The sequence below is a fragment of the Balneolaceae bacterium genome (assembly GCA_034521445.1).
Lineage (GTDB): Bacteria > Bacteroidota > Rhodothermia > Balneolales > Balneolaceae > JAXHMM01.
In genome coordinates, this window is sequence record JAXHMM010000005.1 from 511,808 (window position 1) to 569,478 (window position 57,671).

45 protein-coding genes, 1 tRNA gene, 1 pseudogene and 1 riboswitch (2 of these 48 running past the window's edge) are annotated in these 57,671 nt (G+C 62.5%); of the genes and pseudogenes, 28 read left to right on the forward strand and 19 right to left on the reverse strand.

What is annotated here, in order from left to right; genetic code table 11:
- The 8 genes from folB to U5K31_06345 all read left to right on the forward strand — a co-directional run.
- A protein-coding gene (gene folB / locus U5K31_06310; GenBank protein MDZ7772335.1) for a dihydroneopterin aldolase crosses the window boundary here: on the forward strand, positions 1 to 285 show its 3' portion. It extends 75 nt beyond the left edge of the window; 285 of the gene's 360 nt are visible here — the last part of the coding sequence; the start codon falls outside the window, past its left edge; it ends in the stop codon at positions 283 to 285.
- Complete coding sequence (gene folK / locus U5K31_06315; protein ID MDZ7772336.1) at positions 273 to 761, forward strand: 2-amino-4-hydroxy-6-hydroxymethyldihydropteridine diphosphokinase; 489 nt, start codon at positions 273 to 275, stop codon at positions 759 to 761. The genes folB and folK overlap by 13 nt, the downstream gene beginning before the upstream one ends.
- Position 762: 1 nt before the next feature.
- Positions 763 to 1,407 (forward strand): deoxynucleoside kinase, encoded by a 645-nt coding sequence (locus tag U5K31_06320; GenBank protein MDZ7772337.1) that lies wholly within the window; start codon positions 763 to 765, stop codon positions 1,405 to 1,407.
- A 1-nt stretch (position 1,408) separates the two neighbouring features.
- On the forward strand, positions 1,409 to 1,669 hold the full coding sequence (locus tag U5K31_06325; GenBank protein ID MDZ7772338.1) for a hypothetical protein: 261 nt from the start codon (positions 1,409 to 1,411) through the stop codon (positions 1,667 to 1,669).
- Positions 1,670 to 1,810: 141 nt separating this feature from the next.
- Positions 1,811 to 2,362, forward strand: a complete 552-nt coding sequence (locus U5K31_06330; GenBank protein ID MDZ7772339.1) for a hypothetical protein — start codon at positions 1,811 to 1,813, stop codon at positions 2,360 to 2,362.
- 151 nt (positions 2,363 to 2,513) lie between these two features.
- A tRNA-Leu gene (locus U5K31_06335) sits at positions 2,514 to 2,602 on the forward strand.
- A 68-nt stretch (positions 2,603 to 2,670) separates the two neighbouring features.
- On the forward strand, positions 2,671 to 4,536 hold the full coding sequence (locus U5K31_06340; protein ID MDZ7772340.1) for a hypothetical protein: 1,866 nt from the start codon (positions 2,671 to 2,673) through the stop codon (positions 4,534 to 4,536).
- 54 nt (positions 4,537 to 4,590) lie between these two features.
- Positions 4,591 to 4,746 carry a zinc ribbon domain-containing protein gene (locus U5K31_06345; protein ID MDZ7772341.1) on the forward strand — a complete coding sequence of 52 codons (156 nt, stop codon included), beginning with the start codon at positions 4,591 to 4,593 and terminating at the stop codon, positions 4,744 to 4,746.
- Positions 4,747 to 4,811: 65 nt separating this feature from the next.
- On the opposite strand, the gene U5K31_06350 is transcribed toward U5K31_06345, so the two are convergent.
- Complete coding sequence (locus tag U5K31_06350; GenBank protein MDZ7772342.1) at positions 4,812 to 5,930, reverse strand: hypothetical protein; 1,119 nt, start codon at positions 5,928 to 5,930, stop codon at positions 4,812 to 4,814.
- A 166-nt stretch (positions 5,931 to 6,096) separates the two neighbouring features.
- On the opposite strand from U5K31_06350, the gene U5K31_06355 reads away from it, so the two are divergent.
- On the forward strand, positions 6,097 to 7,044 hold the full coding sequence (locus tag U5K31_06355) for a sodium:calcium antiporter (GenBank protein MDZ7772343.1): 948 nt from the start codon (positions 6,097 to 6,099) through the stop codon (positions 7,042 to 7,044).
- A gap of 28 nt (positions 7,045 to 7,072) precedes the next feature.
- Here the strand turns inward: U5K31_06355 and U5K31_06360 are convergent, their stop codons facing one another.
- A complete protein-coding gene (locus tag U5K31_06360) occupies positions 7,073 to 9,268 on the reverse strand; it encodes a PAS domain S-box protein (protein ID MDZ7772344.1) in 2,196 nt (731 codons plus the stop codon).
- Positions 9,269 to 9,491: 223 nt separating this feature from the next.
- Here U5K31_06360 and U5K31_06365 point away from each other — a divergent pair, with 223 nt between their 5' ends.
- Both U5K31_06365 and U5K31_06370 read left to right on the forward strand, forming a co-directional pair.
- On the forward strand, positions 9,492 to 9,836 hold the full coding sequence (locus U5K31_06365) for a hypothetical protein (GenBank protein MDZ7772345.1): 345 nt from the start codon (positions 9,492 to 9,494) through the stop codon (positions 9,834 to 9,836).
- Positions 9,736 to 12,774, forward strand: a complete 3,039-nt coding sequence (locus U5K31_06370; protein MDZ7772346.1) for a PDZ domain-containing protein — start codon at positions 9,736 to 9,738, stop codon at positions 12,772 to 12,774. Before U5K31_06365 ends, U5K31_06370 begins: the two co-directional genes overlap by 101 nt.
- Positions 12,775 to 12,826: 52 nt before the next feature.
- Here U5K31_06370 and U5K31_06375 read toward each other — a convergent pair whose 3' ends face one another.
- The gene (locus tag U5K31_06375; GenBank protein MDZ7772347.1) at positions 12,827 to 13,453 is read right to left on the reverse strand and encodes a hypothetical protein; all 627 of its coding nucleotides are present in this window, start codon (positions 13,451 to 13,453) and stop codon (positions 12,827 to 12,829) included.
- 265 nt (positions 13,454 to 13,718) lie between these two features.
- Here U5K31_06375 and msrA point away from each other — a divergent pair, with 265 nt between their 5' ends.
- The 4 genes from msrA (at position 13,719) to U5K31_06395 (ending at position 17,255) form a co-directional block, all read left to right on the forward strand.
- A complete protein-coding gene (gene msrA / locus U5K31_06380) occupies positions 13,719 to 14,369 on the forward strand; it encodes a peptide-methionine (S)-S-oxide reductase MsrA (GenBank protein MDZ7772348.1) in 651 nt (216 codons plus the stop codon).
- A 104-nt stretch (positions 14,370 to 14,473) separates the two neighbouring features.
- Entirely contained in the window at positions 14,474 to 15,586 is a 1,113-nt protein-coding gene (locus tag U5K31_06385; GenBank protein MDZ7772349.1) for an amidohydrolase family protein, read from the forward strand.
- Between the two features lie 94 nt (positions 15,587 to 15,680).
- On the forward strand, positions 15,681 to 16,220 hold the full coding sequence (locus U5K31_06390; protein ID MDZ7772350.1) for a DUF2911 domain-containing protein: 540 nt from the start codon (positions 15,681 to 15,683) through the stop codon (positions 16,218 to 16,220).
- A gap of 66 nt (positions 16,221 to 16,286) precedes the next feature.
- Positions 16,287 to 17,255 (forward strand): DMT family transporter, encoded by a 969-nt coding sequence (locus U5K31_06395; GenBank protein ID MDZ7772351.1) that lies wholly within the window; start codon positions 16,287 to 16,289, stop codon positions 17,253 to 17,255.
- Between the two features lie 4 nt (positions 17,256 to 17,259).
- Here the strand turns inward: U5K31_06395 and U5K31_06400 are convergent, their stop codons facing one another.
- Positions 17,260 to 19,719 (reverse strand): TonB-dependent receptor, encoded by a 2,460-nt coding sequence (locus tag U5K31_06400; GenBank protein ID MDZ7772352.1) that lies wholly within the window; start codon positions 19,717 to 19,719, stop codon positions 17,260 to 17,262.
- 60 nt (positions 19,720 to 19,779) lie between these two features.
- Positions 19,780 to 19,875, reverse strand: a riboswitch (TPP riboswitch).
- A 156-nt stretch (positions 19,876 to 20,031) separates the two neighbouring features.
- On the opposite strand from U5K31_06400, the gene U5K31_06405 reads away from it, so the two are divergent.
- Positions 20,032 to 21,339: a M28 family peptidase gene (locus U5K31_06405; protein MDZ7772353.1), complete on the forward strand. Its 1,308-nt coding sequence runs from the start codon at positions 20,032 to 20,034 to the stop codon at positions 21,337 to 21,339.
- 18 nt (positions 21,340 to 21,357) lie between these two features.
- Here the strand turns inward: U5K31_06405 and U5K31_06410 are convergent, their stop codons facing one another.
- Positions 21,358 to 23,931: a M14 family metallopeptidase gene (locus U5K31_06410; GenBank protein ID MDZ7772354.1), complete on the reverse strand. Its 2,574-nt coding sequence runs from the start codon at positions 23,929 to 23,931 to the stop codon at positions 21,358 to 21,360.
- 236 nt (positions 23,932 to 24,167) lie between these two features.
- Here U5K31_06410 and polX point away from each other — a divergent pair, with 236 nt between their 5' ends.
- Positions 24,168 to 25,946, forward strand: a complete 1,779-nt coding sequence (polX, locus tag U5K31_06415) for a DNA polymerase/3'-5' exonuclease PolX (GenBank protein ID MDZ7772355.1) — start codon at positions 24,168 to 24,170, stop codon at positions 25,944 to 25,946.
- A 12-nt stretch (positions 25,947 to 25,958) separates the two neighbouring features.
- Here the strand turns inward: polX and U5K31_06420 are convergent, their stop codons facing one another.
- Positions 25,959 to 28,133, reverse strand: a complete 2,175-nt coding sequence (locus tag U5K31_06420; protein ID MDZ7772356.1) for a tetratricopeptide repeat-containing sensor histidine kinase — start codon at positions 28,131 to 28,133, stop codon at positions 25,959 to 25,961.
- A 6-nt stretch (positions 28,134 to 28,139) separates the two neighbouring features.
- Positions 28,140 to 29,108 (reverse strand): methylenetetrahydrofolate reductase, encoded by a 969-nt coding sequence (locus U5K31_06425; protein ID MDZ7772357.1) that lies wholly within the window; start codon positions 29,106 to 29,108, stop codon positions 28,140 to 28,142.
- Positions 29,109 to 29,283: 175 nt separating this feature from the next.
- Here U5K31_06425 and U5K31_06430 point away from each other — a divergent pair.
- Together U5K31_06430 and U5K31_06435 are read left to right on the forward strand one after the other, a co-directional pair.
- Positions 29,284 to 30,822 (forward strand): annotated as a pseudogene (locus tag U5K31_06430) (homocysteine S-methyltransferase family protein).
- Positions 30,823 to 30,925: 103 nt separating this feature from the next.
- A complete protein-coding gene (locus tag U5K31_06435; protein ID MDZ7772358.1) occupies positions 30,926 to 32,947 on the forward strand; it encodes a vitamin B12 dependent-methionine synthase activation domain-containing protein in 2,022 nt (673 codons plus the stop codon).
- 33 nt (positions 32,948 to 32,980) lie between these two features.
- On the opposite strand, the gene U5K31_06440 is transcribed toward U5K31_06435, so the two are convergent.
- Positions 32,981 to 33,967, reverse strand: a complete 987-nt coding sequence (locus U5K31_06440) for a hypothetical protein (GenBank protein MDZ7772359.1) — start codon at positions 33,965 to 33,967, stop codon at positions 32,981 to 32,983.
- Between the two features lie 371 nt (positions 33,968 to 34,338).
- Here U5K31_06440 and U5K31_06445 point away from each other — a divergent pair, with 371 nt between their 5' ends.
- Entirely contained in the window at positions 34,339 to 36,522 is a 2,184-nt protein-coding gene (locus tag U5K31_06445) for a S9 family peptidase (GenBank protein ID MDZ7772360.1), read from the forward strand.
- On the opposite strand, the gene U5K31_06450 is transcribed toward U5K31_06445, so the two are convergent.
- Together U5K31_06450 and U5K31_06455 are read right to left on the reverse strand one after the other, a co-directional pair.
- Positions 36,519 to 37,688: an ATP-binding protein gene (locus tag U5K31_06450; protein MDZ7772361.1), complete on the reverse strand. Its 1,170-nt coding sequence runs from the start codon at positions 37,686 to 37,688 to the stop codon at positions 36,519 to 36,521. The genes U5K31_06445 and U5K31_06450 overlap by 4 nt on opposite strands.
- A gap of 150 nt (positions 37,689 to 37,838) precedes the next feature.
- Entirely contained in the window at positions 37,839 to 40,022 is a 2,184-nt protein-coding gene (locus U5K31_06455) for a glycoside hydrolase family 3 N-terminal domain-containing protein (GenBank protein MDZ7772362.1), read from the reverse strand.
- 354 nt (positions 40,023 to 40,376) lie between these two features.
- On the opposite strand from U5K31_06455, the gene U5K31_06460 reads away from it, so the two are divergent.
- Positions 40,377 to 40,853, forward strand: a complete 477-nt coding sequence (locus tag U5K31_06460) for a CHRD domain-containing protein (GenBank protein MDZ7772363.1) — start codon at positions 40,377 to 40,379, stop codon at positions 40,851 to 40,853.
- Between the two features lie 110 nt (positions 40,854 to 40,963).
- The gene (locus tag U5K31_06465; protein ID MDZ7772364.1) at positions 40,964 to 42,181 is read left to right on the forward strand and encodes a hypothetical protein; all 1,218 of its coding nucleotides are present in this window, start codon (positions 40,964 to 40,966) and stop codon (positions 42,179 to 42,181) included.
- Positions 42,182 to 42,433: 252 nt separating this feature from the next.
- On the opposite strand, the gene U5K31_06470 is transcribed toward U5K31_06465, so the two are convergent.
- Entirely contained in the window at positions 42,434 to 43,426 is a 993-nt protein-coding gene (locus tag U5K31_06470; protein ID MDZ7772365.1) for a zinc-dependent alcohol dehydrogenase family protein, read from the reverse strand.
- Between the two features lie 303 nt (positions 43,427 to 43,729).
- On the opposite strand from U5K31_06470, the gene U5K31_06475 reads away from it, so the two are divergent.
- The 3 genes from U5K31_06475 to U5K31_06485 are packed head-to-tail and all read left to right on the forward strand — an operon-like array spanning position 43,730 to position 45,220.
- Complete coding sequence (locus tag U5K31_06475) at positions 43,730 to 43,960, forward strand: type II toxin-antitoxin system Y4mF family antitoxin (protein ID MDZ7772366.1); 231 nt, start codon at positions 43,730 to 43,732, stop codon at positions 43,958 to 43,960.
- Entirely contained in the window at positions 43,953 to 44,291 is a 339-nt protein-coding gene (locus U5K31_06480; GenBank protein ID MDZ7772367.1) for a HipA N-terminal domain-containing protein, read from the forward strand. Before U5K31_06475 ends, U5K31_06480 begins: the two co-directional genes overlap by 8 nt.
- The gene (locus tag U5K31_06485) at positions 44,288 to 45,220 is read left to right on the forward strand and encodes a HipA domain-containing protein (GenBank protein ID MDZ7772368.1); all 933 of its coding nucleotides are present in this window, start codon (positions 44,288 to 44,290) and stop codon (positions 45,218 to 45,220) included. The genes U5K31_06480 and U5K31_06485 overlap by 4 nt, the downstream gene beginning before the upstream one ends.
- A 27-nt stretch (positions 45,221 to 45,247) precedes the next feature.
- On the opposite strand, the gene U5K31_06490 is transcribed toward U5K31_06485, so the two are convergent.
- Genes U5K31_06490 through U5K31_06500 form a run of 3 tightly spaced genes read right to left on the reverse strand, consistent with a single transcriptional unit; the run spans position 45,248 to position 48,326 of the window.
- Positions 45,248 to 46,795 (reverse strand): sodium:solute symporter, encoded by a 1,548-nt coding sequence (locus tag U5K31_06490; GenBank protein ID MDZ7772369.1) that lies wholly within the window; start codon positions 46,793 to 46,795, stop codon positions 45,248 to 45,250.
- A 5-nt stretch (positions 46,796 to 46,800) separates the two neighbouring features.
- Entirely contained in the window at positions 46,801 to 47,394 is a 594-nt protein-coding gene (rdgB, locus tag U5K31_06495) for an RdgB/HAM1 family non-canonical purine NTP pyrophosphatase (protein MDZ7772370.1), read from the reverse strand.
- Between the two features lie 5 nt (positions 47,395 to 47,399).
- Entirely contained in the window at positions 47,400 to 48,326 is a 927-nt protein-coding gene (locus tag U5K31_06500) for a PfkB family carbohydrate kinase (protein ID MDZ7772371.1), read from the reverse strand.
- A 133-nt stretch (positions 48,327 to 48,459) separates the two neighbouring features.
- On the opposite strand from U5K31_06500, the gene U5K31_06505 reads away from it, so the two are divergent.
- Positions 48,460 to 49,095 carry a CoA pyrophosphatase gene (locus U5K31_06505; GenBank protein ID MDZ7772372.1) on the forward strand — a complete coding sequence of 212 codons (636 nt, stop codon included), beginning with the start codon at positions 48,460 to 48,462 and terminating at the stop codon, positions 49,093 to 49,095.
- A 24-nt stretch (positions 49,096 to 49,119) separates the two neighbouring features.
- Here the strand turns inward: U5K31_06505 and U5K31_06510 are convergent, their stop codons facing one another.
- Together U5K31_06510 and U5K31_06515 are read right to left on the reverse strand one after the other, a co-directional pair.
- Complete coding sequence (locus U5K31_06510) at positions 49,120 to 50,205, reverse strand: FAD-dependent oxidoreductase (GenBank protein ID MDZ7772373.1); 1,086 nt, start codon at positions 50,203 to 50,205, stop codon at positions 49,120 to 49,122.
- A 96-nt stretch (positions 50,206 to 50,301) separates the two neighbouring features.
- Positions 50,302 to 51,501: an amidohydrolase gene (locus U5K31_06515; GenBank protein ID MDZ7772374.1), complete on the reverse strand. Its 1,200-nt coding sequence runs from the start codon at positions 51,499 to 51,501 to the stop codon at positions 50,302 to 50,304.
- 148 nt (positions 51,502 to 51,649) lie between these two features.
- Between U5K31_06515 and U5K31_06520 the strand changes: the two genes are divergently transcribed.
- Both U5K31_06520 and U5K31_06525 read left to right on the forward strand, forming a co-directional pair.
- Positions 51,650 to 52,942 carry a DUF4097 family beta strand repeat-containing protein gene (locus tag U5K31_06520; GenBank protein ID MDZ7772375.1) on the forward strand — a complete coding sequence of 431 codons (1,293 nt, stop codon included), beginning with the start codon at positions 51,650 to 51,652 and terminating at the stop codon, positions 52,940 to 52,942.
- Between the two features lie 467 nt (positions 52,943 to 53,409).
- A complete protein-coding gene (locus U5K31_06525; protein ID MDZ7772376.1) occupies positions 53,410 to 53,727 on the forward strand; it encodes an MnmC family methyltransferase in 318 nt (105 codons plus the stop codon).
- A 12-nt stretch (positions 53,728 to 53,739) separates the two neighbouring features.
- Here U5K31_06525 and U5K31_06530 read toward each other — a convergent pair whose 3' ends face one another.
- The 3 genes from U5K31_06530 to U5K31_06540 all read right to left on the reverse strand — a co-directional run.
- Complete coding sequence (locus U5K31_06530; GenBank protein MDZ7772377.1) at positions 53,740 to 54,876, reverse strand: serine hydrolase domain-containing protein; 1,137 nt, start codon at positions 54,874 to 54,876, stop codon at positions 53,740 to 53,742.
- Entirely contained in the window at positions 54,873 to 56,846 is a 1,974-nt protein-coding gene (locus U5K31_06535; GenBank protein MDZ7772378.1) for an AAA domain-containing protein, read from the reverse strand. The genes U5K31_06530 and U5K31_06535 overlap by 4 nt, the downstream gene beginning before the upstream one ends.
- A gap of 84 nt (positions 56,847 to 56,930) precedes the next feature.
- Positions 56,931 to 57,671, reverse strand: the 3' portion of a protein-coding gene (locus U5K31_06540; protein MDZ7772379.1) for a GntR family transcriptional regulator. Its footprint extends 153 nt past the window's final position; 741 of the gene's 894 nt are visible here — the last part of the coding sequence; its start codon lies beyond the right edge, outside the window; its stop codon occupies positions 56,931 to 56,933.

Genomic DNA, 57,671 nt, shown 5'->3' on the forward strand with positions numbered 1-57,671 from the left:
AACACCTTCGAGGTCGACCTTCGGTTCGAGGGTGATTTCCGCCAGGCGGGCCGCAGCGACGAGCTGGAGCACGCGCTGGACTACCAGCAGGCCGAGACGGCCGTGCGATCCGTCATGGAAGGCCCTTCCGTAAAACTGCTGGAAACCCTGGCGCTGCGCATCGGTGAGCGTCTCCTCGCGCAGCACCCGCAGGCCCGTCGCATCGAGGTTGCCGTACGCAAGATGGACCCTCCGCTTCCCTCGCCCGCTTCCCACTCCGAAATACGCATGTCATGGACCCGGTGATCGTCGCCCTCGGTTCGAACGTGGGGGACCGACGCCGCTACATGAGCGACGCCCGGGGCTTTCTGGAAGAGATCTCCGAGAAGGGGCTGCGCGCCTCCTCCCTCTGGATGACCGAGCCGGTGGGACCCTCCACACGGTATTTTCTCAATGCGGCGGTGGAAATCCACAGTTCTGCGGAGCCCGAAACGCTGGTCCGCCGCTTCAAGCGTTTTGAGAAGGCGCACGGGCGCTCGGCCGGGGCACCCCGCTGGAGCGCGCGCACCATCGATCTGGATATAATCTCCTGGGGGAACTTGGTGATTCAGCACGATACCCTTATTATTCCGCATGCCGAATACCGGAACCGCCTGTTTGTTCTGGAACCCCTGCGCGAGCTGCGGCCGGAGTGGAAGGATCCGGAGACCCGCACCCCCGTTGACGAGCTCATCGCCCGCGCCCCGGACCTTTCGGTCAGAAAACTGAATGCCACCTGGTAGGATGCAGAACCAATTCGATTTTATTGCCATTGAAGGTGTTATTGGGGTCGGCAAAACTTCCCTCGCCAAACTGCTCTCCGAACGGCACGGCGCGCGCCTGGTGCTGGAGCAGTTCGAGGAGAATCCCTTCCTCCCCAAATTCTACCAGGACCGCGAGCGCTACGCCTTTCCCACCCAGATGGCCTTCCTGGCCAGCCGCTTCAAGCAGCAGCAGGAGATGCTCGACCAGGACCTTTTCCACCAGACCACCGTCGCCGACTATATTTTCGAAAAGGACCGCATCTTCGCGCGGCTCAACCTGGAGGACGACGAGCTGGCGCTTTACGACTCTATTTTCAACATTATGGCGGGAATCTCGGCGCGCCCCGATCTGGTCATCTACCTGCAGTCGTCGGTGGACCGGCTCATGAAAAATATCCGCGACCGGGACCGTGACTACGAGCGTCACATCTCCCGCAGCTACCTTGCGGAACTCACCGAGGCCTACAACCATTTCTTTTACCACTACAGCAAAGCCCCGCTCATCATCATCAATGCCACCGAAATCGATTTTGTGAGCGAGGAGAAGCACCTGGATTATATTGAGGAACAGATTTTCAACGAACCCATCCGGGGCAACACGCACATTTCCATCAACCCGGGCTGACATGCTGCTGAAAACCATAGCGGTCATGGTACTGATCTACCTTCTGGTGAAGGTGATCGCACGGGTATTTCTGCCCGCCTCCGCCCGCCGTAACGCGCACATCATCTTCCGCACCTTCCGCAACCTCAACCGACAGATGAACGAGCAGAAACAGCGCCAGAAAGGCTCCGCGAGCAAGGGACCGGACGGGCGGGGCGACCGCTTCGACGAAATCGAGGAAGCCGAGTACGAGGAGATTCAAGATGAAGACTCTAAGTCTTAAAAGTCATAAAGTCGGAAAGTCTAAAAGTCGGGAAGTCGGGAAGTCCGAAGTCGGAGGTCGGAATGGATGCACCGCGGGACCTGTTGTTCTCTTATCCTGAAGACGAATTCCAACACACTCCACCAAATCAAGCACAACGCAATGTCCATAAGTTTTGAAGAGCAACTGGAAGAAGGGCTGGCCCTGCTCAAAGAGGGAGATTACGACATGGCCCTCGACGTCTCCCGGCAGCTGCAGCGCATGGAATCCGATTCGGCCGACGGCTACCACCTGGAGGCCATGGTCATGCAGAAGCTGAACCAGTGGGAGAAAAGCGTGGAGGCACTGGACGACGCCATCCGGTACGATCCCGAAAAGAGCGGGCTCTACAACCTGCGGGGCTTTGCGCGCCTGCAGATGGAAGAGCTGGACGAGGCCAAAGAGGACTTTGACCGCGCCATCGACCTGGACGACTCCCCGGCCGCCCACCGCAACCGGGTGCTCCACATGATCATGAGTGATCAGGGCAACGAGGCCGTCTCCTACCTGCTCGACCGCATCCGCAACAACCCCAAGGATGTGGAGAACTGGATCCTTATGGGAGACCTGATGCAGCGCGCCGGCCAGGACGCCAAGGCCCGCACCTACTACGAGCAGGCCAACAAGATGGACCCGGAGAACGACTACGTGAAGAAGCAGCTGGAAGAAGACTGAAACCGCAATTCCGTTCCGGCCTCTCCAACGCATCGGACCGCCTGCATCCGTCCGGCAGCCATTCGTCACCAAAGGTTATTTGGGACGTCATTCCATTTTATGATTATCCCCTAAAACCGCTATATTTGATGCCTGATTCACGTACCCCCCTGCCCTGGTGGCGGAATTGGTAGACGCGCTGTCTTGAGGGGGCAGTTCCCCTTTGTGGGAGTGCTGGTTCGACTCCAGTCCAGGGCACCATACCCATTTGCAGCCCGCTTTCATCATAAGCGGGCCTTTGTCTTAGTTGTTCACTTATCATCCAGACCATGCGTACCCCCTTCCGCAATGCCACCGAATCGGCCATGGGCCTTCTGCGGCCCTCCGCCATCCTTCTCATTCTTGTAGCCGGACTGATGATACAGTCGTGCGACATTTTCAGCGGTTCCGGCTCGGTCAACTACGACGTGTCGGTAACCGTGGATCCCACAGGGGCCGGCTCCATCACCCCCACAGCTGACAGCACCTACGCGCGTGGCGACTCCCTCACGCTGACAGCCGTACCCGCCGAGGGCTACGCCTTTTCCAAGTGGACCAGCGACCTGAACACGGCGGACAATCCGCTGAAACTCGAAGTGACAGAAGATCTCGCGCTTACCGCCCTTTTTGTCAAGAAGAACTACGAACTGATCGTCAACACCGAGGGAGGCGGACAGGTGATGCAGCAGGTTATGGACGCCGACACCTCCAGCTACGACCACGGCACCATCGTCCATCTCACCGCCGCGGCCGATTTCGACTACAATTTCGACTCCTGGGAGGGCGACGTCGACTCGACCGACGGTAACAAGGCCTGGGTGACCGTCCAAAGCCCCAAGGAGGTGACGGCGGTCTTCGTCAAACGAACCTTCTCCCTGACCGTGAACACCCAGGGGCAGGGCTCGGTGACAGCCGATCCCGACGAGAGTGAATACGTGGCCGGTACGGAGGTCGATCTGACCGCCGAAGCCGACCAGAACTGGAGTTTTGAGCGCTGGACAGGCGACGTCGACGAGACCGACAATCCCCTCACGGTTACCGTGGACAGCAACATGACCGTGGAGGCCGTCTTTGCCAACGACGACTTCGAGGGGGGTAACGGCACGGAGGATAATCCCTTCCAGGTTTCCACCCTCGATCAGCTGCAGCTGATCAATTCCTACACGGACAGCCACTTTGAACTTATCAATGACATCGACGCCACCCCCACCTCTGCCTGGAACGCCGGCAGCGGTTTCCGTCCGCTGGGCGACGACGTGGTGCAGTTTACCGGCTCCTTCAACGGTCAGGGATACACCATCTCCAATCTCTTCATCGACCGGGGCGGGCAGACCGACGTGGGACTCTTCGGCTACGTCTCGGGCGGCGCCATCCGCAACCTGGTCATCGAGACCGCCGACGTGACGGGAGGCTCTCACACGGGCGTACTTGCGGGCTACCTGGACGGTACCGCCGTCGACAGCGTAACCGCATCCGGCACCGTGGTGGGCGCCGACTATACCGGTGGACTTATCGGACGCATACTCGAGGAGGAGGGCGAGGCGCAGGTCACCGACGCCGGCGCCGGCGTGACGGTTACAGGCGCAAGCTACACCGGGGGACTCATCGGCGAAAACGCCGCCGCTGTCCTTCGCTCCTACGCTACCAGCAACGTGACCGGAACCGGCACCGACACCGGGGGTCTGCTGGGTACCCACAACGGTACCCTCGACGAGTCCTACGCCTCGGGCAACGTGACCGGCGACGAGAAGGTGGGGGGACTGGCAGGCGTGGCTGCCCCGCAGTCGGAAATTGTCAACTCCTACGCCCTCGGCGCCGTCAGCGGCAACGATACGGTAGGCGGTCTGGCCGGCGCGGTCAACAGCGACAGTCGGATTTCCCTCTCCTTTGCCGCTGGAACGGTGACGGGCAACTTTGACGTGGGCGGCTTCGCGGGCGCCAACGCCGGCACGGTCGAGAATGGCTACTGGGACGAGGAGAACTCGGGACAGTCTTCCGGTGTGGGCATCGGCAGCGACAGCGGCACCACCGGTCTGACCACCGACGCCATGCAGGGCCCCTCGGCCGAGGATGAGATGGACGCCCTCGACTTCGCCGACATCTGGGTGACCGTCACCAACGACTATCCCATGCTGCACTGGCAGCAGGGTCCCTAACCGGGGCACGAGGGCTACCTGCGCTTTACCCTTTAATCGTTTATCCTTTCCCGTATGGAGAAGCGAGAATGCCCCGGCTGCGCCATGGAGGTGGACGCCTCCGCCGAGGCCTGTCCCATCTGCGGCTACGAATTCCCGCGTATGCGCACCTCCGTACAGATCGCGGCCTGGATCATGATTGCCCTGATGCTGGCGTGGTTTCTTCTCTAGTGTGCCCCACCTCCCTCTTCAGCGCACGCGCAGCTACGCCTCACTGTCCGCGGCCATGAAACGGCTCAGGGACTTTCAAAGGAAGAAGTACCCTCGAACAGTGCCAGTGTCACAGGGTCAAGCCTGACGGCCAGATTCCGCGGGGAGACATGCAGCAGCAGCGAACCCTTGGGCAGGTGCACCACGTACCTGGGTTCACCTTCATCGCCGAGCACCAGCCAACGGTCAGATTCGCCCCGGTAGTTCAGTTCCAGCCAGACATCCCCGCCGGTCCCCACAACCAGACTGTCCACCGGCGCTTTGATATCGGGCAGATCCTCTTGCAGCGTCTCCCACTGCTGCTGCTCCACGCCCTTACGCAGGGAGTCCCTTTCGACCGACGAAAGATCCTCGCCCGGAAGGTTCAGCTGGATGGTGCGGAGTGTGTCCAGTTGGACACTCACCTCGGCGACCTCCTCCGAGCCGGTTAGGTGAAACCAGAGGTTCCCCGACGCGGAGTGGTAGCGGATCCTCTGTGTGGGGGCGTAGGGGACCATCATGCCTCCCACAACCTGGTCGGAAATGATCCGGTGCGCAAAATAACGGTCGTGCATGCGGTGGGACGTGCCGTAACGGCGCGACTCCGGAAAGTAGGGGACCAGCACCATATCCATCTCCTCGGAGGGATCCCGAAGCCACTCGCTCGTGCCGAAGCGCATGATGTAGGTGGTGTCGCTTGCCCCCGGATAGACCGATACCAGGTTGCCCCCCTCAAAAGGCTCCGGCGTGAATTCGTCCCTGTAGGCCAGGTCGCTTCCGAATCGTATAACCTTGTTGTTACGCTGGTCATATATCAGCAGCCCGCCCTCCGGAGTCTCCATGAGCGAGGTGATGTCCTGCACTTCGCCCGGGCCCCTGCCCTTGCGTGTGAGGCGCTGCAGCAGTTGTGCCTGGGCGTCCAGATGAAACAGCGTGCCGCTTTCGCGGTCGTATATCACGAAACTTCCGTCCTCCCGGGGCACGGACTTGTACCCGAGATGCTGGAAATAGCTGGTGTCGGCCGAATCGACCCGTGCGGTCATCTGCGGGCGGACCTGGGGCAGTTCGGAGATGCGGATCTCCCCGTCGGCCGGGGTGCCGGATTCGCCGCTGCAGGCGGCTATGAGCAGGGGGAGCGTTAACAGTAGAGCAAGCATATTTCGCATGGGAAAGGGATCTTGTCGTATTAAAATTTTGGGGTCCAGAATGGTTGCCCGAACGCACGGCCGGCGGGGTACATCCTGGAACAGGATAGCCCAAGGCAACCGAAAGTGCAATAAGGACCGGCACGCCATCTTGCGCATATGCTCACGTTTGCTAATTTAACGGGCCATGAGCATGCTCACCGCCGCCATACTCTTCGCCGCCGGACTCGCCCTGGTTCTCTTTTTCTCTGAAAAACTGGTGGAGGGTACCGTGGGAAGCTCTCTCCATTTCGGCCTTTCCGCCTTCCTGATCAGCATCATTTTCATCGGCTTCGATCCGGAGAACCTCGCCGTGGGGGCCGTGGCCTCGTGGGAGGGGGCCAGCGGCATCGCCCTGGGCTCGATCATGGGCGCGGCCATGGTAGCCGTCGCGCTGGCCTTCGGATTCACGGCGCTCGTCGCGCCCATGGAGTTCGAATCGGCACCGGGACCGGTCCTGGCCGTACCCGTGGCGGCCGTTTTGCTGCCCGGCCTGCTGGGCTGGGACGGGCAGCTCTCCCGTGTCGACGGGGCCCTGCTGCTGGCGGCCTATGCGGGCGGGGTGGGTTGGCTGCTGCGGATGGGGCGGCGCGGATTAGAAATCCGTGCCGGCGGCGAGATGGCAGAGGTTTTCGAGAAAGAGCGTCCGCCCGGTAGGGGCAAATCGCTGGCCCTGCTGGCGGGCTCGCTGGTGGCCATCACGGCGGGCAGCGAACTGCTGGTACGTTCCTCCGAACGGCTTGTCGGGGGATTTGGCCTCTCGGAGACGGTCTTCGGGATGACGCTGCTGGCCCTGCTGGTCAGCGTGGAGGAGGTGGCCCGCGAACTGCCGGCCGCCCTGAAGGGCAGGCCCGATATCAGCGTGGGCAATGTACTGGGTTCCGTGCTGGCCTTCTTCCTTTTCAACGCCGGGGCCATTGCCCTGGTGCGTCCCCTGCCGGTCAGCACCGAAATTCTTGCCTTCTACTGGCCCTTCTGCGTGGCCGCGGTGCTCATCGTCACCTTCTGCATGTGGCGCCGCCGGGTAAGCCGGCCGGCCGGCGCGCTGCTGCTGGCGCTCTACGCCTGCTTTTTCGCCGGCGCCTGGCTGATCTGACGCCGCCCCCTCTCACACATCGGACCGGCTACTGCAGGTGCGAGCTGCCGATGCCTTTAAACTCCGAACGCGAGAACCGCAGCTCGAAAAGGCTTCCCTCCCCCTCGGACCGGTAGGCGTAATCGGCGTCCAGCTGCTCGGCCAGGGTACGGATCAGGTTCATTCCCAGCGTCTGGCTGTTTTCCACCTCCAGATCGTCGGGCAGACCCACCCCGTCGTCGGCCACCGCCAGTATGACGCTCTCCTCCTCTTCGGCAAGGGACAGCCGAATTTCCCCGCTCTCCCTGTCCCGGAAAGCGTGCTTCATGCTGTTGGTCACCACCTCATTGACGATGAGGGAGCTGGGAATGGCCTGGTTGACGTTCAGCTTGATCGGTTCGAGCTCGTAGGCGATGCGCACCTCCGCGCGGCTGCGAATGGTTTTTACGACATTGTCCACCAGGCTCCTCAGGTTGTCCGAAAAATCGAGTTCCGAAAAGGAGCTGGACTGGTAGAGCTGCTCGTGGATGGTGGCCATGGACCCGATGCGCATCACGCTGTCAAGCAGCTTGTTGCGGATCTCCTCGTTCTCCTCGTCGTAGGCCTGCAGCTGCATCATGCCCGAGACGACGGCCAGGTTGTTCTTTACGCGGTGGTGGATTTCGGCCAGCAGGGTCTCTTTCTCCTTGAGCGCATCGCGAATGCGGTTTTCGTGTGTCTTCTGGTCGGTGACGTCCTTTTCGATGGCGATAAAATTTGTCAGCTCGCCCTCCTCATTGAAGATGGGATTGATGGTCATGTCCAGCCAGTAGGCCTCCCCGTTCCTGTCGTAGTTGAGGATCACCTCCTGTATGCTCTCCCCGCTTTCCACGGCACGCGCCAGCCTCTCGACCGTATCCGGATCGGTATCGGGCCCCTGCAGCAGCTCGCCCGGCTTGCGGCCTTCCGCCTCCTCAAAACAATAGCCTGTAAGCTGCTCAAAAGCCTGATTTACCCAGGTAATGCGCTCTTCGGCATCGGTGATGATGATCACGTCGGTAGTCTTGGAGGCCACCAGGGAGAGCTGCTCCAGCTTGTCCTCGTAGGTACGGCGCTCGGTAATGTCCTGCATGGATCCGATCATGCGATCTACCTCCCCACAGTCGTTCCAAACCAGGAAACCCCGGTCGTAAAAATAGCGGTAGGTTCCGTCGGATACGGCAAACCGGTATTCGTCCTCCCATTTCTCGCAGCCCTCCGCGATATGGCGCTCCAGCTTGTGCTCCACGCGTTCGCGGTCATCGGGATGCAGATGGTCCTTCCACCAGTCAAGCGAGGTTTCCCGTACGTCATAGCCCATCTGATCCTGTATCGAGCGGTACCAGGTGATGTGTTCCTCAACAAGGTCGAGGTCCCATATGATATCGTTGGTGGCGCGGGAGACGATGTCGTAGCGCTCCTTGGCGCGGCGCATCTTCTCCTCGGCCGTCTTCTGTCGGGTGATGTTGCGCGAACTGCAGGCAATACCGACGATCTCCTCCCCTTCGCGTATGGGGCTGAGGCTGGTCTCCCACCAGAGGCGGTCCTCTCCCAGCCGGGGATTGGTGTTCTGAATGACGAAGGACTCATCGCGCAGGGCGCGCTCGTACTGTGCGATCCAGAAGCCGCCCTCCTTCTCATCCGCACTCGCAACAGCCCCCAGATCGTCGCCGGGCTGCATGCGCCGGCCGACCAGCTCTTCCATAAGGTCCAGGAAGGGTTCGTTGGCCGCCATCAGCTCCATTTGCGGACTCACGCTCCAGATCAGGTCCCTGGTGCTGTTGATCAGTGCCTCCTTGTCCCGCCGCTCCCGCCGGCGGGCCGCTTCCGCCTCCTTCAGATCCGTGATATCGGTCATGATGCCCCGCAGCAGGTTGGACTCCCCCTCGCGGTGAATCACGGTGACCACGTCCCGCAGCCAGACCACGCGGCCGTCCGCCGCCATCATGCGATACTCGAAGGTGTGGTCCCTCCCCGCGCTGGCCTCTCGGTGGCAGTAGGTGACGGCATAGTCGCGGTCGTCGGGGTGGATGTGCTCATTCCAGAAGGCATTGTCTTCGTACCAGCGATCCACCGGGTAGCCGAGTATCTCCTCTGCCTGAGGACTCACGTAGTTGAACTCAAAGGTCTCGGCGTTGCTTTCCCAGACAATTCCGTTGACAGACTGCACCAGGGTCTGGTAGGGAACCGGTCCCCGTGCTCCCATCCTGTTTGTTTGATCGGCCATTCCTGTTCGTTATCTGCCCTTGTATACCTGTGCGGTGGCTCCGACGCTACCGCACAGGTCATAATAACCAAATGGTATGCAAATAGGTAACCGGCTGCCATCCGGCCGGCCCGCCTGCCATCTGCGCATTGCCTTTCCCGCAGAGTCTTTTAAATTGGGGGACGGCGGTATCCGGGCCCCGCAACCCGGCCGCTCCCGTAAAATGTCAACCAATCCCTTTCCCATGAAATCCATTACCACCCTCGTCACCTGCACCCTTGCTGCGCTGCTTTGGCTCTCCGGCGCCGGGCTCCTGTCGGCCCAGGACCAGGGCACGCGTCTGCTGCGCGAACCCACGGTTAGCCAGGAGCACATCGTATTCGCCTATGCCAACGACCTCTGGATCACCGGCCGCCAGGGCGGAGAGGCGCGCAGGCTGACCAGCCACGCCGGCGGGGAGACCGACCCGCACTCCTCGCCCACGGTCCATGATCGCCTTCAGCGCGCAGTACGACGGGAACACCGACGTCTATGTCATTCCAGCCGATGGCGGCGAGGCCACCCGCCTCACCTGGCACGGGGACGGTGACCGGGTGACGGGGTGGACGCCCGACGGGGAGGGCGTGCTCTTTGTCTCGGGACGACAGGGCCATCCCACCCAGAGCTCCAAATTCTATCGCGTCAGCCTGGACGGGGGACAGCCCGAGGCCCTGGCGATTCCCCGGGCCGCCGCGGGCGAGCTCTCGCCCGACGGCGGACGCATCGCCTACCAGCCGGTCTCCTTCTGGGATCCCGAGTGGAGGAACTACCGCGGGGGACAGGCCAAGCCCATCTGGATCGTGGACATGGACGACTACGCCCTCGAAACCGTCCCGCGCGCCAACCGCGAGCGCCACACCGACCCGGTATGGCTGGACGGGGAGGTCTGGTTTCTGTCAGAGCGCGACTTCACCAACAACATCTGGTCCTATAACCCCGACTCTGACGAACTGCAGCAGCGCACCTTCCATTCGCAGTTTGACGTCAAGCACCTGGACGCCGGCGACGGGATGATCGTCTACGAAAACGGGGGCTGGATCTATGAGCTGGATCCCGAAACCGGCGAGCACCGGCAGATCGTAATCCGTGTGAAAGGCGACATGACCTGGGCGCGTCCCCGTTACGCAGAGGCTGATGCGGGCGACCTGGCCAACCCCGCCCTATCACCCACCGGCCAGCGGGCCGCTTTCCAGCACCGGGGCGAGATTGTGACCGTCCCTCGCGAGCACGGGAGCTTCCGCAACCTCTCGGAGAGCAGCGGGGCCGCCGACCGCTACCCGGTCTGGTCGCCCGACGGACAGACCCTGGCCTGGTTTTCCGACGCCGGCGGCGAATACCGGCTCTACCTGGCGGGGCAGAAGGGCCTGGACGAGCCGCGTACGGTCGAGCTGCCCGAGCCCAGCTTCTTTTTCACGCCAAGCTGGTCGCCCGACGGCGAGCGCATCGCCTACACCGACACCCACTACCGCCTCTGGTACGTAAACGTGGAGAGCGGCGAGGCCACGCACGTGGACACCGACGGCTACGCCCACCCCGAGCGCACCATGAACCCGGTCTGGTCGCCCGACGGGCAGTGGATCGCCTACGCCAAGCGCCTGGAGAGCCAGTACCGCGTCATCATGGTGCACAACGTGGAGAGTGGGGAGACCCACCGCCTCACCGACGGTATGGCCGACGCCATCGACCCGGTATGGGACCAGAACGGCAAGTACCTCTACTTCCTGGCCAGCACCGACTTCGGACTCAACACCGGCTGGCTGGACATGAGTTCCTACGACCGCACCACCAGCTATGGGCTCTACCTTGCCCTTCTTGCAGAGGAGACCCCCTCCCCCTTCCTGCCGCGCAGCGACGAGGAGCCTGCGGCGGAAGAGGATGACGGGGAGGACGACGCTTCCGGGGAGGAAGCCGAAAGCGGCGCTTCCGGCTCCGGCAACGTGGTCATCGATCCCGAGGGCATCATGGACCGTATCGTGGCGGCGGATATCCCCGAGGCCCAGTATTCCGGCCTGCTACCCGGTCCCGAGAACCACGTCTTCTACCGGGAAGGCGGCACCCTCAAACGCTACAGCGTGGACGGCCGCGCCTCGGTTGACTTCATGGGCGGGGTGCAGAATGCGGTGGTCTCCCACGACCGCGGCTCCCTCCTCTACCGCAGCGGGGACACCTGGGGCATCGTGTCCACGGACGGGGGACCCGCCGAGCCCGGCGACGGCGCCCTCGACATCGACGACGTGCAGGTGCGGGTGAATCCCAAAGCGGAGTACGCACAGATTTTCCGCGAAGGCTGGCGCTTTCAGCGCGACTTTCTCTACGTGGACAACCAGCACGGAGCGCCCTGGCAGCAGATCTACGAGTGGTACCGTCCCTGGGTGGATCACGTACGGCACCGCTCCGACATGAACTACCTCATCGACATCCTGGGTGGGGAGATCAGCGTGGGACACTCCTACACCGGGGGCGGCGATTTCCCCGACGTCGAGGAGATAGAGGTGGGACTGCTGGGCGCCGACCTTGATGCGGCCGAGGGACGCTACCGCTTCGCCCGCATCTTTACCGGCGAGGACTGGAATCCCGGACTGGAGGCCCCGCTGGCCGCGCCGGGCGTGGACGTGGAGGAGGGCGACTACCTGCTGGCCGTGAACGGGGTGGAACTGACTTCCTCCGACAATCCCTTCCGGCTGCTGGAGGGTACGGCCGATCGTAACACCATCCTGACCGTAAGCGACACGCCGGACATGGAGGACGCGCGCACCGTGGAGGTGGTGCCGGTGGACAGCGAGTCGCAGCTTCGCACCACGGCCTGGGTGGAGTCCAACCGCCGCAAGGTGGACGAACTGTCCGGCGGGCGCCTCGCCTACGTCTGGCTGCCCAACACGGGCGGGGGCGGATTCAGCAACTTCAACCGCTACTATTTCGCCCAGCAGCACAAGGACGGCGCCGTTATTGACGAGAGAAACAACGGCGGCGGCTCGGCGGCCGACTATATGATCGACGTCATGAACCGCGAGCTGATGGGGTATTTCAACAGCAGGGCGGGCGACAGGCACCCGCCCTTCACCACGCCCATGGCGGGACTCTGGGGACCCAAGGTCATGGTGGTCAACGAGCGGGCCGGATCGGGGGGCGACCTGCTGCCCTACATGTTCCGCGACCAGGAAATCGGTCCCCTGGTCGGCACCCGCACCTGGGGGGGACTGGTAGGCACGTGGGACACCCCCTCCTTCATCGACGGGGGTGGCATGGTGGCCCCCCGGGGCGGCTTCATCGACGCCCAGGGCGAATGGGCGGTGGAAGGAGAGGGCATCGCGCCCGACATTACCGTGCGGCAGGAACCGGCCCGGGTGATCGCCGGGGAGGATCCCCAGCTCGAACGCGCCGTGCAGGAGGCCCTGCGGCTGCTGCAGACCGAAGACGTGGTGCTCAAGAAAGAGCCGCCGCCCCCGGTCAAATGGCGCCGCGCGGACAAGACCTCGGGCTGGAATTGATCCCCGGCGCACCTGCCGGCCTGCGGTGGACAGAGGCACCCGAACACTGCCGTCAGGGCGTAATAATAGGGCCCCAGCGGGCAATTTGGGTCACAGCCTCCGACAGCACCTCGGAGTACTCCGAGACGGCAGGATCCTCCGACACCAGGTTTTTCTGGCCTCGGGCCGTGCCGTAGCCGATTACCCGCTCCTGCACCACGTCCCAGTAGAGATAACGGGTCTCAAAAACCAGCAGCTGCAGCTCGCTGCCCTCATGTCCGGCGTAGTTGGATTCGGAGCTGGACTCTAACGTCCGGCGATAATGAAACTGGTCCAGGATCAACAGGAACCGGGGCGTGCGATTCGGAAAGGCAAGAGCCTGGCGATTTTCGGGCACCATCACATGAAAGGAATCCGCATCCACCCTGAAAAGGCGCGAGCGGAAGTCCCCCCGCCCGGCGACGGCTTCGCCCGGCACCAGCCACGTCTCCGTTTCGGCAGCCGTGCTGAAGTGGGACTCCAGAAATTGGCGGAAGGTTTGCACCTCCGTAGTGCGCAGGGAACCAAAGGTGTGGCTGTACACGTCAGGGAAAAACTTCTTCTCAATAAGCAGGATGCCTACCGAAGCCTTGGTCTTTTCGGAGGCATACTCAGGGTCCAGGAAGTAGCTCTGCGTGGAGGAACATCCTGCCGCAATCACGGCTAAGCAGGCCAGGAAAACAAGGAGAATAAAACGTGACGGATGGAATGACATGAGTGAACCGGACGTAATGGACGCGGATTTCTGCCACATGCAATTCGTTCAGGTAATATAAAAAAGCAGATGCCCGTATAATTTACCAGAATAGACGAAACTATGTACCATTTTCACGAAAATTACGGAGGGGCCGAACCAATCAAGCCTGCGCCATGTTACATATATACGATACCCGGATACATGCGAACCCAACCCACCGCCCTGCGCCATGAAAAATCTGTGGACCATCCTCACCATGACGGGGCTCCTGCTTGCGGCCGGGGCCTCACCCGCGCATGCACAATCCTCCAACGTACAAACCCACCCCGATATGTCTTCATCCAACCTGCAGCAGGCCACCTTCGGAGCGGGATGCTTCTGGTGTGTGGAAGCCGTATTTGAAGAGCTCAAAGGCGTGGAGAAGGTAGTAGCCGGGTACGCCGGGGGACACGTGGAGAATCCTTCCTACCGGCAGGTGACCACCGGCACCACCGGCCACGCCGAGGTGACCCGCCTCACCTACGACCCCTCGGTCATCAGCTACGAGCAGCTGCTGACCGTGTTCTGGCACACCCACAACCCCACCACCAAAGACCGGCAGGGCGCCGACGTGGGACCGCAGTACCGTTCGGTGATCTTCTACCACAACGAGGACCAGAAGGAGCAAGCCGAAGCGTCGCTTCGGGAGACCGACGCCACCGACTTGTGGGAAGACCCCATCGTGACCGAAATCGAGGCCCTCGCCAACTACTCCGAGGCGGAAAACTACCACCAGAACTACTACAAGAACAACCCCAACGCCGGTTACTGCCAGGTGGTCATTGCGCCCAAGCTGAAAAAGCTCCGGCAGGATTTCGCCCACCTCATCAAGGGGAACTAGCTCACGCTGAGCGGACGCGGGGCCGGGAAGGCCGACGCGCCATTCTGATTATTCTCTCTGGTATGCTATATTCGGTTGATGCGATCTCCAACCAATCTGCTGCCATGAGATTTTCCAAACTCCCCTTCCTTATCCTCTGTGCGGCCCTGTTGCTGCCCGGACGCGCGGCCGCCCAGGCCGACACCACCATGACCTTCGAGGAGTACGATCCGGTCTCCACGCTGGTGGTACCCGAAAACCCCGTCCACCGGGCCAAGTTCCCCTTTGTGGACGTGCACAACCACCAGTGGCAAATGTCCTCCGATGAGGCGGACCTCGCCACGGTCGCCGCGCACATGGACACCCTCAACATGCGCGTGATGGTCAACCTGAGCGGCGGCAGCGGCGAGCGGATCAGCGGCGCCGCGGCCAACATCCGCGAACAGGCGCCGGGACGCTTCCTGGTCTTCGCCAACCTCGACTTTGACGGCTTCGGCACGCAGGACTGGACCGAACGCACCGTGAAACAGCTGGAAGAGGACGTGGCCAACGGGGCGCAGGGCCTCAAGATCTTCAAAAACCTGGGGCTGACCGCCACCGACGCGGACGGCAACCGCATCCCCACCGACCATCCGGACCTCGATCCGGTCTGGGCCGCATGCGGGCAGCTGGGCATCCCGGTGCTCATCCACACGGGCGAGCCGGCCGTCTTCTGGGCCCCCATCGACCGCTACAACGAGCGCTGGCTGGAGATGAAAATGTTTCCCAACCGCCACCGCGATCCCGACGAATATCCCTCCTGGGAGGAGGTGATGTCGGAGCAGTGGCACGTCTTCGAGAAGCATCCCGAGACCACCTTCATCAACGCCCACCTGGGCTGGATGGGCAACGACCTGGCCCGCCTGGGCGACTTGCTGGATACCTATCCCAACGTCTACACCGAAATCGCTGCGGTCATCGGCGAGCTGGGCCGGCAGCCCCGTTTCGCCCGCCAGTTTTTCATCGACTACCAGGACCGCATCATGTTCGGCAAGGACACCTGGCGGCCCGAGGAGTACTACGTCTACTTCCGCGTGCTCGAGACGGCCGACGAGTATTTCGAATACTACCGCAAGCGACACGCCTTCTGGCGCATGTACGGAATGGACCTGCCCGACGAGGTGCTGCGCAAGGTCTACTACAAGAACGCCCTGAAGGTTATTCCCGGCATCGACGAGTCACTCTTCCCGTCCGAGTAGGTTCCGGCGGATGAGAACCCGCGTGCCGTTTTACAATGGACGAACCTTTACCTGGCATACGTACCCAAAATAAAAACCCTCGATCATGACTTCGATGACACGACTGCTGACCCTTTCGGTACTGCTTGGCTTTTTTACCCTGCTCCTTCCCTACACATCGTCCGCCCAGGAGCGCGGCGGCGGTGAGGTGCGCGCCAGTCCCAACGCATCCGTGAGCCAGACCATCGGTACCACCGTGGTCTCGATCACCTACGGCCGGCCCGGCGTGAAAGGCCGCCAGGTATTCGGCGGACTTGAATCCTGGGGCGAGGTCTGGAGGACCGGCGCCAACGAATCCACCGCCATCACCTTCTCCGGCGACGTAACCGTCGAGGGAGAGACGGTGGAGGCGGGCACCTACTCCCTCTACTCCATTCCCCGCGAGAACGGAAACTGGACCATCATCCTCAATTCCCAGCTCTCCTGGGGCACCCAGTACGACGCCTCGCAGGACGTGATCCGCGTGGACGTACAGGCCGAGGAGGCCCCCATGCGCGAGTGGTTTATGATCTATTTCCGCAACCTCTCCGAATCGTCGGCCGAGCGCGTACTGCACTGGGAAAACGTGCGGGTGCCTTTCACCATCGAAGCCTGACCGCCGATCGACAGCGACGGGTCACATAATGCGCCAAGGCCGGGAGGGGCCCTGCCCCACCACGGCATTCTTCTACTTTTTACCTTGTTCTGGGGAGCCAACTTCATCCTGGCCGAGGTGGCCCTGATGGAGATGAAGCCCATCTCATTCAGCGTCTCCCGCTTTGCCATGGGGGGACTGGCCATGTTTGCCGTGCTCTGGTACCAGTGCCGCGACGAGGCGCGCACGAGCGGCACCTACGTCCCCTTCCTCCCCAAACTCGACCGCTCCGACTGGCCCCGCATGCTGGTCATCTCCGTTATCGGCGCCACCCTGGCGCCCTGGCTGGGCATCGAGGGACTGGGACTCACCCACGGGGCGCGGGCTTCCCTGTGGCTGGCGCTGGGACCCGCCATCAGTACCGGCCTAGGCTACCTGCTGAGCACCGAGCGCATGGGACGTTTCGGCTACCTTGGCATCGTGCTGGCCATGGCGGGCACGGTGGTCCTGGCCCTCGACGGACTGCAGCCCGAGCAAGGCTACTGGCTGGGCGACCTCATCCTGATCGCCGCCCTGGCCCTCACGGTGGTGGAGCTGCACCTGATCAAGCCCCTTGCCCGCAAATACGGGTCGGTCTCCGTGGTAGCCCTCCGCACCGCCATCGGGGGCGCCCTCTACCTGGTCATCGCCTCCCCCGCGCTGGCCGGGGAGCCCTGGCTCTCGCTGGGGGCGTGGACCTGGATCGCCATCCTGGCGGGCGGCGCCGTAGGCGTGGGTATCGGCCAGTGGGTAAAGGTACGAGCCCTGCGAAAACTGGGCCCCACCCAGGTGGTGCTCTACGGCAACATGGTGCCCGTCGCCGCCATCCTCATTGCCTGGCTGAGCATCGGCAAGAACCCCTCGCTGCTTGAGCTGCTTTCAGGATTCCTCATCGTCAGCGGCGCCATCCTCATCCAGATCATCGACGCCGGAGCGCGTCGCGCGCGGCTCCGGCAGGGCGAGGCGGACAACGGGGAGGACGACGTGAACGTGGTGGCCGGCACCAGCGGCGAATGAGTCTCTAGAAGCGCATGCTCAGCTCCAGCATGACGTTGCGGCCGGCCTGCGGGTAGTAGTAGTTGAAGAACTGCCTTTCGCCCCCGCTGATGTAGCCGAAGGTGTAGCCGTTCGACTCGTAGCGATGGTCCAGTATGTTGTTGAGCTGCAACGTGGCCCGTATGTTCTGCGCGAAATCGAGTCCCCCGAAACCGTAGGAGAAGCGCAGGTCGTTGATCCAGTAAGGGTCCAGCGAGCGGCTGCGAGAGCCGGTATTGTCCAGGTACTGCCGGGAGACGTGCTTGGAGGTCCACTCCCCGGTGAATTCCCCCGCGGTAAAGGAGAGCATGGAGTTGGCTACCAGGGAGGGCGAAAAGGCGATGGGGGCGTCTTCGTAAACGTCGGCCTCCTGGCCGCCCGTGTCGTAGTTGTCCAGGTAGTAGGTGTAACGTTCGATGCGGTTGCGGCTGAGGGTGGCGTTGCCTGACCACTCCAGCCCGGGGAGCAGGCGCAGTCCGCCCTGCAGCTCGATGCCCGCGCGGTAGCTCTCGGGCACGTTCCTGCGCACGTAGGCCCCCACGTCGTTGATCTCGCCGGTCAGGATGAGCTGGTCCTTGTAGTCCATGTAGTAGAGATTCACCCCGGCCTGCCAGGTGGGACCCGTGGCGCGCCAGCCCAGCTCCCAGTCGTAGAGGCTCTCGTGGGCGGGACGGTTTTCGGGGGTGGAGTTCACGTACTCGTCGCGTGTGGGCTCCTTGTTGCCCACGCTGAGGGAGACGTAGACCCGTTGTCCCGGGGAGGGACGCCAGACCGCCCCCAGTTTGGGATTGAAGAAGGTGAGCCGGTCGGTCTGCTCCACGTTGACGATCTCCTCGCCGCCGCCCGGACGCGGGCGGGTGTCCACGCCCAGGAATTCGTAGGTAATGTGACGCACCTGTGCGTCGGCAAAGACGTTGAAGGAGTCGGTGAGATACCAGTTGGCCTTTACCCAGGAATTGAAATCGGTCTTGACGCCATCGTTGTCGTAGTAGCGCTCGTCCACGTCGGACTGCCCCGCGAAGCGGGCCCAGACCACCTCCCCGAAGTGGCTGCCTAGGTATTCGTTGTAACCCCCGCCCGCGGTGACCGTCAACGCGCCCTCCTCGCGGTATTCGGCCGACCAGACGCCCCCGTAGAAATGGTTGTCCAGCCAGAGACGGCGCACCAGGTCGCTCTGGGTCACGGTCTCCCCACCCGCCTGCACCGGTCCGATGCCGTAATCCTCGAGCGGCTCCCCGGCGTGGTATTCCTCGTAGTAGCCGCGGCCGTAGGTATAGTGCAGGGAGGCGCTGGCCTTCCAGCGCTCCCCCAAATCATGGGAGTAGTGAAGCTGGTAGTGGTCCTGCTGGTAGTTGTCGGTCTGGTTGTCGTAGGGCTCGCCCTCCTTCTCCTGTCCGGCGGGATTGTAGGTGCGGTCCTCCTCCAGGCGGCTCTCCGAAACCCCGTACCAGGCCTGGTAGGTATGCTCCTCGCCGGCGAAGACGTCGGCCCGAAGCAGGCTGTTCTCCCACTGTTTGGAGCCGGAGAGGTAGAAGGACTTCAGGTCAGACCAGGCGCGGTCGATGTAGCCGTCGGAAGCAATTTTGGAGAGGCGTCCCTCAAACTGCCAGCCGTTGTCCATCAGCCCGGAGCCCAGCATCACGTTGGCCTTGCGGGTGGCAAAGGAGCCCACCGAGGTGTTGACCTCCCCGTAGGGCTCGGGATTCATACCGGTGGTCCGGATGTTGATGCTCGAACCGAAGGCGGCCGCGCCGTTGGTGGAGGTGCCCACGCCGCGCTGGATCTGTATGTTCTCCACGGAGGAGGCCAGATCGGGCAGGTTCACCCAGAATACGCCGTGCGACTCCGCGTCGTTGAGAGGCACCCCGTTGATGGTGACGTTAATGCGCGTCTGGTCCACCCCGCGGATGCGGATGGCAGAGTAGCCGATGCCCGTCCCCGCGTCGGAGGTGGTGGTGACCGAGGGGGTGTTGCCCAGCAGGTAGGGTACGTCCTGTCCCAGGTTCCTCTTTTCAAGCTCCTCGCGCGAGATGTTCTCGTAGGCCATGGGAGTGGACTCATCTACACGCAGCGCGCTCACAAAAGCGGCGTTGCTGAGCACGGCTGTGGGTTCCAGGCTGATCTCCAGGTCGGTGCCCCCCTCCTCTACGTTGACCCGCCGGGTGCGGTAACCCACATAGGTGATTCGCAGTATGGGGGAGGCATCTTCCAGCATGGTGAGACGGAAGGTACCGTCATCGCCGGTGGACGTGCCGTTGGAGGTGCCCGCCTGCAGAATGTTGGCCGAGGGAAGGGGATCGCCCGTCCCGGCGTCGAGCACCCGTCCGCTGACGGTCTGCGCCTGCAGGGTATGGGAGCCCAGGGTGAAAAGTAGAAAGGCTGCCGCAGCGAGGGCGAGGCAGCTTCGTTTCGGGCCTGCGCCCGTGAAAAGCGTGGATAATAACATGGAATCCTCCGTCTTATGGTTATAAGAGGAGGAGGTAGACTTGCAAGAAAAGCGCCGGCAGGTGCCGGTTCGAGGTTTCCCTACGCCGGTGTTATCCGGTTCAGGTTCTCAGGGTATGATCTCAGCCCGCAGTTGCAAGCACCCCCAACCTTTGAGTCGGTGTGTGGTGTAAGACGCAGAAGATAGGGGCTTGGCCCCAGGAAGGCAAGAGCGGCGGGTCACTACATCTGGGCCCGCCGCAAACCTTGGCTGATAACGGCGATATGCCTACCTTGGGAGTCGACCCACGCGAACCCAAGCCACTTCATTTCCATGAAAAATCTGTTCCCGCTCCTGTTTACCCTCCTCGCAACCGCCGTGCTGCTGGCCTCCTGCGGGGGCGGAGACGGGGACGATCCCGGCACATCGCAGCTGCAACCCCAAATCGAGGCGGCCGACCTGCAGCGGCACATCGCCTTCCTGGCCTCTGACTCGCTGCGGGGTCGCGAGACGGGCACCGCGGGCTCGGCGCGTGCGGCCGCCTGGATTGCCGACCACTTCCGCGACTTCGGACTGGAGCCGGCGGGAGACGCCGGCGGCTCCTCCTGGTACCAGGAGTTCACCGTCAACATGTCCATTCTCAACAACCCCCATAGCCCCGACACCGCCTCCTTCGCCGACGAGGAACGGCTGGCGCGCAACGTGGCCGCACTGGTGCGCGGCACCGACCGTCCCGGCGAGTACATCGTCATCGGAGCGCACTACGACCACCTGGGCATGGGACGCTTCGGATCCCTTTTCGACCGCGCACAGCCGCAGATCCACAACGGGGCCGACGACAACGCCTCGGGCACGGCGGGCGTGCTGGAACTGGCCCACTGGTTCAGCGAGCATCCGCCGGAGCGCAGCATGCTCTTCCTGGCCTTTTCCGGGGAGGAGATGGGACTCCTCGGTTCCCAGCATTTCGTGGAAAACCCCACCGTGCCGCTGGACAGCGTCATAGCCATGGTCAACATGGACATGATCGGGCGCCTGCAGGACAACCGGCTGATGATCTTCGGCACCGGATCCTCCGGCGGCTGGGAGGAGCTGCTGGAGGCCGCCGCCGACCCCGCCGACTCCCTGCAGATTGATACCGTCCCGGACGGAACGGGGGCCAGTGACCACACCAGCTTCTACAACCGGCAGATCCCCGTGCTGCACTACTTCACCGACACGCACGCCGACTACCACCGCCCGTCGGACGATCCCCAGTACGTCAACTACGAAGGCCAGGACCGGGTGCTGGAGCACCTGCGCCGCCTGGTTTCGGCCATGGACACCCTGGAGCGGTCCAGCCTGGCCTACACCGAAGCGCCGGTCACCCAGTCGCGCGAGGTGGCCATGGAAGGCCCCACCATGGGTGTGACGCCCGACTATGGTTTCGACGGGGAGGGCATGCGCGTCACCGGCGTGCGAAGCGGGGGTCCCGCCGACCGCGCAGGCCTGAGGGGCGGCGACGTAATCGTGAGGCTGAACGGCCGCGAGGTGGGGGACATCTACGGCTACATGGAGGCCCTCAATACGCTGGAGGATGGCGCCGAGACGCAGGTTACCGTCGTGCGGGAGGGCGAGGAGCACACCTTCACCCTGCAGTTCTGACAGCCGGGACAGCCCGGATCAGTCCACCATAAACACGGCGTTGGCGAAAAGAAGCTTGCCGTTCTGCCAGAAGGCGCGGAAGAGCGGATTATCCACCATATAGACCACCGATCCTCCTCCCATGCCCTGCACGCCAAAGGTGAGGGTGTTGGCGATGCGCTGCCCGGCCCGGTGTCCCACAAAGCCGCTCATGTGGCTGCCCTCCGGCGTAACCCCGACGTTCCAGCCTCGCTCAAGGGGAGCGTAGGCGTCGGCGTCCAGCTTCAGGCTGAAGTAGTGCTCCCCGTATCCGTAGCCCAGCGGGTGGGTGTTGTCCAGGGTGACCCGGAAGATGGATCCCGCGTTGGAAGAGGGGATGTTCTGGCGCTGGCGGCGTATGTAGGTGCCCAGGTCCATGGGCTCCTCCGGTTCCTGCTCCCCGGCGGAAGCGTCGGGCGACTTCGATTGCAGGGCGAAGCCCTCGCGTCCGGCGAGAAAGCCGTTGGCACCCGCAAGGGCGACCAGCCGGCCGCCGCCGGAGATCCATTCGCGCACCTCGGCCAGCCGGCCGTCCGAAAGAGCCTGCCCGTAGTAGCCCGAAGGCAGCACCAGCACGTCGTAGTTTGAGAGCTCCGCGCCGCCGAAGTCATCGGTGTTGATGAGGTGCACAGGGTAGCGCAGCTGCTTTTCAAAAAAGTGCCAAACTTCGCCCGCACTGCCCGACGAGGTGCCGCTGCCGGTCAGCAGGGCCACGCGCGGCGGTTCCACGACCGCCACGGCGTCCGAACCAAAATCGGGTCCCCCGCTCACAAAGCCGGTGGAGACCGCGTGCAGCTCCTCCCCGTAGCGGCCGGCCGCTTCCCGCACCGTCCGGTCGAAGGCCTCTCCCATGGCGGCGTTGCCGTTGCGAAGGATCACCAGGGTGCCCGGGCCGTAATCGCGCCCGTCGATGGCAAAGGGCTCGGTGGCCTTGCGTACCAGCACGCCCTCCTGCAGCAGGTCGGCCAGCATGCGCGCGTCGTCCAGGTCCCTCCACCGGGCCAGATAGGCGTAGGGAGTGGCTCCGGCAGGGGCGGGCTCCTGGACGCTCTCCTCCGGCGCGGCGGCGGGCACGGGATCGATGCGCTGGGTGAGGGCGTGACCCTCCAGCCCGAAGGCGTAGTGCTGCTCCCAGGCAGTAATGTCGTAGGTGAGGGAGTCAGCCAGTTCAGGCCGCGGCTCAAAGAAGATGCGGGCCATCACCGACTTGGGCTGGTAGGCACTCACGATCCAGTCGTCTTCGGTGACCTCCACGCGCTCTTCCGCGCCGGTGCGGTAGTTGTAACCGGTCACGGCGCGACTGCCCGGGGCCTTGCCGTAGCGCACCCGGTGGCGGTCAAGCAGCTCAAAGAGTCCCCGCAGCTTGTCGGGATTGTTCTCCCCGTCGATCACATAGGTCTTGTAGGTTCCCTGGGGATTCTCCACGCCCGTGCGGTAGTAGTCCGTGAACTCCTGCACCATGCGTCCGGCGTGCCGGGAGGCCACCTCCACGGTGGAAAGACCCGTGGTGTGGTGGTGCAGCAGCCGGTCGCGAAGGGTGAGCGTGTCGCCCCGCGCCTCGCGCGCCACGGCCAGCCCGGCCGAGCCGCCTCCCCCCTGCTCGTAGGTCATCCCGATGGCGCCGTTGAAAATGGGGTAGGTGTCCCCGTAGCTGGGATAGAACAGGTCGAAGACTTCCCGGGTGAAGTAGAGCCAGTTGTTCCGGTCGAAGTATCGGGCATGGTTGCGGCCGATGGTGTACTGGAACTCGCGCTGCCAGTCGGTGATAGCCAGGTGAAAGGGCTCGGCGGCCGGGGCGAAATAGTAGGGGTCGTTGTAGCTCTGCTCGTGGAAGTCGACGTGGATGTGCGGCAGCCAGCGCTGGTACTCGGCCACCCGCTGGCGGCTCTCGGTCTGGGTAAGCCAGGCCCAGTCGCGGTTCAGGTCAAAGTAGTAATGGTTGGTTCGTCCCCCGGGCCAGGGCTGGTCGTGCTCGCGCGCCTCGGGATTGGCGTTGGGCTCCTCGCCGGCCGTCTCGCGGTACCAGTGCACATAGCGGTCGCGCCCGTCGGGATTGACCATGGGGTCCATGATCACCACGGTGTTGGAAAGCCAGCGCTTGGTCTCGGCGTTGCCGGGCCGCACCAGCTCCCAGAGGGTCTTCATGGCCGCCTCGCTGCTGGAGGTCTCGTCGCCGTGCACGTTGTAGGAGAGCCAGACGATGCCGGTGGTGTCGGACGGGAGCTCCCCGTCGGCCAGGCCCACCCGCCTCATATTGCCCGTGCGGATCTGCTCCAGGCGCGACATGTTGGAGGCTTGCGAGACGGTGGCCAGCACCAGCTCGCGTCCCTCGTTGGTGTGGCCGTAGACCTTCAGCTCCGCCATGGGCGAATGCTCGGCCACATGCCGAAAGTAGTCCACCACGCGGTGGTGGACCGTCCACTGCTCGCCCAGCTCATAGCCTAGGAATTCTTCCGGAGACTGCGGTCCCTGTTGGGCGAGGGCGGCCCGGAAAGGGGCCAGCGCGCCCAGCAGCAGGACCAGGATGAGTGCGCGGAGGGTCGAGGAGGAGCGAAAGTATGTGTTGGAAGTCATGCGTATCCGGGTTGATCAGTTCGCATTCAATTCGCGGTCGATGCGTGGCCGGCGGACAGGGCCAGAAGGAACGACAGCAGAAGGTGTGATGTACGTTGATTCATGACGGGGGACTCTTTTCCGGGGAATTGGATAGTACTTACAATGAGGGAAAGTTACAAAGGCCCGAAACGGGAGCCCGGATTCCGTACCTTGCAGCCTGCAACACGAACCCAGACCCGCCCGACCCTACGACCATGTCCGTTACCAACCGCGAAATAGCCGATCGACTCCGCGAAATCCACAGGCTCATGCAGCTCGCCGGCGTCAACCGCTTCAAGGCCATCGCCTTCGACCGCGCCGCCCAGACCATCGAGGCCATGGACGAACCCATCGCCGAATATATCGCCGCAGGCACTCTCACCGACATCAAGGGCATCGGCTCCTCCATCGCGGATGACATCACCTCCTACGCCGAAACGGGACGCATCGGCGTGCTGGAGGAGCTGCGCGAGCAGATCCCCGCCGGCGTTATCAAATGGCTGGACATCTCGGGACTTGGACCCAAGAACATCGCCAGGATCCATGACGAGCTGGGCATTACCGAAATGGACGAACTCAAGGAGGCCTGCCGCGACGGACGCGTGGCTTCGCTCGACGGACTTGGCGAGAAGTCGGCCGCCAAGATCCTGAAATCCATCGAGTGGATGCAGCAGTACGACGAGCGCTGCCGCCTGGACCAGGCCGAGGAGGCCGCCCGCCCCTTCCTGGAGCTGCTGCGGGGGATGGAGGAGGTGCAGCGCCTCGAGGTGGCCGGCTCGCTTCGGCGATCGTGCGAAACCATAGGAGACGTGGACCTGCTGGCGGCGGCCGACCCGGAGGCGGCCGAAAAACTCTTCGGCGCCTTCACCGGTCACGAGCGCGTGGTGGAGGTGCTGGGACGCGGCGACACCAAAAGCTCGGTGCGTACGGCCGGGGGACGGCAGGTGGATCTGCGCGTGGTCGCCCCAAACGCCTTCCCCGCCGCCCTCCTCTACTTCACCGGCAGCAAAAACCACAACGTGGCGCTGCGGGGACGGGCCCGCGAGCGGGGACTCTCCCTGAACGAGTACGGCCTCTTTCAGCTGGACGGGGAGGGGGAGACCGACTTCGAGCGTCCGGTGGACTTCAGCTCCGAGGAGGATCTCTACCGCCGCCTGGACCTGCACTTCGTGCCGCCGGAACTGCGGGAGGACCGCGGGGAGGTGGACTGGTACGCCGAACACGGGTCCATGCCCCTGGTGGAGGAGGAGCAGATCCGCGGGGTGCTGCACGCCCACAGCACCTGGAGCGACGGCAAATACTCCATACGTGAGATGGCCGAGGCCTGCATGGAGCGCGGCTACGGCTACCTGGCCATCACCGACCACTCCCGATCGGCGGCCTACGCCGGGGGACTCTCCGCCGAAGAGGTGCGCCGCCAGTGGGAGGAGATCGACGAACTGAACCGCGACCTGGAGGAGGAGGGCAAAGATTTCCGCATTTTCAAAGGCATCGAGTCGGATATCCTGGGCGACGGCGCCCTCGACTATCCCGACGAATTGCTGGAGGGCTTCGAGCTGGTCATCGCCAGCGTGCACAGCGCCCTCGACCAGCCGCGGGAGAAGATGACCGGGCGCCTGCTGCGGGCCGTCGAACACCCGCTGTGCGACCTGATCGGCCATCCCACGGGACGCCTGCTGCTCAGGCGGGAGGCGTCGGACGTAGACCTCGACAAGCTGATCGACCGGGCGGCGGAGTGCTGCACCGCCATCGAGATCAACGCCAATCCACGGCGGCTGGACCTGGACTGGCGCTTCGGCAACCGGGCCCTGAAAGCGGGACTGATGACCTCCGTCAACCCCGACGCCCATTCGGTGGAGGGCATCGATCATATCCGCTACGGGGTGCGCATCGCGCGGAAGGGCCGTTTCGGTCCGGAGCGGGTGCTCAATACGAAAGGCGCGGAGGAGCTTGCGGTGTGGCTATCGGAGCGGCGCGCAAAGGCCTCCGACTGAAGAGGCGGCCCGTCAGCCGTTACGGTCGCCTTCACCGGGAGCGGCGTCCGCTTTCTCCCCGCCGGAAGCCTTCCCGGTGGCTGCGGGCAGCACCACACGGAAGGTGGTGCCCCGCCCGATCTCCGTGTCGAAGCTGATGCGTCCCCCCTGCAGCCCCACGAACTCCCGGCAGATACTCAGTCCCAGTCCGCTTCCCTTCTCGCTCCACGTGCCCTGCCGGTGCTTCATGTTGTAGTCAAACATCCCCTCGCGGTCCTCCTTGGGAATGCCCACCCCCGTATCGGAGACCTCCACCACCACCTCGCCGTTTGCGCGCCCACCGCGCAGGGTGACCCGGTCGCCCTCCCCGGAGAATTTGACGGCGTTGTTGAGGAGGTTACGAAGCACCACCCGCGTCATATCGGGATCGGCCTCGGCCACACAGTCAGGGTCCACCTGCCGTTCCAAGGCAATGCCCTTCCGCTCCGCCTGGAACCCCTGGGAGGTCACCAGCTCCTCCGCCATGCCGTCCAAGGCCACCTCCTCGGCGCGTACCGTCAGACCTCCCATCTGCGAGAGGGCCCAGGCCAGCAGGTTCTCCATGGTGTTCAGATTCTGCTCCAGAGAGCCCTCCAGCTCTTCAGCCATTTCGTCCAGCTGCTCCCGGTCAAAATCGCGGTCGCGGTAGAAATGTAGCATGCCACGCAGGGCGGTGATGGGATTACGCAAGTCGTGTGCCACTACGGAGAGAAGCTTGTCCTTGATGCGGTTCAACTCCTCCAGCTCCTCCCCGCGCTGCTCCAGCTGGCGGTTCAGGCGTTCGCGCTGGCGCGAACTTCGGTAGAGAATAAGGGCCAGCGCGCCCAGCAGCAGTACAATTGCGACGCCGGCCGCAATCAGCCAGTTCTGGAACTGCAGGCGGGCCTCCTGTTCGGCCTGGGTCTGCCGGAGGGCCTCGTTCAGTTCCTCCTGCTGGCGGAGCCCCATGCGGGTTCGTGTTTCGGCCAGCAGGTTTTCCTGGCGGACGCGGTCGAGGCTGTCCGCCCAGAAGGTGCTTTCCTCCAGGTGGGTGAGGGCGCTGTCATAGTCCCCCATCGCTTTCCGCGTGCGGTAGAGCCAGTGGTGGGCATTCTGCATGAAGGGCGGCGAACCCAGGGAGTCTGCCGCGTCCAGCGCCTCCCCGAAGCGGTCCGAGGCGGCCGCATGGTTCCCGCGCTCCCACGTTACCCGTCCCAGTCCGATGCTGTTGTAATAGATCCCCTGCATCACGCCGGCCTCACGGGCCGAGGCAAGGGAGGCGGAGAAAAGCTCTTCGCTGCGGTCCAATTCCCCCATCTGCCCGTAGAGGTTTCCCATGTTGTACTGTATCTGGTAGGGCGGGGTGCTGCGCACCCTCGGGTGCAGCTCCAGGGCGCGCTCATACCAGGCGAGGGCCTCGTCAGCATTACCCAGCTCGGTATAAGCGTTGGCAATATTGTTGGCGCTCAGCAGCCGGGCGTAGGTATAGCCCAGGCGTTCGGCCAGCTCCCAGGAGCGCTCCAGATAGTAGAGGCCCTCCTCGGGTTGGCCGTCGGAGGTGTAGGCCTCCCCCACATTGTTCAGCACCACGGCCAGGTAGGTGGAGTCGCCGGAGGCCTCCGCCTGCTGCAGTCCCTGCAGGTAGTAGCGATAGGCGGTGCTCATCTCCCCGCGCTCCTCATGCACAGCGGCCATGTTCATGCGGATGCGCGAGGCCCGCACCTTCTGGTGAAGGGTGTCGGTCAGCGACAGGGCCAAGCGGTAGTGCTCCAGGGCCTCCTCCCAGCGGCCCAGGTAGCGGTAGGCGCTGCCCAGCAGGTTCACGATCCGGTCGCGGTTCCGTTGGCCGGAAAATTGCCGATTGGCTTCCTCCAACACCACGCGCGCCGAATCAACCTGCTGACGCAGGAGCAACAGGTTACCACGCGCGGCCATAACGCCGGCGCGGCCGTAGTCGTAGCCGAGAGCCTCCGAGAGCGAGTCGGCCCGCTCCAGGCGGGACCGGGCCTCCCCGTAGCGTCCGGCCTCGGCATAGCGGGGCACCAGTTCCAGCATAAGCTTCACGCGCTGGGTATCAGGGGAGGCGGCCCGAAGGCTGTCCTCCAGGGCGGAGATGGAATCCTGGGCCCACAGGGCCGCCGGGGCAGCTGCCAGGAAAAAGAGTGTCAGAAAAAGCCTTCTGAGCTCCATGGGATCCTATTTTTTCACGGCCTGGCTTCCTAGCGGAAGTCCCTCAATAACCTGCATAGCCGGCGTGGGATCGCCCATGATATAGTAGTGAATGCCGGGCGCGCCCGCCTCCAGGAGCTCCAGCGACTGCTGTATGCCCCACTCGATGCCGATGCTGCGGGCGTTGGAGGGATCGGCCCGCACCTCGTCGGCCAGGGCGAAGGGGATGTTCAGGTGAAAGTTCTTGGGCAGCCAGCTCAGGTGCCGCTCGCGCGTAAAGATCTTCAGGCCGGGCACGATGGGCACCTCGATGCCCGCCTCCCGGCATCGGTCCACGAAACGGAAATAGGCCTCGTTGTCGAAGAACATCTGCGTCACGATGTAGTCGCCGCCGGCCTCCACCTTCTCCTTGAGATGTTTGATGTCGGTCTCCATATTGGGCGCCTCGAAATGCTTCTCGGGGTAGCCAGCCACGCCCACGCAGAAATCGGTGCGCTGGGCGTTGACGATGTCCTTGAGGTACTCCGCCCGGTTCAGGCCCTCGATCTGCTTGACCAGGTCGATGGCGTAGTCGTTGAAGGTGCCGGTTTTGAAGCGGCGGATGGTGTCATCATGCGAATCGCCGCGGATGGCCAGAACGTTGTCGATGCCCAGGTAGTTGAGCTCGATAAGGGCATCTTCGGTCTCCTCCTTGGTGAAGCCCTCGCAGATCAGGTGCGGAACGGGGTCCACCCCGTACTTGTGCATGATGGCGGCGCAGAGGCCGATGGTGCCGGGGCGCTTGCGGGTGAGGTGGCGCTTGATGGTGCCGTCGCTGCGCTCCTCGTAGTAGGACTCCGCCGCATGGTAGGTCACATCGATGAAAGGCGGGTTGAATTTCATCACCTGGTCCAGGGTTTCGAAGACCTCCTCCACCGATCCGCCCCGCTTGGGTGGAATCACTTCGAAGGAAATGAGGGGGCCGTCCGCCTGCCTGTAGTGTTCAATGACTTTCATTTTACTGAATCTTCTTTGTACCTTTGTAGTCCAAAAATTTTTCCAACAGTCCGCTGAATCTTCTAGATCGTATCAAAGGTAATCACTAGCGGACTCACTTGAAAAATTTTTGTGCTTCCACAAGTACCTGCGAACCGATTACCGCCACATGACTTTCGACGACATTTCCGGCCTGATGGAAGGCCGTATCCTGGTGCTGGACGGTGCCATGGGCACCATGATCCAGTCTTACAGGCTCACCGAAGAGGACTACCGCGGCGAACGTTTCGCCGATTACGGCCGCGAACTGCAGGGCAACAACGACCTCCTCAGCCTCACCCGGCCCGGCATCATAAGGGAGATCCACCGCTCTTTCCTGGAAGCGGGCGCCGACATCATCGAGACCAACACCTTTAACAGCACCTCCGTCTCGCAGGCGGACTACGGCATGCAGGAGCTGGCCTACGAGCTCAACCTGGCCGCCGCCCGCAACGCCCGCGAGGCCGCCGACGCCTTCACCGAAAAGACGCCCGGCAAGCCCCGACTGGTGGCCGGCGCCATCGGACCCACCAACAAGACCCTCTCAATTTCACCGGATGTGGAGGACCCCGGCTACCGCGCCATCTCCTTTGACGAGCTGGCCGAAGCCTACGCCGAACAGATCCGCGGACTGGCCGACGGCGGAGTGGACCTGCTGCTGGTGGAGACCATCTTCGACACCCTCAACGCCAAGGCGGCCATCTACGCCATCCACAGGCACGCCGAGGAGACCGGCAAGGAACTGCCGGTGATGATCTCGGGCACCATTGTCGACCAGAGCGGGCGTACCCTCAGCGGACAGACCACCGAGGCCTTCTGGATCTCCGTCTCCCACACCAAAAACCTGCTGAGCGTGGGACTCAACTGTTCCCTGGGTTCCGAGCAGATGCGTCCCTATATAGAGGAGCTGGCAAAAAATGCCACCTGCTTCACCAGCCTCTATCCCAACGCGGGCCTGCCCGACGAGATGGGCGAGTACAACGAGTCGCCCGAATTCATGGCCGACCAGCTGCGCGCCTACGCCGAGGAGAATTTTGTCAATGTGGTGGGCGGCTGCTGCGGCACCACCCCCGAGCACATCCGCGCCATTGCGGAGGCGGCCGCCGAATGCACCCCGCGCGCCATCCCCGACCAGGAGCCGTATCTCAGGCTCAGCGGACTGGAACCGCTGGTGGTGCGCCCCGACACCAATTTTGTGAACATCGGCGAGCGCACCAACGTGACCGGCTCCCGCAAGTTCCGCCGGCTCATCACGGGCGGCGATTTCGAGGAGGCCCTTTCGGTGGCCCGCGACCAGGTGGAGGGGGGCGCCCAGATCATCGACGTGAACATGGACGAGGGCATGCTCGACTCGGCCGAGGTGATGACCGATTACCTGCAGCTGCTGGCCGCCGAGCCCGACATCTCCCGGGTGCCCGTGATGGTGGACTCCTCCAAATGGGAGGTGCTCAAGGCGGGGCTGAAGACCATCCAGGGCAAGGGCGTGGTCAATTCCATCAGCCTCAAAGAGGGGGAGGAGGTATTCAGACAGCAGGCCCGCGAAATCCTGAATTTCGGGGCGGCTGTGGTGGTGATGGCCTTCGACGAGCAGGGCCAGGCTGACAGCTACGAGCGGCGCATCGAGATCTGCAGGCGCGCCTACCGGATTCTCACCGAAGAAGTCGGCTTTGCGCCGCAGGATGTGATCCTGGATCCCAACATCCTGACCGTGGCCACCGGCATAGAGGCCCACAACAACTACGCCGTCGATTTCATACGAGGCCGCCCGGTGGATCAAGGAGAACCTGCCGCACGCACAGGTGAGCGGGGGACTCTCCAACGTCTCCTTCTCCTTCCGCGGCAACAACACCGTGCGCGAGGCCATCCACGCCGCCTTCCTCTACCACGCCATCCAGGCCGGCCTCGACATGGCCATCGTGAACGCAGGTCAGCTGGAGGTCTACGAGGAAATTCCCGAGGAGCTGCTGGAGCGGGTGGAGGACGTGCTGCTGAACCGCCGGGACGACGCCACCGAACGGCTGGTGGACTACGCCGAGCAGATAGAGGATGAAGGCGGAGCAGCCGAGAAGAAGGCCGCCGCATGGCGAGAGGAGACGGTGGAAGAGCGCATCAAACACGCGCTGGTCAAGGGCATCGTGGACCATATTGTGGACGACGTGGAGGAGGCGCGCCAGGCCAGCGATCATCCCATCGATGTGATCGAGGGACCCATGATGGCCGGCATGGACGTGGTGGGCGACCTCTTCGGCTCGGGCAAGATGTTCCTGCCGCAGGTGGTCAAGAGCGCCCGCGTGATGAAAAAAGGCGTGGCCCACCTGGTGCCCTTCATCGAAAAGGAGAAGGAGAAGAGCGATGCCAAAGGCTCCAAGGCCAAGGTGCTGCTGGCCACTGTGAAGGGCGACGTGCACGACATCGGCAAGAACATCGTCTCGGTGGTGCTGCGCTGCAACAACTTCGAGGTCATCGACCTGGGGGTGATGGTGCCGGCCAACAAAATCCTGGAGGAGGCCAAAAAGCACGAGGTTGACATTATCGGGCTCAGCGGACTGATAACGCCCTCGCTCGACGAGATGGTGCATGTGGCCAAAGAGCTCAAACGCGAGCACTTTACCCAGCCTCTGATGATCGGCGGGGCCACCACCTCCCGCATGCACACGGCCGTCAAGATCGAGCCCAACTACGACCAGCCCGTGGTGCATGTGCTGGACGCCTCCCGCAGCGTCTCGGTGACCGGCAACCTCATCTCCAAAACGCTGCGCGAGGCTTTCGTGAGCGAGAAAAAAGAGGAGTACCAGAAGCTGCGGAAGCAGCATGAGAGCCGCTCCCGCCGCAAGGAGTACCTCTCCATCGGCAAGGCGCGCGCCAACCGCCTGCAAACCGACTGGTCGGAGCGCGAGCCCGTCCAGCCGGCCGAACCGGGCCTGCACGTCTACGAAGACTATCCCCTGGAGGAGATCCGGAATTACATCGACTGGGGACCCTTTTTCATCGCCTGGCAGATGAAGGGCAAGTTTCCCGACGTGCTCGAGGACGAGGAGTACGGGGAGGAGGCCCGCGAGCTGTATGAGGACGCCAACGCGCTGCTCGATCGCATCGTTAAACAAAAGCTGCTGCGCACCCGCGCCGTGCTGGGATTCTTCCCGGCCAACAGTGTAGGCGACGATATTGAAATCTACGCCGGCGAGGAGCGCGAGGAGGTGCGCACCGTCTTCCACATGCTGCGCCAGCAGGCTAAAAAACGCCGGGGGCAGCCCAACCGCGCGCTCTCCGATTTTGTAGCCCCGAAAGACAGCGGCGTGGCCGACTGGATGGGCGGCTTCGCCGTGACCGCCGGCATCGGCGCGCCCGAGCTGGTGAAAAAGTTCGAGGAGGAACACGACGACTACAACGCCATCCTCACCAAGGCGCTGGCCGACCGCCTGGCCGAGGCCTTCACCGAGCTGCTGCACCAAAAGGTGCGCACCCGGCTCTGGGGCTACGCGTCCGGCGAAAACCTCAGCAACGAGGAGCTCATCAAGGAGCAGTACCAGGGTATCCGCCCGGCCCCCGGCTACCCGGCCCAGCCCGACCACACCGAGAAACGCATTCTCTTCGACCTGCTGGAGGTGGAGCAGAACGCCGAGATCACCCTTACCGAGCACTACGCCATGAGCCCGGCCTCCTCGGTGAGCGGCCTCTACTTCGCTTACCCGGAAGCCGACTATTTCAATGTGGGCAACCTGAAACGCGACCAGGTCGAGGACTACGCCCGGCGCAAGGGCATGACTGTGGAGGAGGTGGAGCGCTGGCTGCAGTCCAGCCTCAACTACGACCCGGACTAGATCGTGCCTGGACCCTCCCTGGCCTTCCCACCGCTACTCCAGGTCGGGCTTCTCGTATTTCATCAGGAAACTCCGCTCGCCCTCCTCCTCGAGGGTGTAGATATGCTGCCCGTCCACGGCCACATGCTGCGGGTAGCCCCGGAGGAGGAAGCTGGCGAGGTAATCCCCGTCTTCGACCGCATAGACGTCCAGATATTTGTAGCCTTCCCGGTCGTTGGGGTGGCGCGCCGAATAGAGAAAGCGACCGTCTGTCGCCAGATCCACCGTAGCGTACTGCGCCTGGTCGCTGTAGCCAAAGGCTACAAAATCACCCCGCTCCTCCGGGGTCTCGTAGTTGTTTGCGCTGTCGTAGCCGTCGATGACCTCCCGCGACCAGGTCAGCCGCGCGCTGTCCCCGGTAATATCATACCGCCGAAGAAGAGGCTCCGGACGGCCGGCAAAGTAGAGCGTCCCGTCGCGGTACGCCAGGCTGCCCCCGTAGGCCAGCAGATTGTCGCCTTCTGTGGGCGCCTGAAACCGGCGGCTGACCATGCTCTCGTTTCCCTGCCGCCTCACTTCGTAGAAAATGGCCTCACGACCCGGCGTCGGCATGATCTGGAAATAGTAGGTCTCGGGGTCGGCCATCACAACCCCACTCGGCTGGTAGCCCCCGTTCAGGAACTCCCCCTGAAAATTCCCCTGAAGATCGTAGACCACGGTCTTCTGGGTGTTGCGGTCGTAGAAGGCGAGGGATTCTCCCGCCACCCCGAACCTGATCAACCTGAAATTGGGCACCTCGCCCGGTCCCCGTCCCTCCGGAAGTGTGATGGCACCCGCCCTGCCCAGGTCTCCCTTGTGTAATTTTACCAGCTTCTCGTCGGACTTGGAGAATATAAACGATTCGCTGAGCTCCAAATAAGAGAGTGACAGCTCGGGAATATCCTCCCCAACCAGCAGGCTGTCCACGGCCACAAGCTCACGCACGGTACGTTCGGTTTCGGCCTGCGCCCTCTTTTCCGTGAAATCGCTGTAGTCACGCACTTGCGTTTCCGAGCAGGAGACCATCAACCATAAAACAAGCAGCGATTGAATCCTTACCTTTCCTCTTAATAAGGAGAGCATATAGATATGTACATGTTAATAGGTGATTACTTTCGAGTATATACTAATTATATAACATAAATTCGATTCGTATCCATCCTGCTTGGAAACGCAGGGGGATCACACCCAGAACTTCACTTTCGTATAACGGCAAGACTAAAAGGAGCCCGTTCATACCGTGCAATGCAAATTTCGTGTATATAAAACGGCGATAGCAACATCCGGAAATTGTGGCCCCATTTCGCTCCGTTCGGTTTTTTGTGTTACCTTCCTCTTTTTCGAACCCAGTAATTACAAAAAACCAAGGGATTATGAATCTTCGTTACCTCCTCCGTTCCCTCCTTGCCGTCCTCCTGCTGACAGCCGCATCCACCGGCCTGCATGCCCAAACCCAGGAACTCACGCGCGAGCAGATCCTTCAAGGCAACTGGGACGGCATCCTGCAGTCCATGCCCCGTATTGTAACGTGGACCGACGATTCCCATTTTGTCATGGCCGTTCCGCAGGACGGCAACGGGGGACAGCGAGTGCTGGTGAACGCCGCAACCGGAGAGCAGCAGAACTACGAGCCCGAGGAGCAGGAGCCGCAGCGACAGGTGGGGATCCGCGCCGGGGACCTCTACCTGCTGGAGGGTGAAGCGCAGCAACGGCTGACGGAGACCGACGCACAGGAAAATAATCCCACCCTGTCCCCCGACGGCAGCAAAGTCGCCTTTACCCGTGACCGCGATCTCTACGTGATCGAGCTTGACAGCGGCGAGGAGCAGCGGCTCACCGACGACGGCAGCGAGGTCATCTACAACGGCTGGTCGTCCTGGGTCTACATGGAGGAGATCCTGGGCCGAAGCACCAACTTCAAGGCCTACTGGTGGAGCCCCGACAGCGAGCGCCTGGCTTTCTTCCGCACCGACGACCGTCCCGTGCAGATCTTTCCCATCCACGGCGTGGTGGAACTCGAAAGCGTGCAAGATTCCTACGGCACCCTGATCGAGCAGCGCTATCCCAAGTCGGGCAGCGACAACCCGAACGTGCGGGTGGGCGTCGCCGAGCTGTCCTCGGGCGAGATCACCTGGGCCGACTTTGACCCGACGGGCGACCACTATTTCGGCATGCCCTACTGGACCCCCTCCTCCGACGCCCTCTGGGTGCAGTGGATGAACCGCGACCAGGACCACCTGGTGATCTATGAAATCGACCTGGCCGACGGATCCCGCACCCCGGTTTATGAGGAGCGGCAGGAGACCTGGATCGACCTGGACAGCGGCGACCGACTGCAGTTCCTGGACGACGGCGCCGGCTTTCTCATGATGAGCGACCAAAGCGGCTGGATGCATCTCTACCACTACGATATGGAGGGCAACCTGGTCAGCCAGGTGACCTCGGGCGAGTGGACCCTGACCGACGTGGAGCGGGTAAACCAGGAAACCGGCTGGGTCTACTTCACCGCCCGCAGGGAGAGTTCCGCCCGCATCGACCTATACAAGGTGCGCATGGACGGCACCGGGTTGCAGCGGCTCACCTTCGGTGAGTACACCCACAGCGTGAACGTCTCTCCGGACGGGTCGTACTTCACCACTTCCTACAGCAACGCCGCCACGCCTACGCGCCTGGCCGTGCTGAACGACGAGGGAGACATCACCGCCGAGCTGACCGACAGCAAAGGCCCCGAATTTGACGATTACAATCTGGCGCGCACCGAGATCTTCCGCGTGCCCTCCGGCGACGGCCACCAGCTGCCGGTGGAGGTGACCTGGCCCATGAACCTGGACGAAAACGGCTCCTACCCCGTGCTGATAAGCATTTACGGGGGACCCGGCTCCACCGGCGTGTGGGACCGCTGGGGCGGCCTGGGCATGAACCAGTGGTGGGCGAAGGAGGGCCTGATCCAGGTCTCGATGGACCACCGCGGCTCAGGACACTTCGGCAAGGAGGGCAAAAACTGGATGCACCGCGACCTGGGACGATGGGAGATCGCCGACTACACCACCATCGTGGAGTGGCTGCAGGAGGAGTATCCCTTCATCGACCCCGACCGCATCGGCATCACCGGATTCAGCTACGGGGGCTACGTCTCCAGCCTGGCCCTCACCTGGGGCGCCGGCACCTTTGACTTCGGACTCGCGGGCGGCAGCGTGACCGACTGGCACCTCTACGACACCCACTACACCGAGCGCTACATGGACCGCCCGCAGGACAATCCCGACGGCTACGAATCCAGCTCCGTGATGAGCTACGTCGACCGCTACGAGGATGACAGCTTCCTGCTGATGGTGCACGGCACGATGGACGACAACGTGCACCTGCAGAACACCCTGCAGCTGGTAAGCGCGCTGGAGTCGGCCGGCAAGGATTTCGAGTTCATCCCCTATATAGGCGGCAAGCACGGCTGGTACAACCTGCCGGGCAAGCAGCGCCACTACCAGCACCAGCGCTACAAGTTCTACTACCGCTACCTCCTTGAACAACCGGTCTCCGGCATGCTGATGGAAAACTAACCTCGCTGCAGATCCTGCACGCTCTTCAACCACTCCTGGAGGGAGGTGACCGTAATTCCCTCCGATACCATGTAGGTATCCGCTTCCGGGGTTACCACGTAGTTGCGTTCCGTTCCCAGATCATTCATGACATTCCGAAAACCTCTGGAGACTTTCGGAGCGTTGGTCCATTTTATTTCCGCAGAAATTAACGGACGGTCATCTATACTGACCACCATGTCGGCCTCCGCCCCCTCGTGGGTCCTGAAAAACCAGAGTTCCGCATAATCCGGGAGCAACGATCTGGTCTGGTTGATTACGAATCCCTCCCAGGAGGGACCGACGCTCGGATGATTGATCAAATTCTCGTAATCGGATACGCCCAGAAGAGAATGCATCAATCCGGAATCTGACAAGTATATCTTCGGACTCTTTACCAGTCGTTTTTTAATATTTTTGTAGTAGGGCTCCAATCGATTCACCATGTACGAACGCTCCAGAAAATCGATATAGCGGGCTACAGTAGGACCGGTGATACCCAGGGAGGAGGCGAAATTCTGTAAATTCAACATGTGGGACTGCGAACGTACCAACAGCAACATCAGTTTCCGCATGAGGCGTACATCAGTGTTCAGTCCCAGCAAAGGCAATTCCCGCTCCAAGTACGTTTTGATAAAATTATTCCTCCATAATTCGCATTCCCGGGCGGAGTCGGCCAACAGGGAATTCGGAAAACCTCCTCGAAAAAACAATGTTTTCCAGTTCTGCTGATCCTTCACTTCCAGTAAATTCAACGGATGCAACTCCAGGTAGGCGATACGGCCTGCAAGTGATTCTGCACTTTCTCTGATGAGCGATGGGGAGGCAGAGCCAAGCAGAAGAAACCGGCCCGGTATTCGGTTCCGGTCGATGAGGGACCGAAGTACTGGAAATAGTTCGGGCATGTATTGGATTTCATCAAGTATCACACAATCCTCTTCGTATTGTTGCAGGTAAAAGGCCGGATCCTGCAACTTGGCTTGGTCTTCGGGGTATTCCAGATCCAAATAATGAGATGCGGAGGGCAAATCCGGCCGGATCATTTTGGCAAGGGTTGTTTTGCCGGTTTGCCGGGCGCCGGTTATGGCTACTGCAGGCATCACTCCAATAGCTTCCAAAACGCTGGATTGTAGCAGGCGAGAGATCATAACCCCGAAATCACAAAGTTAATATTTCAATTTACGGGGTAAATTTAGATATGTGCCCTGAAATATCAAAATATAATTTTCAAATTTCAGGGTATAAGACACTGCTCTGTTAAAAACCGACCTCGAAGTACCTGTACCTGAGCCACTCGTTCACCGCACGGTAAACCCTGCCGTCGCGAATTCCGGCGCTCCCAGGGCTGTCGATCGCGGAAGGGGTGAGGCACCGCCCGCATGTACCGTAAACCTTCCCGGTTCCACGGCTCTCCTGCCCTCGGGTGTAACGACCGTCATCTGTTCGGGCAGAATCTCAAAATCGAGGGTGGCCGTCTGGCCGGGTCGCAGGCGCACGCGCCGGAAGTCCACCAGCCGGTATCGGGGAATACGCACGGCGGACTCATGGTCCTCCAGGTAGATCTGCACCACCTCCTCGCCGGGACGATCCCCGCGATTGGTGACCTCCACGGTTACCCGCACGGTATCCCCAGAGGCTATCGCGCGACCGCCTTCGTCCCTGACATGCTGCCCCGCCTGCCGGAGGATTACCTCTCCGTAGCTGAACTGCGTGTAGGAGAGCCCGAAGCCGAAGGGATAGAGCGGTTCATTCTCAAGGAAGCGGTAGGTTCGACTCTCCATGGAATAGTCGTCAAAGGGAGGCAGGTCGGCCGTGCGATAGGGCACCGTAACCGGCAGCCTCCCCGAGGGATTTGCCCGCCCGAAAAGCAGGTCGGCCAAGGCCTCCCCGCCAGCCTCCCCCGGGTAGCCCGCCCAGATCACCGCGTCGGCCATCTCATGAATCTCCGGTATGGCGCGTGGACTCCCCCCCGTCACCACCACGACCAGCGGTCCGTCGTATCCCTCACGCAGCGCGCGCACCCACTCCACCTGGTGAGGCGGAAGTTCCACCACCGGTTCCTCCGATCCGAATACCGCTTCCCTGCCCTCCCCCTCGAAACGGGGACTGAGTCCAATACACGCTACGATGGCCCCGGTGGTCTGGGCCTGGCTGATGCCCCATCCGCTCTCGGCCACCGAGCCCTCCTCGATGTCGATGCCGGGATAGTGGATCACCTTGGTGCCTCCGCCGACCGCGCCGGTCACCCCTTCCAGGAAGGTGGAGAGCCGGGCCGAGGTGCCGTGGTAGTTGCCCAGGAGCACTTCGGCCGAGGTGGCCGTGGGTCCCATCACCGCCAGGCTGGGCAGCTGCGCCTCAAGTGGCAGCACATTCTCGTTCTTAAGCAGCACCATGCTTCGTGCCGCGGTCTCACGGGCCAGCTCATGATGCTCGTCCGTAGCCAGGTCTCCTTCGCCCAGCTCGCGCCAGGGGTCGCGTCCCGGCGGATCGAACATTCCCAGCCGAAACAGTGTGGGCAGGCTCTCGCGGAGCGCGCGGTCCAGGTCGGCCTCCTCCGCCAGCCCTCCTTCGAGGGCCGCCCGCAGATTGTTCGCCCAGCTTCCGCCGCAGTTGATGTTGACCCCCGCCTTCAGGGCCATGGCCGCGGCCTCTTGGGGAGAGTCGGCATATTCATGGTAGCCGTAGATGTTGCCGATGGCCCCGCAGTCGGAAACCACGTAGCCGTTGAAATTCCACGACCCGCGCAGCATGTCCCGCAGCAAAGCTTCATCCGCACAGGCAGGGATGCCGTTGATGCGGTTGTAGGCGCACATCACGCCCTCCACCTCCGCATCATTCACCAGCATTTCGAAGGGCGGCAGGTAGGTTTCGGTCAGGTCCCTCGGACTGACCGCCGCATCGAAGGAACTGCGCCCGGCCTCTGGACCGGAATGCACGGCGAAATGCTTGGCGGCGGCCGCGGCTTTCAGATATTCCGGGTGGCCGCCCTGCATGCCGCGGACTAAGGCGCTGCCGATGCTCCCTGTAAGCAGGGGATCCTCCCCGTAGGTTTCCTGTCCCCTGCCCCATCGGAGGTCTCGGAAAATATTGACGGTGGGTGACCAGAACGTGAGTCCGGCATACTGTCCGCGGTTGCCCTGACGGCGGGCCAGGTTGAACTTGGCGCGGGCTTCTGTGGAGATGGCCTCCCCCACGCGGTGGATCTGTACCGGATCGAAGGTGGCGCCAAGATTAATGGCCTGGGGAAAAACGGTGGCCCGACCGTTGCGTGCCACCCCGTGCAGAGCCTCATTCCACCAGTGATAGGGCGGAATGTCCAGGCGCGGGACGCCCGGACTGTCGGCCAGCAGCAGGTCGATTTTCTCGCCGGATTCCAGCGCTCCGATCAGCGCCTCCACCCTTTGGGGGATGTCCATCTCCGGGTCTTCCCACGCGCGTTCCTGGGCCCGGGTCGTTGATACAAAAACGGCGCAACTCAGCATCACAAAGCAGACAGTTATCCGGAAAGAAAGCCGTCGAATGTTAAGCCAAGTTGGCATAGCGGTAAAAATAATGGCGCATGACATATAATGACTGATGGGATTATAGGCAAAAAATTCTCCTCATTCGAAAGCCGTTCATGACCCTTCTCCGAAGGCCAGCAGACGTTCTGCCATCGACATATTGAGTATTTATATTTAAATCATCTATTTATAATGTAACGCGTGCAATATGAAATTGAGAGCCATAACTCATGCAGTGTGATATCACGAAAATGAAATATGGAAGCGAAGATAGCCGTTGACCACAATAGCCGACCACCCTTAAACTAATTGTATAATACAGGTAGAGACGTCATGGCAAACAAACCCATTCAGAAAACTACCCTGGCCGTGCTTGTTCTGTCCTTAGTAGGTTTCCTGCTGCCCGTATCCGCCGGGGCCCAGCAGAGCCATGAGCTTCGGCTTACCGGGGATAAAACGGTTCCGCCGGTTGGAACCGGCGCTTACGGCAAGCTGATCGTACGCTTCGCCGATGACACCCTCACCGTTTCGGGTTCCTTTGAGTCGCTAACTGGGCAATATCACAGCGCGGGCATTTTCGTAGGCCCCGAGGACGAGCGAGGCAACAGGCTCTTCCTGCTCACCGTGGATCTGAACGAGGAAAAGACCGGGGGTGAATTTCTCGCCGAAAAAAACAAGTTCCATCTCAACGAACCCCAAAAGATGTGGCTGGCCGAAGGGGAATTCTACATCAGCATATCCTCCTACGAACACGTCAATGGGGAGATCCGTGCGCAGCTGCCCGCCATGGGCAGCGGGTCGATTCCCTGATCACCGTAGGAGGCCAGCCTCACCAGGGGCAGGCATGGCGAACAGATGATCGGGTGACCCATGCCCCCAGTTGAAGGGGGGATATTTCGGGAAAACGCTTATCTTCCCTCATGAGTACATGGTCCGACATAGAAGAACTCTGCGGCCGAAGCAGCGAGCAGTGCGACCGCCTGGTCGATGAATTCCTGCTTTACTACGCAGCCCAGCGTGAACGATTGGACCGGGAGATGGACAAGCGATTCGCGCGCTTCCGGCACGTCACCCGCCAGCTCCCGGCAAGCTGGGAGAACAGCTGCAAGGCGCAGTATATAGCATACCGTCTCTTTAGGGAGGGGGGACTGATCCGCGCTTACCTCAAGCATGCTGCCCTCCAGGGGCTCAGCGACGACGACCGCAGATATCTGGAACACCAGGCAGATCATCCCTGGCGTTTCTCCTTCAGCCAAATTGTTTCACAGCCCGAACGTCACTTCTTTGAGATGAAAGACGTGTTCACCGGGGATACTTTTCTGCTCTACTCACCCGGCACAACCCGGGAACTCCAGCTTCGCCGTCCTGTCATGTGGTTTAACCTGCTGGATTACAACGGGTCCTGTTGGCAGACCTACGGTCCCATCTGTCCCTTCTGGGGATTCGAACCGGAGGATATCCTCTTCTATTTCCGGCAGCTTCGTCCCCGCAACGCCGGTGAAGATCCTGCTGCATTGCTGAAAGACCTGGACCGTAATCCGGTGCCCTACATGGCCCTCTTTGCCAAAAGTCAACTGCCCCTGACCTTCCATAAAAACCACCAGTTTAAATATCATTTCGCGGAGTATCTCGACGATTCCTTCGACTCCGAGCCATTTAAAATGCACTTCCGGAGCGAATACGCGGAGGGGGTGTACCGGTTTACCTCACTTGAGATGGGTGAGTTTCCGCACTTCGCCACCGTATTTTATGAAGAGGACGAAGAGCTGCTCACCCTTTATGCCCATACGGCCGCAGGCTTCGAGATGCTGATCCGTGACCTGAACAGCTACGGTTATGAGCTTTTACCCAATCCGGATATCTGCGTAAATATCGCCATGCACACGACCGCCCAGACGCTTCTGGGAAGAGAGATTACCATCCTTCCCTACGGTGAGCTTTTCAGAGAGGAAGTCGACGAGGTTGATCGACAGATGCTGGATAAGATGAACACATTCTTTGCGGCTTACATGGAAGACCACAATGCAGGGAAAGCGACCGACATCGAACATCTGGCGAAAATGTCCGGTCTGGAACTTGAAACTGCGCGGGACCTGGTCCGGCAAGTGACGGAAACGTTCCGGAGAATGGGCGGGTAAAAGTATTAGCATATCTACTTCCATAGTTATCTTTCGGAACCCATCTTTACAATTAGAGGGAAAAGCAGGAGCATGTCTCCACCTGTGACTCTTCCCCACTTTAAGGCCGGATTCACGTACAAACATTAAAATTCTCGATTTTTAATGTTTGGTCTTGCCAGCCGCTGTGTCTCCATTCCCAAGGAGTCGCTTCCGTTTACAACATCACTCTGCAGGAGACAAAGGATCCAGTGCGCCCTGTAAGTCTGCCTCTTATCCGTCGGAAATGGAAAGCACCGCCGACCCCTCAAAGTTGCCCTCCCTTAAATCCTCGAGCGCCTCGTTGGCCTGCTTCAGCGGGTAGCTCGTCACCCGGCTTTTAATCGGAATTTCGGGCGCCAACTTCATGAACTCCTCCCCGTCGCGCGTCGTCAGGTTGGCCACCGACTGGATGCTGCGCTCCTCCCAGAGCAGGCGGTATGGAAAGGAGGGAATGTCGCTCATGTGGATGCCGGCGCAGATCACGCGCCCGCCCTTCTTCACGCTGCGGAGAGTCTGGGGCACCAGCGGTCCCACCGGGGCGAAGATGATGGCGGCATCCAGCGGCTGGGGAGGAAGGGTCTCCGAACCCCCGGCCCAGGTGACCCCCCGTTCCAATGCAAAGAGCTGACCCTGCTTGTCACCCGGCCGGGTGAAGGCGTAGGCCTCGCGGCCCTGGTGGAGAATAACCTGGGTGAGAATGTGCGCCGAGGAGCCGTAGCCATAGAGGCCGATGCGTTTGCCCTCCCCTGCCATGCGCAGGGCACGGTAGCCAATCAAGCCCGCGCATAGCAGGGGCGCCGCCTGATTGGCATCGTAGGATTCGGGAACGGGAAAGCAGAAGCGATGGTCGGCGACCGTATATTCGGCAAATCCCCCGTTGCGGTCATAACCTGTGAAGCGGGCATCGTCGCATAAGTTCTCCTTGCCCGCCCTGCAATATTCGCAGGAGCCGCAGGTGCCTCCCAGCCAGGGAACCCCCACCCTGTCGCCTTCCCGGAAGCCTTCCACGCCGGCCCCGGCCTCCTCCACCACGCCCACGATCTGGTGGCCCGGGACCAGCGGCAGGCTGGGCTCTTTCAGCTCCCCGTCCAGTATGTGAAGGTCGGTGCGGCACACCCCGCAGGCCTGCACGCGCAGCAGAAGCTCGTCCTCTCCGGGCGTGGGCCGGGGCAGCTCCTGCAGGCGCAACGGCTCGCCGGGCGCATGAAGTACCATCGCTTTCATAGGGGTAAAAATTACGAAATACATACCACCCGCAAAACGGGACGGAACGTGGTCGGGGCGGTCCAGCGCGCGGTGCCAGGTTGCGCGCAACGGCTGGGGTAATTGGTAATCCGTTAAATGCTTTCTATATATCTATATTTACTGTTTTATAAGTAATATTTATTAATTTAAACTTATACAACCACAATTAGACCGCTTCCCTTACGGGAGATCTGTCAGATAATTACCTGGTCGCTCATGAACTTTGGCCTTAATTTATTTTGAAATATTGTATTTTTATTATAAAGCAGTAAATTTTGATATATGAGCAAATTAGGCGCACACATTCGATGGCATCGCAGCAGAAGCGGGCTTACGCAGGCTGAACTGGCCGACCTGGCGGGGGTAGGAAAGACCGCCGTCTTTGATATAGAGCACGGCAAGTCCACCGTGCAGCTTGACACCCTGCACAGGATCTGCCGTGCCCTGAACATGACCCTCCGCCTGGAGAGTCCCCTGATGGATCAGTGCAGAAAGGAGGTGGAGCGTGCGTAAGGCCCTTGTACAACTTCACGGCCGCCCTGCCGGCCACCTCACGCAGGAGGATGGAGACGTCTTTGCGTTCGCCTACGCCGAGGACTATGACGGGCCGCCTGTCTCGCTCACCCTGCCGGTGGACGGGGGACCCTGGCGATGGGAGCATTTTCCGGACGTTTTCGAGGGAATGCTTCCTGAGGGGGTGAATCGGGAATCCGCGCGGCGCGACCACAACCTGGAGGAGGACGACCTCTTCGGGCTGCTTCTTGCGGTTGGCGGGGACACGGCGGGAGCGCTGCAGGTGTATCCCGCCATGGAAGAGACGCCGGAAGCGGGGGACCACCCATGAGCCGCTGCCTGATCACCTACGAGGAGATATCCGGGGACGGTGACTACAGCTCCACCGGGCTGGGCCGGCTCAATCCCGCCCTCAAGGAGCTGCGCCCCCTGCCCCTGGACCACCGGGAGCAGCTGCGCGAGGCGCGCGACCGCGCCGCCGTCATGGCCCTGCCCGGCCTGCAGCGCAAGATGAGCGCCCGCCTCAGCCTGAAGGAACGGAGATTTCTGCCGGTTCGCAGCCACGGCATCTACCTGCTCAAACCCTCCCTGCTCGAATTCGAACAGGTGCCCGAAAACGAGGACCTGACCATGCGCCTGGCGGGGCTGGCCGGCATCGAGGTGCCCCTGCACGGGCTGCACCGCGCCGCCGACGGCTCCCTACTCTATTTTGTGCGCCGCTTCGACCGCACCGGCAAGGCCGGCAGGGTGCACACGGAAGACCTGGCCCAGGTGGCGGGAGTAACCCCGGACCGCAAATTTGGCTTCCCCCTGGAGGAGGTGGCGCGCCTGCTCGAGCGCCATGCCTCCTTCCCCATGGTGGACAAATGGAAGCTTTTCCGGCGTGTGCTCTTCGCCTGGCTGACGGGTAACGAGGAGATGCACCTGAAGGACCTCTCGCTGATTCACCAGGGCAATGTTGTGGCGCTCTCCCCCGCCTACGACCTGGTGAACACCGCCATCGTACGCAAAAACCCGGACGGGGAGATGGCCCTCAGTCTGGACGGCCGACGCGAAGGCATGAACCGGGAGCTCTTATTCGGGTACTTTGGCCGAGAGTGCCTGGAACTCACCCGCGAGGCGATGGACCGGGTGGCCAACGATCTGAGCAAGGCCCTCCCCCGCTGGAACCGCCTCATCGGCCGCAGCTTCCTGGACGACCGTCGCAAGTCGGACTACCGCAATCTTATTGCCAAGCGCCGGGAAGTGCTGGGCTGGTAGGCGGACCGGTGGAGATCCCGCCTGGCCTCATCCCTCCCTGCCGCTGCCCCGCAGCCGCGCCGAAAGCAGGCCCGCGGCCACTACGATGGCGCTGCCCGCCAGGGTGTAGAGGGGCCAGGCGATGGCAAGGGGATCGCCCGGAAGCAGGCTGTGGATGGGACCCTCCACCATAAAAAGCAGGGCCGTCAGTCCCACGAAGAATCCGGTCAGGGCGTCGCGGCTGTCCGGCCGTCGGGAGAGACGTCCCAGCAGGAAAGCCCCCAGGAGTCCACCGTAGGTATAGGAGGCAATGCCCAGGCCCAGCTCCACCACCGCGGGGCGTTCGCCCTCCTGCAGCTGCAGCACGGCGAAAAAGAAGGCCGATGCCGTCAGGATGAACGCCCAAACCACCGTGATCAGGCGCGATACGCGCAGGTCCTCTGCCTGGCTGTTTCCGCGGCCGAAATAGGGCTTGTAGAAGTCCAATGTCGTAGCCGAGGCCAGGGAGTTGAGCGAGGAACTCAGGCTGCTCATGGCAGCGGCGACAAGGGCGGCTACGATGAGGCCGGTCAGCCCGGCCGGAAGTTCCTCGACAATAAAACGGGCAAAGATCTCGTCGGTGGTCGCCAGTCCCATGGCCTCCGCCGAAGCGCCCCCGTAGAAGGCGTAGAGCAGCAGACCGATGCCCAGGAAGAGGGCGAACTGCAGGGCCACCACCACGCCGCTCCATACCAGGGCGCGCTGCCCGTCGCGCACATTGCGGGTGGTCAGCAGCCGCTGTACGATGAGCTGATCGGTACCGTGGGAGGCCACCGAAAAAACGGCGCCCCCGATCAGGGCGGTGAAGAAGGTGTAGGGCTGTGCGATGAATTCCTCAAAGGCCATATCCAGGCCGAAATCGAAAACCTGGGTCTTGCCTGCCCCGGCTGCCAGCTCCCAGGCCCCGGCCACTCCGCCCTCGATGCCCCCGGCCATGACCGCGGCGGCCAGCAGCGCGCCGCCAATGTAGACGCCCATCTGCATGACGTCCATCCAGACCACCGCCTTGATGCCGCCGACCAGCGTATAGACCAGGGTGATCACGGAGATGGCCGCGATGGCCAGCAGGTAGAGCTCCAGGTCGCCCCAGCCGGCGAAGGCGCCGCCCAGGCGCAGGATAATGGCCAGTGGAATGGCGGTTGCAAACAGGCGCACGCCGTCGGCCAGCAGGCGCGTCACCATAAAGGTGGAGGAGGCGGCGTTGCGCATGCCCGCCCCAAAACGCTGCTGGAGGAACTGGTAGGCGGTGGCCATGTTGCCCTCATAGTAGCGCGGCAGGAAGAGGGCGCTGACCACGATGCGTCCGGCGATGTAGCCCAGGGTGATCTGCAGAAAGGTGAGGGTGCCCCCGTAGGAGACGGCCGGAATACTGATGAAGGTAAGGGTGCTGGTTTCGGTAGCCACTACCGAAAAGAGGACGGCCCACCAGGGAATGTCACGTCCCCCCATGAAATAGTCTGCCGTGGAGGTCTGACGGCCTGCAATCCAGGTGCCCAGCAGGGCGGCGCCCGCCAGGTAGACGACGATGACAACCAGGTCGAGGAGGGTAAATCCCATAACGGTCAGAATTCCTGTGTGTGCAGCCAGTCCAGGAAGGCCTGCAGGGCGCGTCCCCGGTGACTGATGCGGTTCTTTTCACCCGCCTCCAGTTCGGCAAAGGTTTCCCTGTAGCCCTCCGGCCGGAAGACCGGGTCATAGCCGAAGCCCTTCTCCCCGCGGCGCTCCTCCAGGATGGCGCCCCGGCAGACCCCTTCAAAGGTGTGGGTGCTGCTGGGATGCACAAAGGCGACCACCGTACGGAACTGCGCGCCGCGGTCGTCCTGTGCCACTCCGGCCAGCTCCTCCAGCAGCTTGGTTACGTTGTCCTCGTCGCGGGCGTCCTGCCCGGCGTAGCGGGCCGAGTAGACGCCCGGTCGCCCGTCGAGGGCATCCACCTCCAGGCCGGTGTCGTCGGCCAGGGCAGGCAGCCCCGTCTCCCCGTGCACATAGCGGGCTTTCTTGAGGGCGTTGCCCTCCAGGGTGGGACGGTCTTCCTCCACCTCGCCCAGTCCCTCAAAGTCCGATGCCGGACGCAGCCGGATGCCCAGCGGCTTCAGCAGCTCGCGCAGTTCGGCGATCTTGTGCTCGTTGCGGGAGGCGAGGACGATGGTGTCCATGAGATTCAGGCCAGCTGGGTGTGATCGGGAATGCGACTCAGCTCCATGAACTCGCGGTAGCGTCCGTAGATCTCGTCCTGTGAAAGTTCGCGCAGACGCAGAGTGCCGAACTGCTCCACGCAGAAACTGGCCATGACCGATCCGAAGGTGACCGCGCGTCGCAGGTTGGTGGGCGAGAGGTCGTCGGTGTAGCCCAGCCAGCCTATAAGTCCCCCGAGAAAGGTGTCGCCGGCGCCCGTGGGATCAAATATGTCGACCACCGGGTAGGCGGGGGCGGAAAAAAATTCGTCCTCCGTGTAGAGCAGGGCGCCGTGCTCGCCCTTCTTGATAATAAGGCTGCTGGGTCCCATCTCCAGGATCTGCCCGGCCGCCTTGTTGAGGTTGGGCTCCTCGGTGAGCTCGCGCACCTCCGAGTCGTTGATCACCAGCATGTCAATGCGCGCAATGGTCTCGCGCAACTCTTCGGGCGCGCCCTCGATCCAGAAATTCATGGTGTCCATGATCACAAAATCGGGACTGTTGACCTGGTCGAGCACCTTGCCCTGCAGATCCGGCTGGATGTTGCCCAGGGCGACGAAGCGGGAGTCGCGGTAGGAGCCGGGGATTACCGGGTCGAAGTGTTCAAAGACGTTGAGCTGGGTGTCCAGGGTGTCGCGGGTGTTCAGATCGTAGTGGTATCGTCCCTTCCAGAAAAAAGTTTTCCCGGAGTTGTCCACCTGCAGCCCCTCCAGATCGATTTCGCGGTTACGCAGAAGATCCATGTCCTCCTCAGCGAAATCGCGTCCCACCACGCCCACCAGATTTACGGGATCGGTGAAATAGCTGGCGGCAAGCGAGATGTAGGTAGCCGAACCGCCCAGGGTGCGGTCTACCTTTCCAAAGGGCGTTTCCAGTCCGTCGTATGCCACGGATCCAACGACAAGCGTGCTCATGTACCTACCTTTTCTTGAGATTTTCGATGCGGCCTAAAGGTAACAAAATTTATGTATATTCCTGCCCCCGCGCCCCGGGAACCGCCTCAAATCCGGGCCGGATGACGCTCATACCCGACCACAGCGAGCCGACGTGACCCCCCACGATTTCATCGCTTTCCTGCAGGAACGCCTCGAGGAAAATCTCCCTGGGAAAACCTCCCAGGTGCGCATGGCGCCGGAACCGGTCGGGGAGGCGCCCGGCCGCAATATGGAGCCTCCGGACCACGCCGGCAGGAGCGCGGTGCTGGTGCTGCTCTTCCCCAATCCCGAGCGGGAGCTCGAGCTGCTGCTCACCCTCCGCAGCCGCGACATCGATCACGGGGGACAGATCTCTTTTCCGGGCGGACGGGCCGAGGAAGGGGAGTCCGCACGCCAGACGGCCCTGCGCGAGGCGCGCGAGGAGGTGGGGCTCTCCGGGGAGGGAATACAGATGCTGGGCACCCTGAGCCAGCTCTACATGAGCCCTTCCAACAGCCTCATCACCCCGGTGGTGGCCTACCTGCCGGAGCGCCCCGCCATGCGTCTCAACCCGGCGGAGGTGGAGGAGATCTTTGCCGTCGAGCTGGGCTCCCTGGCCACCAAGAAGAACCTGGAGGTGGAACAGTGGAACCTGAGCGAATACACCTACCGGGTTCCCTTCTGGAATGTGCACCGGGTGCCGCTCTGGGGCGCCACCGCCATGATGATCAGCGAGCTGATGGACCTCTTCCGGGAGTGGCGCAGCTGAGACAGGCGCTGCCGGAAGGAAGCGCTAGTCCAGCTCACCGGCCGCCTGCCGTGCGATCTCCATGCCGATGGCGATGCCCATGCCGCTGAGTCCGGCCGCCACGTGCACCCCGGGGCGGACCTGTCGAATTTCGGGGGTTTTGGTGGGGGTGAATCCCATAATGCCCGACCACTCGTACTCCACCGACCAGTCCTGACCGGGCAGCAGATGCTCGTTCACGAAAGAGACCAGGTGCGAGCGAATTTTTTTGTTGATCCCGAAGCGGTCTGTCTCTTCCTCCTCCATGGCGATATTTCGCGCGCCGCCTATGAGCAGCCGGTCGTCCACGCTGCGGAAATAGACGTAGCCGCGGTCGTGGTGAAAAATGCCGCGCCAGGGCAAATCCGGCTGCGGGTCGGTCACCATCACGTATCCCCGGGCCGGCGCCACGGAAACCTCGGGCAGGAGACGTCGGCTGAAGCCGTTGCAGGCCACCAGCACCCGGGACGAGGACCAGCACTGGCCGTCCTCCAGCACCGCCTCACCCTCCCCGACGGAGGCGACCGGGCTGTTCCACCTGATCTCGATGCCCTCGGCGGCGGCTCGCCGGACCAGGTGCTGCATCATGCGCCCCGGCCGCAGCGCCCCCTCCAGCCTGTTGCGGATGACCGGGTAGCCGTTCAGGGTGTCTTCGCTGTAGACCTGATTCTCGCCCGTAAGCTCCTTCAGCCATGCGTTAAATTCCTCGACGTGCTCAAGGGAATGCTCAAAAGCCTCCCGGTCGGTAAAAAAATCGCATCCCCCGCAGGCTTCATAGCCTATGGCCTCATCACCGAGCGTCTCGCGAAGCAGCTGCAGACCGCGGTAGCGGCGCACAATACGGCGGCCGATGTTTTCAGGGCTTTCCTTCTGCATGTCCGCCACGTGCTCCGAAATGGAGCCGATGCAGGCGAAGCCGGCGTTTCGCGTGCTCGCGCCCTCCGGCATGGCCCCCTTGTCCAGCACGATCACCCGGCTGTCGGGATGGTCGCGCTTGTAGAAGAGAGCGGCTGAAAGTCCTACGATACCCGCCCCTACCACGATCAGGTCGCAGGGTGCCAGAAAGGACTCTTTTTCCCAGAATGACGCCATAAAGTCTTTAAAGTCTTAAAGTCGAAAAGTCGAAAAGTCCGAAGTCGAAAAGTCCGAAGTCGGGAAGTCGAATAGCCCGAAGCCCGAAGTCCGAAGTCAGTTGGTCGGGGCGAGGGGGCGGAAGACCAGGCCGGCCATAAGGGCGGCCCCGGTGCGGAAGCACGCCTCATCGACGTTGTAGCGCGGGTGGTGCCAGGACCAGGTGCTGCCGGAGCGCTCGTGTCCGCTTCCCAGCAGGAAGAAGACCCCCGGAAAGTGCTGCTGGTAGAAGGCGAAATCTTCGCCGGCCATAATGGGATCGTCCATCCTCTTCACCTTCTCCTCGCCCAGCAGCTCCGCGGCGGCGCCCCGCAGCTCTTCGGTGGCCCAGGGAGTATTCATTACCGCCGGGTAGCCGTGGTTGAAGTCGAAAGTGTAGCGGGCGCCGGCCGACTCGGTCACGCCTTTGACGATGGACTCAATGCGGTTTCGGATCATGCCGGCCGTATCGGCCGAAAAGGTGCGCACCGTACCTTCCAGGGTCACTTTCTCGGGGATGATGTTGAAAGCGGTGCCCCCGTGGATGGAACCCACCGTCACCACGGCGGCCTCGGTGGGACGCACGTTGCGGCTCACGATGGTCTGCAGTTGTCCCACCACCTGCGAGGCCAGCACAATGGGATCCACCGCCTGGTGGGGATAGGCGGCGTGCCCGCCCTTGCCGATGATTTCGACGGTGAATTCGTCCGGCCTCGCCATAAAGGGCCCCTCCTTCACGGCGACGGTACCCGGTTCGTAGTGGGGGCTCGAGTGGAGCCCGTAGATCACGTCCACCCCCTTCTCCTGCAGGTAGCCCGTCTCACAGAGCAGGCGTCCCCCGCCCGGCAGCTTTTCCTCCCCCGGCTGAAAGACCAGCAGCACCGTGCCCTCGATCTCCTCGCGCAGCTCCGCCAGCACGCGGGCCGCGCCCAGCAGGTTGGCCGTATGGCTGTCGTGACCGCAGCAGTGGGCCACCCCCTCCTTCTGCGAGAGAAACTCCTGCTTGTGCTCGCCCTCCTCGCTCATGGCGAGGGCGTCGATATCGGCCCGCAGGGCCACCACGCGATCGGAGGAGCGCCCTCCCTCCAGCACGCCCACGCAACCGGTTTCCAGGGGGCGGTCGGCCGGGATACCCAGTTCCTCCAGGGCGTCCAGGATGAAGCGGGTGGTTTCGTGCTCCTGGTAACTCAGTTCCGGGTTGCGGTGAATATGACGGCGGTCGGCCACCATGCGGTCGAAGTGGACGTCCACCAGCTTTTGAATGCGATCCTTGTCCATTGCCTTAATGCCAAATATTGTTCATCATGGGCTGCGTACCGGCAATATAGAACACAGAGCTGAAAATACAGAATGCGCAACTATGCACGCGCGCTGACGTACGCGCAAGTGTATCCGCCGGCAATCCAACGAGGCTGAAGGAATTTCAATGAAAAACCGATTCACATCCTGGGAGATTGTACTGGCCGGGCTGGCCCTCACCTCCGTGGCCCTATTCCTGATGGCCCGCGCCGGTGACAACGAAAGCGTATCCCAGGCGAACGTCTCCCAGGTACCCGGTCACCCCGAAGCCCCCGAAGTTCCCCATCCCAACATGCCCGGCGCGGTGGTCATCGACCTGGAGCGGCTGGAGAGTCTACGCAGCCTGGGCAACCTGGAGAACCTGCGAAACCTGGGCAATATCGAAAACCTGGACATCCGACTGGAGAACCTGGAAGCGCTCATGGAGTCGGAATCGGAGGAAGCCACCGTGCGGACCCTGGAAGAGCTGCGCAAGCATCTCGAGGAGGCAGGCAAAGCCAACTTCCGGGTGCAGCTCCAGAACCGCAAGCTCTTCATCAACCGCAACTACAACGTGGAGCAGGCCAACTGGACCGAAGTCTCCCCCGGCGTCTACGTCTTCCGCCAGACCCTGGACACCGAAAACGTCCGTCGCCTTGAGCTGCTCATCGGTTTCGGCAATCTCACCATCGTAGGCAGCGAGAACGGCGGCGGCGAGCTCACCCTGAAGGCCACCGGCGACATCCCGGGTGCACAGGTGCTGGCCGAACAGCTCACCGTCGAGCGCTCCGAAGGAAGCGAGGGCAATGCCATCCGTGTGACCGGGGCCGAAGGCTCCGATTTGCGCAACCGCATCAACCTCAACGCCACCCTTACCGTGCCCCGCAGCCTCGCCCTTCAGGCGATCACGCGGGGGGGACACATCAACGCCAGCAACCTGGAGGGCAATCACTCCTTCGAGACCTCGGCAGGCCATGTGAACCTGTCCGCCGTCTCCGGCAGCACGGTCGTGCGCTCCAGCGGGGGACATATCATCGGCGAACTTCTCTCCGGGGAGGCCGACCTGAAGACCACCGGGGGACACATCCGCGTATCCGATTTCGACGGCTCCCTGGTGGCCCAGACCGGCGGGGGACACATCGATATGCAGTCTCTCAGCGGACAGGTGGAGGCGCGCACCTCTGGCGGCAACATCAACGCTTCGATGGCCTCGGCCGGCGGGCCCCTCTCCTTTACCACCTCGGCAGGCAACCTCACCCTCGTACTTCCTTCCGGCGTACAGGCCGATATCCAGGCCGACGGATCACAGGTTACGCTTGCGGAGGGATTTGCCTTCGACGGCACGCAAACCAACGGCTCGCTGGACGGTACCCTCAACGGCGGCGGCATCCCCATCACCCTTCGCTGCTCCTTCGGCAACATCGTCATCCGGCATGAGTGATTCCGGCGAGACGCCCGGCGTCGAGCGCACCGAAACCGGCGACGGATCCCATACCCTCTACTCCCGCCGTTTTTCCCAGCACTACCATAACCCTGCCGGGGCTGTGGCCGAAAGCCGGCACGTCTTTTTCGAGCACAGCGGACTCTACCGCCGCCTGGAAGCGGGGGGCGAAGCGCTTACCATCCTGGAGGTGGGTTTCGGCACGGGACTGAACCTGCTCCTGCTGCTGGAAGCCCTGCGCGAGCGCGGCCGGCCTGCACGCGTGGACTACGTGAGTGTGGAAGCCTGGCCTCTTGACCCTGACCAGGCCGCGGGACTGAACTACCCGGGGCTGCTGGACGTCGACCCCGGGCTGCTGCCCGGCATCTTCGCCACCCTAGAGCCCGGCATGAACCGCCTGCATCCTGCCGAAGGCGTGCATCTGCACCTGTGGCAGGGCGCCTTCGAGAACTTTGAGCCGGCGAAGCATGAGGGGCATCCGGCGCCGGGCCGATTTCATCTTCCACGATCCCTTCTCTCCCGACGTGAACCCGGAACTGTGGACCGGCGAAGTGTTCAGCAAGCTGCTTGCCTGGAGCGCCCCTTCGGCCGTGCTGGCTACCTACTGCGCCGCCTCGGCGGCCCGCGGCGCCATGTGCTGGGCCGGCTGGAAAGTGGCTCGTGCGCCCGGGGCCCTGGGCAAGCGCGAGATGAGCCTCGCCTCCCCCGATGCCTCCATGCTGGAGGGTTTCGAAAGGGTCAACGAAGAGCGCCTGGCCGCGCGCTACGAGGCAGGAGATTTCTGATACCGCTGTTCCCTACTCCATAAACAGCGCCGCGATGCGGCGGTGGATGTCGCCGTAGCCCACGCCGCCCATGTTCGCAATGATGGCCACCACCACCTGCTGTTCGGGGAAGACCACGAACTGCGTGGTGCCGCCCACCGAGCCGCCGCTGTGTCCCACCCAGGGGCGACCCTGTTCGTCCTCGCCGCTGCTCCAGCCGATGCCGTAGCCGGTGGACTCCCCGTCGGAGGTCTGCATGGGACGCCAGAGCTCTTCCACGGTGGTGCGCGTCAGAAAGCGGTCACCCATCATCGCCTGGCCGAAGATCAGCAGGTCCTCCGCCGTGCCCAGGTAGCCGCCCCCGGCCCACTTGTAGGAGTTATCCACGTAGGGGGCGTTCTGAAGCTGTCCCTCCTCGTTCTGCGCATAGTAGGCCGTACGGTGGTGAATGATGGGGGTGGTGTAGTCGGCTACGGTTTGCTGCATGCCCAGGGGGTCCAGCACCTCGCTGCGCATGTAGTCCAGGTAGGGGCGGCCGGAGGCTCCTTCGATGACCGCGCTCACCAGGTTCCAGCCGTAGCTGCTGTAGCTGTAGTCGCTGCCGGGCTCAAAGAGCAGGGTGTCCTCGCGGAAAATCGTAATGCCCTCGCGCACCGTGGGATAGTGCTCGTCGCTCATGAATTCATCGCCCCGGTAGTGGCGGATGCCCGCCAGGTGTCCCGCTACCAGGCGTGTGGTGATCGTATCCTTCTCCTTTTCCGGGAAATAGGGGACATACTCCTGCACGGGAAGATCCAGGTCGAGGCGGCCCGCCTCCATAAGCTTGCCAAGCGCGGCGGAGGTGATGGTCTTGGAGACACTACCAATGCGCATGCGCGTATAGGGCCAGACCGGCACGCGCTGTTCCACGTCGGCCCATCCGAAGCCCTCCGACCAGGCGGTGGCGCCGGCCACCGATACGGCCACCTGCACCCCGGGGATGTTCTGGTCGGCCATCATGGAGTCGATGAGGGCGTGCGCCCGGGTGGCGGCCGCCTCGTACCTTTCGTCCAGCGCCGGCAGGTCGGCCGGGTAGTGCTGGGCGGAGGCAGGCGGTACGAAAGCAGGAGCGAGAACCAGGGCCAGCAGGAGAGTGAGCGTCAGAAGCGAAGGAGTACGACGGGTAATCATGAGCTCTTCCGGTTGTTTTCGAGTTCGAGGAAACGCGCGAGGAGGCGTCCCAGGTACTTTTTGTGGTACATGCGGTAAATGTGGTCCATGTCGGCGATAATTACAAGCCGCTCCTTGCTGCGGGAAAAGGCCACGTTGAGCAGGCGGGGTACGGCCAGCCCGTTCTTCTCCTCATCGAAGGGGCGTACCGAGTAGTGCCGCCGGCGCCCGTGCTCCCACTCCCCGCTCATCACCGTGTCGAAAAGGATCACCTTCTTTTCGCGTCCCTGGAAAGTGTGGATGGTGCCCACCTCCACCTGGTCCAGTCCTTCGGCATAGAGCTCCCTGCGCAGGTCGTACACCGTGCTGCGGAAAGGCACGATCACCCCGATCTCCTCCACCGGCACGTGATGTTTCAGCACCAGGCGCTTGAGCAGTTTCTGCACCAGGGCCATATGCACCTCGTTGACGGGACTGAAGCCCCGACCCTCGTCCTTCTGCCGCAGCTCCGGCCCGTAGCGCCGGGTGTCCACCACATTCACGGTGGGAGCCTCATCCTCCCCGCTGCCGGCGGCTTCCTCCCCCGCCGCACCGGCCGTCTTGAGGCGCCCCTCGTAGAAGACGCTACTGAGCACCTCCGCAAGGTCGCGGTTCATCCGGTACTGCACGTCGAAAAAGGAGGTCAGCGGACGGTTGCGGTCGTGCCAGTCGAACAGCTCCTCGGCCCTCCCGGCGCCCGAGACCCAGGTAAAAATATCCTCTTCCAGGAAATCGCGTGCCTCCGGCTCGTCCGTCAGCGCGATGGGGGGCAGCTGCATGGGATCGCCCACCACCACGATGTGGCTGCGCGACTTGGAGGCCAGCACCATGAGATAGGGCAGGTTGGCCATGGAGGCCTCGTCCACCACCACGGCGTCGAAATGAAGCCCGTGAAACAACTCCGAGGTGCAGACCTTGGCCAGGGTGGTAGCCACCAGCTCGCGTTTTTCCAGTTCTTCGCGTTCGCTGACCTTCAGCATGCGCTCCAGCTTCTCCTCCAGGGCCTCAGCCCCCCCGTACTCCTCCAGCTGCTCACCCAGCGCGTCGATGCGGTCGTCGAGCACCTTCGGCACCTCCTCCCCGTGCTCCATCAGGTTGTCGATCTCCTTCTGCAGGTTGAGGAATTCGTCCAGAAGCCCGCTCAGTTCGCCCGCCTCCCCCTTTCGGCGCTCCTCCTCCCGCTCCAGCTGGGCGTCAAAGTGGACCTCCTCCAGGCGGCGGTCATCCAGGGCCACCTCCCCGAAACGGCAGATGCGGTCCAAGAGATGGTCCCGCTCCACGGCCTCCAGGGCGTCGAGGACGCTTAGCAGACCCACGTCCACCGCCCGGTTGGTGTTGGAGGCGAAGAGCACCTTTTTGCCCTTGACCAGGTAGTTGGCCATGATAAATCCCAGCGTGGAGGTCTTGCCGGTGCCCGGCGGACCCCAGACGTAGAGCACGCGGTTGCTGAGGGCCTTGCGGAGGGCCTCCGACTGGGCTTCGTTGCGGCTGCTGTCGTCCAGCACCCGCACCTCGCCCTCACCCGCGTGCTGCTCCGGGTCGGGTGAAAAAAGGCGGCCTATGCGCTCCTGCGCCTCCTCGTTCTCCGACAGGTACTCCAGCTCCCCCCGCAGCTTGCGCAGCACGAAATCGTTCTCCCACTCCAGGCTGATCTTCTCGATGGTCTCACCCAGGTTGTGGGGAAATTCAAGAACGACCTCGCGCTCCCCGTGCTCCACCGAATAGAGCGTCAGCTCCTCGTCGTAGCCCTCCAGCTCGCCGCGGATCTCCTCTGCGAAGCGCAGGGAGGTGTTGCGCGTTTCAAAGACGTAGTAGAATACCCCGGGCGGATGGTGCTCCCGCCGGCGTCCCCCGAAGAGCACGTCGCGGGAGGGCTTCTCGCGCACGGTGTCGATCTCAGACTCTACCGCCTCGATGGAGCGCGTCAGCAGTTTTTTGATGCTATCGGTCATTGGTGTTTAGAACAGTGCGGATTCAGGTCCTTACAATTTCTGATGGACGGAAACGGATCGGCCGCCGGGGATGGCAGCCTCCCCCTACTGGTCCCACAGCTCCGCCCGGATGGTATCGGCGCTCTTGGAGGCGATCTGGTACTCCACCCTGATCCGCCGCCGCTCGGGAATCTTCTCCTCCACCAGGGTGGCGCTCCGGGAAGTATACAGTATAAGATCGGTGTTGCGCACGAAGAGCGGCAGGGACTTCCCGTAGGAGGCCCCGGCCACGAAGGAGCCCTCGAAACGGATGCTGGTCTTGAGCTCGTCGATGATCTTGGGAATGCTCTTCTCCTCGGCCGCCACCAGGCCGATGGTCTCGATGGCGGCGCGGTCCACGATGGAAAGCAGGGTGTCGGGGTGCACCGAATAGACAATGGGCAGCAGGCGGCCGGTCTCCGCAAAGTCCCGGAAGGTATGGATGTGCTGCACCGGCACAAAGAGGGCGTCGTACTTGACCGTCTCGTTGTACTGGTTGGCCGTGAGCACCTTCGAACGCACCCCCACCTCGCGGCGGATGGCCTCGGCCAGCATGCCCCCCAGCTCCTCGGTATCCCCCACGGTGGCGCAGGTCTCGATGCGGTCGGGCCAGTCCATGAAGCTGAGCTGCTCCTGGAAGAGCTCGTCAATTTCAGATTCGTCCAGCCCGTAGCCGATCAGCTCCTCCAGCAGCCTGCGCATCTTTTCGGAGCCCACCTCCAGTCGGTCGGCCTTGTCGAGGGTGGTGGTCTGGCGCTCCACGATAAATCCGCGGCCCTGCTCCCCGCGGACCAGTCCCTCGTCCAC

What these genes read in the sequence shown, in the direction of transcription:
- U5K31_06525 (MDZ7772376.1), top strand. Translation starts at nt 53,410, where the DNA reads ATGAGGGGCATCCGGCGCCGGGCCGATTTCATCTTCCACGATCCCTTC.
- U5K31_06490 (MDZ7772369.1), bottom strand. Translation starts at nt 46,795, where the DNA reads ATGGGATTTACCCTCCTCGACCTGGTTGTCATCGTCGTCTACCTGGCG.
- U5K31_06535 (MDZ7772378.1), bottom strand. Translation starts at nt 56,846, where the DNA reads ATGACCGATAGCATCAAAAAACTGCTGACGCGCTCCATCGAGGCGGTA.
- U5K31_06500 (MDZ7772371.1), bottom strand. Translation starts at nt 48,326, where the DNA reads ATGAGCACGCTTGTCGTTGGATCCGTGGCATACGACGGACTGGAAACG.
- U5K31_06370 (MDZ7772346.1), top strand. Translation starts at nt 9,736, where the DNA reads ATGATCGCCTTCAGCGCGCAGTACGACGGGAACACCGACGTCTATGTC.
- folK (MDZ7772336.1), top strand. Translation starts at nt 273, where the DNA reads ATGGACCCGGTGATCGTCGCCCTCGGTTCGAACGTGGGGGACCGACGC.
- U5K31_06360 (MDZ7772344.1), bottom strand. Translation starts at nt 9,268, where the DNA reads ATGGCCGATCAAACAAACAGGATGGGAGCACGGGGACCGGTTCCCTAC.
- U5K31_06400 (MDZ7772352.1), bottom strand. Translation starts at nt 19,719, where the DNA reads ATGTTATTATCCACGCTTTTCACGGGCGCAGGCCCGAAACGAAGCTGC.
- U5K31_06365 (MDZ7772345.1), top strand. Translation starts at nt 9,492, where the DNA reads ATGAAATCCATTACCACCCTCGTCACCTGCACCCTTGCTGCGCTGCTT.
- msrA (MDZ7772348.1), top strand. Translation starts at nt 13,719, where the DNA reads ATGAAAAATCTGTGGACCATCCTCACCATGACGGGGCTCCTGCTTGCG.
- U5K31_06530 (MDZ7772377.1), bottom strand. Translation starts at nt 54,876, where the DNA reads ATGATTACCCGTCGTACTCCTTCGCTTCTGACGCTCACTCTCCTGCTG.
- U5K31_06485 (MDZ7772368.1), top strand. Translation starts at nt 44,288, where the DNA reads ATGAGCCGCTGCCTGATCACCTACGAGGAGATATCCGGGGACGGTGAC.
- U5K31_06425 (MDZ7772357.1), bottom strand. Translation starts at nt 29,108, where the DNA reads ATGAAAGTCATTGAACACTACAGGCAGGCGGACGGCCCCCTCATTTCC.
- rdgB (MDZ7772370.1), bottom strand. Translation starts at nt 47,394, where the DNA reads ATGGACACCATCGTCCTCGCCTCCCGCAACGAGCACAAGATCGCCGAA.
- U5K31_06465 (MDZ7772364.1), top strand. Translation starts at nt 40,964, where the DNA reads ATGAGTACATGGTCCGACATAGAAGAACTCTGCGGCCGAAGCAGCGAG.
- U5K31_06345 (MDZ7772341.1), top strand. Translation starts at nt 4,591, where the DNA reads ATGGAGAAGCGAGAATGCCCCGGCTGCGCCATGGAGGTGGACGCCTCC.
- U5K31_06510 (MDZ7772373.1), bottom strand. Translation starts at nt 50,205, where the DNA reads ATGGCGTCATTCTGGGAAAAAGAGTCCTTTCTGGCACCCTGCGACCTG.
- U5K31_06420 (MDZ7772356.1), bottom strand. Translation starts at nt 28,133, where the DNA reads ATGGAGCTCAGAAGGCTTTTTCTGACACTCTTTTTCCTGGCAGCTGCC.
- U5K31_06515 (MDZ7772374.1), bottom strand. Translation starts at nt 51,501, where the DNA reads ATGGACAAGGATCGCATTCAAAAGCTGGTGGACGTCCACTTCGACCGC.
- U5K31_06355 (MDZ7772343.1), top strand. Translation starts at nt 6,097, where the DNA reads ATGAGCATGCTCACCGCCGCCATACTCTTCGCCGCCGGACTCGCCCTG.
- U5K31_06410 (MDZ7772354.1), bottom strand. Translation starts at nt 23,931, where the DNA reads ATGACTTCCAACACATACTTTCGCTCCTCCTCGACCCTCCGCGCACTC.
- U5K31_06340 (MDZ7772340.1), top strand. Translation starts at nt 2,671, where the DNA reads ATGCGTACCCCCTTCCGCAATGCCACCGAATCGGCCATGGGCCTTCTG.
- U5K31_06455 (MDZ7772362.1), bottom strand. Translation starts at nt 40,022, where the DNA reads ATGCTGAGTTGCGCCGTTTTTGTATCAACGACCCGGGCCCAGGAACGC.
- U5K31_06330 (MDZ7772339.1), top strand. Translation starts at nt 1,811, where the DNA reads ATGTCCATAAGTTTTGAAGAGCAACTGGAAGAAGGGCTGGCCCTGCTC.
- U5K31_06325 (MDZ7772338.1), top strand. Translation starts at nt 1,409, where the DNA reads ATGCTGCTGAAAACCATAGCGGTCATGGTACTGATCTACCTTCTGGTG.
- U5K31_06350 (MDZ7772342.1), bottom strand. Translation starts at nt 5,930, where the DNA reads ATGCGAAATATGCTTGCTCTACTGTTAACGCTCCCCCTGCTCATAGCC.
- U5K31_06450 (MDZ7772361.1), bottom strand. Translation starts at nt 37,688, where the DNA reads ATGATCTCTCGCCTGCTACAATCCAGCGTTTTGGAAGCTATTGGAGTG.
- U5K31_06470 (MDZ7772365.1), bottom strand. Translation starts at nt 43,426, where the DNA reads ATGAAAGCGATGGTACTTCATGCGCCCGGCGAGCCGTTGCGCCTGCAG.
- U5K31_06475 (MDZ7772366.1), top strand. Translation starts at nt 43,730, where the DNA reads ATGAGCAAATTAGGCGCACACATTCGATGGCATCGCAGCAGAAGCGGG.
- polX (MDZ7772355.1), top strand. Translation starts at nt 24,168, where the DNA reads ATGTCCGTTACCAACCGCGAAATAGCCGATCGACTCCGCGAAATCCAC.
- U5K31_06460 (MDZ7772363.1), top strand. Translation starts at nt 40,377, where the DNA reads ATGGCAAACAAACCCATTCAGAAAACTACCCTGGCCGTGCTTGTTCTG.
- U5K31_06390 (MDZ7772350.1), top strand. Translation starts at nt 15,681, where the DNA reads ATGACACGACTGCTGACCCTTTCGGTACTGCTTGGCTTTTTTACCCTG.
- U5K31_06320 (MDZ7772337.1), top strand. Translation starts at nt 763, where the DNA reads ATGCAGAACCAATTCGATTTTATTGCCATTGAAGGTGTTATTGGGGTC.
- U5K31_06445 (MDZ7772360.1), top strand. Translation starts at nt 34,339, where the DNA reads ATGAATCTTCGTTACCTCCTCCGTTCCCTCCTTGCCGTCCTCCTGCTG.
- U5K31_06405 (MDZ7772353.1), top strand. Translation starts at nt 20,032, where the DNA reads ATGAAAAATCTGTTCCCGCTCCTGTTTACCCTCCTCGCAACCGCCGTG.
- U5K31_06520 (MDZ7772375.1), top strand. Translation starts at nt 51,650, where the DNA reads ATGAAAAACCGATTCACATCCTGGGAGATTGTACTGGCCGGGCTGGCC.
- U5K31_06385 (MDZ7772349.1), top strand. Translation starts at nt 14,474, where the DNA reads ATGAGATTTTCCAAACTCCCCTTCCTTATCCTCTGTGCGGCCCTGTTG.